The organism is Achromobacter spanius (genome assembly GCF_039673305.1).
Lineage (GTDB): Bacteria > Pseudomonadota > Gammaproteobacteria > Burkholderiales > Burkholderiaceae_B > Achromobacter > Achromobacter spanius_F.
In genome coordinates, this window is sequence record NZ_JBDJLJ010000049.1 from 1 (window position 1) to 40,920 (window position 40,920).

General features: G+C 66.5%; 30 protein-coding genes. 11 read left to right on the forward strand and 19 right to left on the reverse strand.

Annotated features, from left to right (window positions below; genetic code table 11):
* Positions 1 to 259: 259 nt before the first annotated feature.
* Together ABE485_RS24945 and ABE485_RS24950 are read right to left on the reverse strand one after the other, a co-directional pair.
* Positions 260 to 1,687, reverse strand: a complete 1,428-nt coding sequence (locus ABE485_RS24945; RefSeq protein ID WP_346517927.1) for a sigma-54-dependent transcriptional regulator — start codon at positions 1,685 to 1,687, stop codon at positions 260 to 262.
* Positions 1,671 to 3,620 (reverse strand): sensor histidine kinase, encoded by a 1,950-nt coding sequence (locus ABE485_RS24950; protein ID WP_346517928.1) that lies wholly within the window; start codon positions 3,618 to 3,620, stop codon positions 1,671 to 1,673. Before ABE485_RS24950 ends, ABE485_RS24945 begins: the two co-directional genes overlap by 17 nt.
* A gap of 294 nt (positions 3,621 to 3,914) precedes the next feature.
* On the opposite strand from ABE485_RS24950, the gene ABE485_RS24955 reads away from it, so the two are divergent.
* A complete protein-coding gene (locus ABE485_RS24955; RefSeq protein ID WP_346517929.1) occupies positions 3,915 to 5,255 on the forward strand; it encodes a dicarboxylate/amino acid:cation symporter in 1,341 nt (446 codons plus the stop codon).
* Positions 5,256 to 5,331: 76 nt separating this feature from the next.
* Here the strand turns inward: ABE485_RS24955 and ABE485_RS24960 are convergent, their stop codons facing one another.
* The 7 genes from ABE485_RS24960 to ABE485_RS24990 form a co-directional block, all read right to left on the reverse strand.
* Entirely contained in the window at positions 5,332 to 5,958 is a 627-nt protein-coding gene (locus tag ABE485_RS24960; protein WP_346517930.1) for a Maf family protein, read from the reverse strand.
* A gap of 32 nt (positions 5,959 to 5,990) precedes the next feature.
* Complete coding sequence (gene rlmH, locus ABE485_RS24965; protein ID WP_346517931.1) at positions 5,991 to 6,461, reverse strand: 23S rRNA (pseudouridine(1915)-N(3))-methyltransferase RlmH; 471 nt, start codon at positions 6,459 to 6,461, stop codon at positions 5,991 to 5,993.
* Positions 6,462 to 6,468: 7 nt separating this feature from the next.
* The gene (gene rsfS, locus ABE485_RS24970) at positions 6,469 to 6,873 is read right to left on the reverse strand and encodes a ribosome silencing factor (protein ID WP_346517932.1); all 405 of its coding nucleotides are present in this window, start codon (positions 6,871 to 6,873) and stop codon (positions 6,469 to 6,471) included.
* Between the two features lie 74 nt (positions 6,874 to 6,947).
* Complete coding sequence (gene nadD, locus ABE485_RS24975; protein ID WP_346517933.1) at positions 6,948 to 7,535, reverse strand: nicotinate (nicotinamide) nucleotide adenylyltransferase; 588 nt, start codon at positions 7,533 to 7,535, stop codon at positions 6,948 to 6,950.
* The gene (hemF, locus tag ABE485_RS24980) at positions 7,532 to 8,443 is read right to left on the reverse strand and encodes an oxygen-dependent coproporphyrinogen oxidase (protein WP_346517934.1); all 912 of its coding nucleotides are present in this window, start codon (positions 8,441 to 8,443) and stop codon (positions 7,532 to 7,534) included. Before hemF ends, nadD begins: the two co-directional genes overlap by 4 nt.
* 12 nt (positions 8,444 to 8,455) lie before the next feature.
* Complete coding sequence (purD, locus tag ABE485_RS24985) at positions 8,456 to 9,763, reverse strand: phosphoribosylamine--glycine ligase (protein ID WP_346517935.1); 1,308 nt, start codon at positions 9,761 to 9,763, stop codon at positions 8,456 to 8,458.
* A 140-nt stretch (positions 9,764 to 9,903) separates the two neighbouring features.
* Positions 9,904 to 10,635: a YebC/PmpR family DNA-binding transcriptional regulator gene (locus tag ABE485_RS24990; protein WP_346517936.1), complete on the reverse strand. Its 732-nt coding sequence runs from the start codon at positions 10,633 to 10,635 to the stop codon at positions 9,904 to 9,906.
* Between the two features lie 161 nt (positions 10,636 to 10,796).
* On the opposite strand from ABE485_RS24990, the gene ABE485_RS24995 reads away from it, so the two are divergent.
* From ABE485_RS24995 to ABE485_RS25005, 3 genes are all read left to right on the forward strand, one after another.
* The gene (locus ABE485_RS24995; protein WP_346517937.1) at positions 10,797 to 12,317 is read left to right on the forward strand and encodes a helicase HerA-like C-terminal domain-containing protein; all 1,521 of its coding nucleotides are present in this window, start codon (positions 10,797 to 10,799) and stop codon (positions 12,315 to 12,317) included.
* Between the two features lie 121 nt (positions 12,318 to 12,438).
* Positions 12,439 to 13,506, forward strand: a complete 1,068-nt coding sequence (locus ABE485_RS25000) for a tartrate dehydrogenase (RefSeq protein WP_346517938.1) — start codon at positions 12,439 to 12,441, stop codon at positions 13,504 to 13,506.
* Positions 13,507 to 13,540: 34 nt separating this feature from the next.
* A complete protein-coding gene (locus ABE485_RS25005) occupies positions 13,541 to 14,500 on the forward strand; it encodes a hypothetical protein (RefSeq protein ID WP_346517939.1) in 960 nt (319 codons plus the stop codon).
* Positions 14,501 to 14,590: 90 nt separating this feature from the next.
* On the opposite strand, the gene ABE485_RS25010 is transcribed toward ABE485_RS25005, so the two are convergent.
* The 5 genes from ABE485_RS25010 to ABE485_RS25030 all read right to left on the reverse strand — a co-directional run bounded on the left by ABE485_RS25010 (position 14,591) and on the right by ABE485_RS25030 (position 20,357).
* Positions 14,591 to 16,195, reverse strand: a complete 1,605-nt coding sequence (locus ABE485_RS25010; protein ID WP_346517940.1) for a DHA2 family efflux MFS transporter permease subunit — start codon at positions 16,193 to 16,195, stop codon at positions 14,591 to 14,593.
* On the reverse strand, positions 16,192 to 17,385 hold the full coding sequence (locus tag ABE485_RS25015; RefSeq protein WP_346517941.1) for an efflux RND transporter periplasmic adaptor subunit: 1,194 nt from the start codon (positions 17,383 to 17,385) through the stop codon (positions 16,192 to 16,194). The genes ABE485_RS25010 and ABE485_RS25015 overlap by 4 nt, the downstream gene beginning before the upstream one ends.
* A 22-nt stretch (positions 17,386 to 17,407) precedes the next feature.
* Complete coding sequence (locus tag ABE485_RS25020; RefSeq protein ID WP_346517942.1) at positions 17,408 to 18,823, reverse strand: efflux transporter outer membrane subunit; 1,416 nt, start codon at positions 18,821 to 18,823, stop codon at positions 17,408 to 17,410.
* 96 nt (positions 18,824 to 18,919) lie between these two features.
* Positions 18,920 to 19,429: a MarR family winged helix-turn-helix transcriptional regulator gene (locus ABE485_RS25025; RefSeq protein WP_346517943.1), complete on the reverse strand. Its 510-nt coding sequence runs from the start codon at positions 19,427 to 19,429 to the stop codon at positions 18,920 to 18,922.
* Between the two features lie 40 nt (positions 19,430 to 19,469).
* Complete coding sequence (locus ABE485_RS25030) at positions 19,470 to 20,357, reverse strand: DMT family transporter (protein ID WP_346517944.1); 888 nt, start codon at positions 20,355 to 20,357, stop codon at positions 19,470 to 19,472.
* 49 nt (positions 20,358 to 20,406) lie between these two features.
* Between ABE485_RS25030 and ABE485_RS25035 the strand changes: the two genes are divergently transcribed.
* Positions 20,407 to 21,384, forward strand: coding sequence for a DMT family transporter (locus ABE485_RS25035; RefSeq protein ID WP_346517945.1), 978 nt, complete (start codon positions 20,407 to 20,409; stop codon positions 21,382 to 21,384).
* A gap of 51 nt (positions 21,385 to 21,435) precedes the next feature.
* A complete protein-coding gene (locus ABE485_RS25040; RefSeq protein WP_346517946.1) occupies positions 21,436 to 22,425 on the forward strand; it encodes a quinone oxidoreductase family protein in 990 nt (329 codons plus the stop codon).
* A 134-nt stretch (positions 22,426 to 22,559) separates the two neighbouring features.
* Here ABE485_RS25040 and ABE485_RS25045 read toward each other — a convergent pair whose 3' ends face one another.
* Both ABE485_RS25045 and glnE read right to left on the reverse strand, forming a co-directional pair.
* Complete coding sequence (locus tag ABE485_RS25045; RefSeq protein WP_006227543.1) at positions 22,560 to 23,234, reverse strand: epoxyqueuosine reductase QueH; 675 nt, start codon at positions 23,232 to 23,234, stop codon at positions 22,560 to 22,562.
* Positions 23,235 to 23,338: 104 nt separating this feature from the next.
* Positions 23,339 to 26,116 carry a bifunctional [glutamate--ammonia ligase]-adenylyl-L-tyrosine phosphorylase/[glutamate--ammonia-ligase] adenylyltransferase gene (glnE, locus tag ABE485_RS25050; RefSeq protein WP_346517947.1) on the reverse strand — a complete coding sequence of 926 codons (2,778 nt, stop codon included), beginning with the start codon at positions 26,114 to 26,116 and terminating at the stop codon, positions 23,339 to 23,341.
* A gap of 102 nt (positions 26,117 to 26,218) precedes the next feature.
* Between glnE and ABE485_RS25055 the strand changes: the two genes are divergently transcribed.
* Positions 26,219 to 29,854 (forward strand): YhdP family protein, encoded by a 3,636-nt coding sequence (locus ABE485_RS25055; RefSeq protein ID WP_346517948.1) that lies wholly within the window; start codon positions 26,219 to 26,221, stop codon positions 29,852 to 29,854.
* A gap of 113 nt (positions 29,855 to 29,967) precedes the next feature.
* Here the strand turns inward: ABE485_RS25055 and rho are convergent, their stop codons facing one another.
* The gene (gene rho / locus ABE485_RS25060; RefSeq protein ID WP_006218533.1) at positions 29,968 to 31,227 is read right to left on the reverse strand and encodes a transcription termination factor Rho; all 1,260 of its coding nucleotides are present in this window, start codon (positions 31,225 to 31,227) and stop codon (positions 29,968 to 29,970) included.
* Positions 31,228 to 31,345: 118 nt separating this feature from the next.
* Positions 31,346 to 31,672 carry a thioredoxin TrxA gene (trxA, locus tag ABE485_RS25065; RefSeq protein WP_006218534.1) on the reverse strand — a complete coding sequence of 109 codons (327 nt, stop codon included), beginning with the start codon at positions 31,670 to 31,672 and terminating at the stop codon, positions 31,346 to 31,348.
* 324 nt (positions 31,673 to 31,996) lie between these two features.
* On the opposite strand from trxA, the gene ABE485_RS25070 reads away from it, so the two are divergent.
* The 4 genes from ABE485_RS25070 (at position 31,997) to ABE485_RS25085 (ending at position 38,212) form a co-directional block, all read left to right on the forward strand.
* Positions 31,997 to 33,958, forward strand: a complete 1,962-nt coding sequence (locus ABE485_RS25070) for a DNA topoisomerase IV subunit B (RefSeq protein WP_346517949.1) — start codon at positions 31,997 to 31,999, stop codon at positions 33,956 to 33,958.
* Positions 33,958 to 34,554: a YcxB family protein gene (locus ABE485_RS25075; protein ID WP_346517950.1), complete on the forward strand. Its 597-nt coding sequence runs from the start codon at positions 33,958 to 33,960 to the stop codon at positions 34,552 to 34,554. Before ABE485_RS25070 ends, ABE485_RS25075 begins: the two co-directional genes overlap by 1 nt.
* Positions 34,555 to 34,599: 45 nt before the next feature.
* Positions 34,600 to 36,930, forward strand: a complete 2,331-nt coding sequence (gene parC / locus ABE485_RS25080; protein WP_346517951.1) for a DNA topoisomerase IV subunit A — start codon at positions 34,600 to 34,602, stop codon at positions 36,928 to 36,930.
* Positions 36,931 to 37,009: 79 nt separating this feature from the next.
* On the forward strand, positions 37,010 to 38,212 hold the full coding sequence (locus ABE485_RS25085; protein WP_346517952.1) for a DUF418 domain-containing protein: 1,203 nt from the start codon (positions 37,010 to 37,012) through the stop codon (positions 38,210 to 38,212).
* Here the strand turns inward: ABE485_RS25085 and ABE485_RS25090 are convergent, their stop codons facing one another.
* Entirely contained in the window at positions 38,213 to 40,831 is a 2,619-nt protein-coding gene (locus tag ABE485_RS25090) for a TRAP transporter permease (protein WP_346517953.1), read from the reverse strand. It abuts the gene before it with no gap.
* Positions 40,832 to 40,920 lie beyond the last annotated feature (89 nt).

Below are 40,920 nucleotides of genomic sequence, written 5' to 3' on the forward strand. Positions count from 1 at the left end.
CGCCGATGATAGTGGACGGACGTCTGTGAAAGTAGGTCATCGTCAGGCTTTTATTCCGCAAAACCCCGCAGGTATCCCCTGCGGGGTTTTGTCTTTGCGGCGCCGATAATGTGCGGCAGGTTCAAATCCGAATACAGAAAACCCCTCGCGGCTGGCGCCGCGAGGGGTTTTTTGTGCCTTCCGAAAAGCCAGTCCGGCCGGGATAACCTTTTCCTGATCCGATCTGTCCAGGGCGGCCGGCCACCCTCGGCCGCGTCGATCAGAACGAACCTGACCCTGGCGTGCCCACGTACTGCTGGCGATCGATGCCGTGGCGCTGCAGTTTGTCGTAGAAGGTTTTACGAGGAATGCCCAGGGCTTCCAGCGTCGCTTTGACGTCCCCTTGATGTGCAGCCAAGGCGTCGCGTATCAGCTGTGCCTCGAAATGTTCGATGCGCGCCGGCAGGCTCAGGGGGCTTCCTTGGGGAGGGGCCGGATCCGGCACTGGGGCATTGAGCACGCCGAGCACGACGCGCTCGGCAAAGTGGGCGAGTTCGCGCACGTTGCCAGGCCAGTCATGCGTCATGAGATGGTGGCGGATGGAGGCGGGCATCTCGGGGATGTCGCGCTGGAAGCGCCTTGATGCATGGCCAAGATAGTGGGCGAATAGCAGTGGGATGTCTTCGCGGCGCTCACGCAATGGCGGAATGCGGATCGTGACGACGTTCAGGCGGTAGAAGAGGTCTTCGCGAAACTTTGCGCGCACGGCCGGACTGCCAAGATCTTCCTTGGTGGCCGCGACGACGCGCAGGTCCAGGTTGCGCACCTCATTGCTGCCCAGAGGCGTGATCTGGCGCGATTCGAGCACCCGTAGCAGTTTGACTTGCACTGCCAGGGGCATGCTTTCGATTTCGTCCAGGAACAGGGTGCCGCCGCTGGCGTGCTCGATGCGTCCGATGCGTTTCTTTTGCGCACCCGTGAAGGCGCCGGGCTCATGTCCGAAAAGTTCGCTTTCTATGACGCTCTCGGGCAAGGCGCCACAGTTGATTGCAACCAGCGGACGATTCCGCCGCCGGCTGAGGCGGTGCAGCGCGGTGGCCACGACTTCCTTGCCGGTTCCGGTTTCACCTTCCACCAGCACGTCGACATCGGCGTCCGCGATGTGGCGCAGCGTCTGCTTGATGCGTTGCATGGCGGGCGTGGCGCCGATGAAGGGGACCTCGTCGGCGTCGATGGCAAATGCGGCTTCGCGCAGGCGGCGGTTTTCAAGCACCAGGCGGCGCTTTTCGGCGGCGTGCGTGATCGCGGCGATCAGCCTGTCGCCTGGATAGGGCTTCGACAGGAAGTCGTAGGCGCCGTCGCGCATGCATTGCACTGCCATCGCGATGTCGCCGTGGCCGGTAATGAGAATGACCGGGATGTCGGAATCGATGTCACGCAGGCGCTGGAAGAGTTCCAGGCCGTCCATGTCGGGCATGCGGATGTCGGTGACGACGACGCCATCGAAGTCCCGGTCCAGTGCCGCAAGCGCAGCACGCGCGCCTGCGTAGGCCTGGACCGACAGGCCGTGGAGCTTGAGGGTCTGAATGGCGGCGCGGCGCACCTCGTCGTCGTCATCGATGAACACGACGTGCGGCACGAGGGTGCGTCGCAGGCCGTCGTCGGTATCTGGCGGCGCGGGCGTGCTGGATTCAATAGCGCGAGGCATGGGGATCGCTCGAATTGTGGGTCTGATCCGGCGCTTTGCGCAGGGTCAGGATGAATATGGCGCCTCTTCCGGGCGTATGCGGGGAGGATGCGGCGGGATCGGAAGGACGGACGGCGCGCAGTTCGCCGCCGAATTCCGTGACGATGTCGCGGCTGATCACCAGGCCGAGCCCCAGGCCGTCCGGCTTGGTCGTGTGAAAAGGCGTAAAGAGACGGGCGCGGGCTTCGTCGGACAGCCCCGGGCCGTTGTCGTGCACCTGCAGCTGCACGGTTGCTCCCAGGTCCTGCAGAGCCACGGAGATGCGGCCGTCCGGAAGACCATCCAGCGCCTCCAGCCCGTTCTGCAGCAGATTGACCAGCACCTGTTCCAGCCGGACACGATTGGCCTCTACGAGGCAATTCTGGTTCTGGGGCGGGCTCTGCAGGACGACGCCCTGGCGGCGTGCACGGGGCCCGACCAGCAGCAGCGCGCCCGCCAGCGCTTCCATCAGGTCCGTCGGACCCACCGTGGCGCCTGCCTTGCGTGAGAAGGCGCGCAGTTCGCCGGTGATGTGGCCGATGCGTTCGGTCAGGTTTGCGATCGCGCCCAGGTTTTCTTGTGTCGAGGCGGCGTCGTGGCGCCGCAGGAATTCGGCCGCGTTGTCCGCGTAGGCGCGTATGGCAGCCACGGGCTGATTGACCTCGTGTGCAACGCCCGCCGCAACCTGGCCGAGCAAAGCCAGCTTGCTTGCCTGAACCAATTCATCCTTCATGGTGTGCAGCTGGGATTCGGCCCGCTGGCGTTCGTCCATTTCGTCGAGCAGCTTGGCGTTCACATCGCGCAGTTGCGCGGTGCGCTCATCGACCAGTGCCGCGAGTTGTTGGCGGACCGCCGTCTGCTGGGCCGCGCGTTCGTGATTGCGATGGCGGCGATACAGCACGACGCCGACCACTGCGGCAAGCACGCTCTGCGCCAACAGCGCGCCAAGCTGGGCGTTGGCCGTCGCCTGGTTCATGGCCGCCTGTACGGGCGACAGTTGGTGCAGCGTCCAGCCGGGCGATTCGATGACCGGCAGTGTGGTGTGCAGAAGCGGGGCGCCGGCCGCAGCCCGCGGCAGCGCCTGGTCCGCGCGTACGAGCTGGCCGTTGCTGGCGGGGCGCAGGGGAGGGGTGACAGGCAGCAGCTGGAAACGCGCGTCGCCGAACTGCAGGCTGGTGCGCAAGGTTTGCGCCAGGTCGTCAGGCAATGGCGCCAGCACCTGGAAACGCCAGTCGGGGATGTTGCCCAGGAGCACCACCCCGTGTTCGTCGGTCACGAAGATGGCGGCATTGGACTGCCGCCAGTCGGCTTCCAGATCGCGGAAATCCACTTTCAGCACCACCACGCCCAGCATGGCGCCGTCAGTGCCGTCCACGCGGCGCGCCAGATACAACCCGGCTTCATGGCTGATCGTGCCCAGGGCGAAATGTTCCGCCGCGCCATGGCTGACCGACCCCTGGAAATAGGGGCGGAATTCATAATCGACGCCGACGAAGGTGGCGGGCTCGCGCCAATTGCTGGCGGCGATCGCGAGGCCTTTTTTGTCCAGCACGTAGATGGCCGAGGCGCCTACGCCGCGGCTCAGCGCCTCGAGCTTCTCATCCAGCGATTCGATCTGCGCGGCGCTGGCCCCCTGCAGCGCGGCGCGAAGGTCAACGTCCTGAGTCAGCACGAAAGGCAATGCCCTGAACTTGTCCAGGTTGTTGCGCAGGAGGGCCGCGTTGATCTGCCCGCTGCCGCGCGCCTGCACGGTGGCTTCCGTGATCGCGCGATCGCGAGCCCATAGCGTGGCGGCATGCAGGGTGCCGGCCACGATGGCGACCACCAGGAGCACCATGACGACGCGCCACGGCCAGGTCCGGCCGGACAATGGCGTGGGAGTTGGATCAGGTGACGGCGAAATGGGGCTGTTCATGAATGTGCGGTTTTCCGCACATTTTATCCGGTTTTTGTGCGAAATTTCGCCGGATTCGGTGGATCAGATTCTTTGGCGGGGAGGGAAAATTCATATATATCAACTGCTTACTTAGGATTCAACGGCGCGCTCAGCCTTGGCATGCCGATTGCATATACAAGGACAAGCTGCGCGGCATCGTCCCCGCGGTGAAATCGGCCGGCGGCAGACCGCCAGGCCATAAAACAGATAACGCCCCGTCGCCCGCCTCGCCAAGGCTGTGCGGAGCAAGGGGCCCTGGTGGGGACAATCCCAATGATCGAAGTGGATCACAGCGCGCCTGCGCGCAAGCTCAAGTTCTATCAAATCCTGTACGTGCAGGTGATTTTCGCCATCGTGGTGGGCGTGCTGCTGGGCGCATTCAAGCCTGAATTGGGCCAGCAGATGCAACCGTTGGGCGACGCCTTCATCAAGCTGGTCAAGATGATCATCGCACCGGTCATCTTCCTGACCGTGGCTACGGGCATCGCCGCGATGAGCGACCTGAAGAAGGTGGGACGCGTGGCCGGCAAGGCCATGCTGTACTTCCTGGTCTTCTCGACGCTGGCCCTGATCGTGGGCATGATCGTCAGCCATATCGTCCAGCCGGGCGCGGGCATGCACATCGACCCCCACTCCCTGGACCAGAAAGCCGTGTCCGGCTATGTCGCCAAGGCGCATGATTCCACCATCACCGGCTTCCTGATGAACGTGATCCCCACGACCATCTTCAGTCCGTTCGTGGGCGGCGATATCCTCCAGGTGCTGTTCGTGGCGGTGCTGTTCGGCATCTCGCTGGCCATGGTGGGCGAACGCGGCAAGCCGATCCTCAATTTCATGACCGCGCTGGCGCAGCCCATCTTCAAGATGGTCGCGATCCTGATGAAAGCCGCGCCCATCGGCGCCTTTGGCGCGATGGCCTTCACCATCGGCAAGTACGGCATCAAGTCCGTCATCAACCTGGCGATGCTGGTGGGCACGTTCTACGCGACGTCCGTGCTGTTCGTCGTGGTGGTCCTGGGCCTGGTGGCCCGCTACAACGGCTTCTCTATCCTGAAACTGGTTCGCTACATCCGCGAGGAATTGCTGCTGGTGCTGGGCACCAGCTCGTCCGAAGCCGCGTTGCCCACGCTGATGCAGAAGATGGAGCGCGCGGGGTGCTCGAAATCGGTCGTCGGCCTGGTGGTGCCCACCGGCTACTCGTTCAATCTGGACGGCACGAACATCTACATGACGATGGCCGCGCTGTTCATCGCGCAGGCCTGCGACATCCCGCTGTCGCTGGGTGACCAGATCCTGCTGCTGCTGGTGGCAATGCTCAGTTCCAAGGGTGCCGCAGGCGTGACCGGCGCCGGCTTCATCACGCTGGCGGCCACGCTGTCGGTAGTGCCCTCGGTGCCGGTTGCGGGCATGGCGCTGATCCTGGGCGTGGACCGCTTCATGTCGGAATGCCGCGCGCTGACCAACCTGGTCGGCAATGCGACCGCGACCGTCGTCGTGGCGCGTTGGGAAGGCGAACTGGATCAGGAGCAGCTGCATGCGGCCCTGGAAGGCGCTGGCACTCCCGCCGCTGCGCAGCCGCACGTTGCGCTGAGCGAGCCGGCGCGGCAAGGCTGACCGCCAGGCAAAACGATAAAAAAATCCCCCGGCGCCGCAAGGCCCGGGGGATTTTTTCGTGGGAAACGCGCCTCGGTCAGGGCACCTGGATGCCAGCCATGCGCAGCAGGTTGGCGGTTTCAAACAGGGGCAGGCCCATCACCCCTGTGTAGCTGCCGGCGATGTGCGAAATGAAGGTGCCCGCCAGGCCCTGGATGCCATAGGCGCCGGCCTTGCCGAAGGGTTCGCCGCTGTCGCAATAGCGCGCGATTTCTTCCGCGCCGAGATTGCGCATCCGGACTTCGGTGACGGAGACAGCTTCCAGCAGCCGGTCGCCCGTCCAGACGGCGACGGCGGTGCGCACTTCGTGCATAGAGCCGGAGAGGGCGCGCAGGATGCGGATCGCGTCTTCCCGGTCGGCGGGTTTGCCCAGGACATCGCTGTCAAGAATGACGGTCGTGTCGGCAGCCAGCAGGGGGAGCCGCTCCAAGGCTTGCGAGCGGATCCAGTCGCGTCCGCGCAATGCCTTGTCTCGCGCCGTGCGCAGCACATAATCGGCGGCACTTTCGCCGGGATGCTGGGGTTCGTCCTCGCCGGGAGGCGCGGGTACGAGCAGGACCTCGTGCGCCAGGCCGATCTGCGTCAGCAGTTCACGGCGCCGCGGGCTGGCCGAGGCAAGATAGAGGCGTGCGGGAGAAGCGTGGGTATCGGCGGTGTGGGTCATGCGGAACGGGGCGGGCGCCGGGCCGTCCACGGTCAGGCGCGATGATAGGGATGGTTGGTCATGATGGCCCAGGCGCGGTAGAGCTGCTCGGCCAGCACCACCCGCACCATGGGGTGCGGCAACGTCAGCGACGATAGCCGCAACTGGCCGCTGGCGGAGGCTTTCAGGTCCGGATCCAGGCCGTCCGGCCCGCCGACGAGGAATGCGACGTCCTGGCCGCCCGCGCGCCACTGCTCGAGCTTTTGCGACAGCGCCATGGTGGTGAGGTCGCGGCCGCGTTCGTCCAGCGCCAGTCGCAGTGCATTCGACGGCAAGGCGGCTTCGATGCGTTTGGCTTCGGCGGCCATCATCTGGGCGGGCGTCTTGCCCGTGGTGCGGGGTTCCGGCTTGATTTCGCGCAGTTCCAGCGCGCAGTCGGCCGGCAGGCGCTTGGCATAGTCGTCCCAGGCGATTTGAACCCAGTCCGGCATCCGCGTGCCCACCGCTACGACAATCAGTTTCACGACGCGCTCAATCCTCGGCGCTGTCGTAGTCGCCGTCGCTGGCGACCGGCGCGGGGCGGGTGGATTCGGGCAGGAGCTTGACGCGCACCGGCTTGCCGCCCCAAATCTCTTCCAGGTTGTAGTACTGGCGGATGGCGGGCTGCATGATGTGCACGACGACGTCGCCCAGATCGACGACAACCCATTCGCCCGTGTCTTCGCCTTCGATGGTGATGCCCGTGAGGGACATTGCCCGGCCGCGGTCCGCCACGCTGGAAGCGAGGGCGCGGGTCTGGCGGTTGGAGGTGGCGCTTGCAATCACGACGCGGTCGAACAGGCTGGTCAGGTGCGTGGTGTTGAAGACCTTGATGTCTTGCGCCTTGACGTCTTCGAGGGCATCGATGACGGCGCGTTGGAGTTTCTGTATATCCATAGCTGCAAATATAACCCGCGCAAGGGCAGCGGAGGCTGGCCCGGTGGCGCTTTCAGCGCCCCGCGGGTGTGGGTTTATCGGTAAAGATGGTGCGCCGCAATATACGCGGCGACGGGTGCGTCGAGGAGCCCGTCGGTGGGCTCGCCCTGCGCCAGGCGCCGGCGGATGTCGGAAGCCGACACCGGCATGGGGGCAAAGGGAAGCTCGTAAAGCTCATGTCCCAGGCTGGCAAGCCAGTGCGCCAGTTCCGGCGGCGCGCTGAGCGCCGTCCCGGGGCGCGTCGCCACGGCCAGGTCGACCAGCCGGGAGATGTCGCGCCAGTCGCGCCAGGTGCAGAAGTTGGCCAGCTGGTCGGCGCCCAGCAGCCAGACATAGCGGGCGTCCTGGGGCAGGGCGCGCAGGGTGTCGATGGTGTAGGTGGCGCCGCCGCGCTTGATTTCGATGGGATTGACCACCAGTCCGGGGTGCCCTGCGATGGCCAGTTGCAGCATCGCCAGGCGGGCGTCGCCCGACGCGTGCAGCGCGGCCCGTTGCCAGGGATTGGCGGCCGGGATGAGCTGGACCTGAGCAAGACCCAGCGCCTGCAGGGCGTTCTCTGCCAGCGCGATGTGCGCGACGTGGACGGGGTCGAAACTGCCGCCCAGGAGCCCGATTCGTTTCAAACCCAGTCCCGCGGTTTCAGGTAGGCGGCCAGTTCGGCCTCGGGCGTGCCGGCCTGCGGCTGCCAGTCGTAGCGCCATTGCGCAAGCGGCGGCATCGAAAGCAGGATCGATTCGGTGCGTCCGCCGGATTGCAGTCCGAACAGCGTGCCGCGATCGAAGACCAGGTTGAATTCGACGTAGCGGCCGCGGCGGTAGGCCTGGAAGTCGCGCTCGCGCTCGGTGTAGGCGATGCCGCGCCGCTTCTCGACGATGGGCAGGTAGCTGTCCAGGAACGCATCGCCGACGGAACGGGTCAGGGCGAATGAGGCGTCAAAACCCGGCGCGTTCAGGTCGTCGAAGAAGACGCCGCCGATGCCGCGGGTTTCATTGCGATGCTTCAGGAAGAAGTATTCGTCGCACCAGCGCTTGTACCGGGGGTAGTAGTCGGCGCCGTGGGGCGCCAGCGCATCGCGGCACACCGCGTGGAAATGGCGGGCGTCTTCCTCGAACGGATAGTAGGGGGTCAGGTCGATGCCGCCGCCGAACCAGAAAACGTCGGCTTCGTCGTGGCCGGGCCTGGCCGCCGCGACGAACATGCGCACATTCATGTGGGTGGTGGGCACGTAGGGATTGCGCGGATGCAGCACCATCGACACGCCCATGGCTTCCCAGGATCTGCCGGCAAGCTCCGGGCGGTGCGCGCTGGCCGAGGGCGGCAGTTTGGTTCCCTGGACGTGGCTGAACAGCACGCCGGCGCGCTCGAACAGCTTGCCGCCTTCGAGCAGGCGCGACAGCCCGCCGCCGCCTTCGGGCCGCACCCATTCATCGGCGCGGAAGGGGCCGCCTTCGGCGTCCTCAAGCGCGCCGACGATGCGGGCTTGCAGGCCGGTCAGGTAGTCTCTGACGGCGGAGACGGGCAGTGCTTTCATCGGCGGTTCCGGTTACGCGTTGGACTTGGGCTTCTGCTGCGACGGCTTGAGCGCGCGCCAGCCGATGTCGGTGCGGTATTGGCGGCCGTCGAAGTGGATGCCGTCGATGGCTTCGTAGACACGGTCGCGCGCCATCTTGACGGAGTCGCCCAGGGCCGTGACGCACAGCACGCGTCCGCCGGTGGTCTTGGTTTCGTCGCCATCGAGCCTGGTGGCCGCGTGGAACACCATGCAGTCCTCGGCGTCGGCCGGCAGGCCGCGGATGACGTCGCCGGTGCGCGGCGCGTTCGGGTAGTTGTGCGCGGCCAGCACGGCGCCCAGGGCGGTGCGGCGGTCCCAGACGATGTCGGCCTGGTCCAGCGTGCCGTCCACCGCATGCTCAAGGGCGTCGAGCAGATCGCTCTTGACGCGCATCATGATGGGCTGGGTTTCGGGGTCGCCCATGCGGCAGTTGAATTCCAGGGTCTTGATTTCGCGGTCGGGGTCGTCGCCCGGGGCGATCATGAGGCCGGCGTAAAGGAAACCCGTGTAGGGAATGCCGTCGCGCGTCATGCCCTGCACGGTCGGCAGGATGATTTCGCGCATGATGCGGTGGTGCAGTTCCGGCGTGACGATGGGGGCGGGGGAGTACGCGCCCATGCCGCCCGTATTGGGGCCGCGGTCGCCGTCCTGCAGGCGCTTGTGGTCCTGGCTGGTGGCCAGGGCCAGCACGTTGCGGCCATCGCACATGACGATGAAGCTGGCTTCCTCGCCCACCAGGCATTCCTCGATGACGACGCGCGCGCCGGCTTCGCCCATGGAACCGTCGCCCAGCATCGCGTCCACCGCGGCGTGCGCTTCATCCAGGGTGGCGGCGACCACGACGCCCTTGCCGGCCGCCAGGCCGTCGGCCTTGATCACGATGGGCGCGCCTTCCTGGTCGATGTAGGCGTGGGCCTTGGCCGGGTCGGTGAAGGTCTCGTAGCGCGCGGTCGGGATGTTGTGCCTGACCATGAAGGCCTTGGCGTAGTCCTTCGAGCTTTCAAGTTGCGCGGCGGCCTTGGTCGGGCCGAAGATCTTCAGGCCCCGGGCTCGGAACACGTCGACCACCCCGGCCGCAAGCGGCGCTTCCGGACCGACGACCGTCAGGGCGATACCCTCGCGCTGGACGAAATCGGCCAGTTCCTCGGCATTGGTGAGCGGGATGTTCTCCATCTGCTCGGCCCGTTGCGTGCCGCCGTTGCCCGGAGCGACGTACACCTTGTGTACGCGCGGGGAGCGGGCCAGCCGCCAGGCGAGGGCATGTTCGCGGCCGCCCGAGCCAATTACCAGGAGTTTCATGTTGCGTGAGTCTGAGTGGTTGCCAGTCTAGGGCCCGATGAGGACCTAGCCCGTGGAAAAGGCAACGGATCCGATACGGCCGGATCCGGCTTACTCCCTGGCGCAATCGGGTGCGCCGCTTGCGAGCCAGGAAGGAGGATTTACTGCGATTCGTCGAAAATGACGGTGGTATAGACTTCCTGCACGTCGTCCAGGCCTTCCAGGGCGTCGAGCAGTTTTTGCATCTTGATGGCGTCTTCGCCGGCGAGTTCGGTTTCGTTCAGCGCCTTCATGACGATGCCGTCGACCTCGGCCTTCAGGCCGGCGTCGTCGAAGGCCTTGCGCACGGCGGCGTAGTCGGCCGGCGCGCAGACCACTTCGATCACGCCTTCTTCGTCGGTGGCGACGTCTTCGGCGCCGGCCTCGAGCGCGGCTTCCATGACCTGTTCCTCGGGCGTGCCGGGGGCGAACACGAACTGGCCGCAATGCTTGAACATGAAGGCCACGGAGCCTTCCTGGCCCAGGTTGCCGCCATTCTTGGCGAAGGCGTGGCGGACTTCAGCCACGGTGCGGGTGCGGTTGTCGGTCATGCAGTCGACGATGACCGCCGCGCCGCCGATGCCGTAGCCTTCGTAGCGGACTTCCTCGTAGGCGTCGCCGTCGGCGCCGCCGGCGCCGCGCTGGATGGCGCGCTGGATGTTGTCCTTGGGCATGTTGGCGTCGGTCGCCTTGTCCCAGGCCATGCGCAGGCGCGGGTTGCTGTCCGGGTCGGGGCCGCCGGCGCGAGCCGCGACGGTGATTTCACGAATGATCTTGGTCCAGAGCTTTCCGCGCTTGGCGTCTTGGCGCCCTTTGCGGTGCTGAATATTGGCCCATTTGCTGTGTCCGGCCATGGCTTCCCAGGATAAAGTGTCTGCAAAGACGGCATTTTACCGTGCCGGCGGCCCCGCGTCCGGCGCAAGGGCCGCCTGTGTCCATATCGCCACGCGCACAAGCCGGGCGGCAGGCTCTACACTTGGGCATCCCTTTGATTCGCCAAGGTCCGGAGCCGCTCATGCCTAACCCCATCGTCATCGCCAAGAACGCGCAGACCGAGCTGGCGCTGCTGCCGGCCTTGGCCAATCGGCACGGTTGCATCACGGGCGCGACGGGCACGGGCAAGACGGTCACGCTGCAGGTGCTGGCCGAATCCTTTTCCCGCATCGGCACGCCGGTGTTCATGGCGGACGTCAAGGGCGACCTGACCGGCATTTCGCAGGCTGGGGTGCCCACCCCGAAGCTTCAGGAGCGTCTGAAGAGCCTGGGGCTGTCCGAACCCGCGTGGGGCGCCAGCCCGGTCACGCTGTGGGACGTCTACGGAGACCAGGGCCTGCCGGTGCGGGCCACCATCACGGACATGGGGCCGCTGCTCCTGTCCCGCATCCTGGAATTGAACGACACCCAGGAAGGGGTCCTGACCCTGGTTTTCAAGGTGGCCGACGACGAAGGCCAACTGCTGCTGGACCTGAAAGACCTGCGCGCCATGCTCCAGAACGTGGCGGACCGCTCGGCGGAACTGAAGACGCGCTACGGCAATGTGTCGTCGGCCAGCGTCGGCGCCATCCAGCGGGGCCTGCTGGCGCTGGAGTCGCAGGGCGCCGAGAAGTTCTTTGGCGAGCCGATGCTGGACGTTGCCGACCTGATGCGCACGGATGCCCAGGGCAGGGGCTTGGTCAACGTGCTGGCTGCCGACAAGCTGATGCAGGCGCCGCGCCTGTACGCCATCTTCCTGCTCTGGCTGCTGGCCGACCTGTACGAAAAATTGCCCGAGGTGGGCGACATGGACCAGCCCAAGCTGGTGTTTTTCTTCGACGAAGCCCACCTGCTGTTCAATGATGCGCCGCCGGCGCTGCTGACCAAGATCGAGCAGGTGGTGCGCCTGGTCCGTTCCAAGGGGGTGGGCGTTTACTTCGTGACGCAGAATCCGCTGGATATCCCCGACACCGTGCTGGGCCAGTTGGGCAATCGTGTCCAGCACGCCCTGCGGGCATTTACGCCGCGGGACCAGAAAGCCGTCAAGACGGCCGCCCAGACCATGCGCCCCAATCCGGGACTGGATATCGAAGCCGCCATCACCGAACTCGGGGTGGGCGAGGCGCTGGTGTCGCTGCTGGACGCCAAGGGCAGGCCCATGCCAACCGAGCGCGCGTACATCGTGCCGCCCGCCAGCCGGATCGGTCCGGCGACGGACGCCGAACGGCAGGCGCTGCGCCAGGGCAATCCGCTGGCGGCCAAATACGACAAGGCGGTGGACCGCGAGTCGGCCTACGAAATCCTGGCTGGCCGCGCCGCCGTCCCGGCGGACCGTGCGGACGCCAAGGCGGGGGCCGCAAGGCCCGGACAGCCGCAAGCCGAAGAATCGGGCGGCGGACTGATGGACAGCCTGAAGGACGTGCTGTTCGGATCGACGGGGCCGCGGGGCGGCAAGCGCGATGGCGTGGTGCAGACCATGGCCAAGAGCTCCGCCCGCTCCATCGCGCGTGAACTCACGCGCGGAATACTGGGGTCGCTGCTGGGATCGAAAGGTCGCCGCTGAGCCTCATCAGCGGGAATCGGCGCATGGATACCCTTTCCGTTTTGTAACGGGGGTGTTGTGTTGCCATCTTTTATGCCTATGATTTCGGGCGGTCAATCATTGAAAACCAAAGGAAAAAGTGGTGGCTAAGAAACACAGGATTGCAGTGCTTCCGGGAGACGGGATCGGCAAAGAGGTCGTGCCCGAAGGGTTGAAAGTGCTGGACGCCGTGGCGGCTCGCTTCGGCATCGATTTTCAGTGGGATCATTTCGACTGGAGCTGCGACTATTACGCCAAGCACGGCAAGATGATGCCGGACGACTGGAAAGAGCAGATCGGCCAGCATGAAGCGATATTTTTCGGTTCGATCGGCTGGCCTGCCACGGTGCCCGATCACGAGGCGCTGTGGGGCTCGCTCTTCAAGTTCCGCCGTGAATTCGATCAGTACATCAATCTGCGCCCGGTGCGCCTGATGCCGGGCGTGCCGTCGCCGCTGGCCGACCGCAAGCCAGGCGAGATCGATTTCTTCATCGTGCGCGAGAACACCGAAGGCGAATACTCCAACAGCGGCGGCCGCCTGTTCGAAGGCACCGAGCGCGAGGTCGTCATCCAGGAAAGCGTGTTCACCCGCGTCGGCGCCGAGCGCGTGCTGAAGTTCGCATTTGAACTGGCGCAAAAGCGCGGCAAGCACCTGACCGCGGCGACCAAGTCCAATGGCATCTCCATTTCGATGCCTTGGTGGGACGAGCGCGTGGCGGAAATGGCCGGGAACTATCCGGACGTGCGCTGGGACAAATATCACATCGACATCCTGTGCGCGCATTTCGTGCAGCACCCCGACTGGTTCGACGTGGTGGTGGCCTCCAATCTGTTCGGCGACATTCTGTCCGACCTCGGGCCGGCATGCACGGGCACGATCGGCATCGCCCCGTCGGCCAACCTGAATCCCGAGCGCAAGTTCCCGTCGCTCTTCGAGCCGGTTCATGGGTCGGCGCCGGATATTTATGGCAAGGGCATCGCCAACCCGATCGGTCAGATCTGGAGCGGGGCGCTGATGCTTGATTTCTTGGGGTATCCCGATGCGTCGGCCGCCGTCGTGAAGGCGATCGAAACCGTGCTGGCCGATGGGCCGCGGACGCGGGATATGAAAGGCAACGCTTCCACCGTCGATGTCGGCAACGCGATCGCGTCGCTGGTTCGAGGCGGTTAAGAGCTTCGGGCCGCAGGGCCTGTCTGGTTAGTAGATGAACGACTCCATTTCCTCTCCCCCTTCCGACCACGTGGGCGGCGGGCGGGCCGACCGCTTCGTGCGCAAGCTGTTCCGCGTGCTGCGTTCGCGCACCCAAAGGCACAACCAGCATCTTTGGCCTTTCGTGCGAATCTGGAGGGACAATGAGGGCGCCATCAGCGGGTATCGCGCCTTTGGCCGGTCGTTGCCGGTCACGCCGCTGGCGCAGGGTTTCGACCCCGCCGACCAGACAGTCCACCTGATCCTGAGCGGCCCGTCGGTCGCTCAGATTCCCTACGACCGGCTGGATCTCGGCGTGGCGATGGGCGTCAATGGCGCCATCGCCCTGGCGCGCAAGTTCGACTTCAAGTTCAAGTACTACTGCATCATCGACCAGAACTTCGTGCGCGACCGCATCGACCTGGTGCGGGAGATCGTGGCGCAGGACCTGACGCTGTATGTGTTCCCCGAGGTGCTGCGCTACATCATGCAAGGCATTCCGCAGGAGGACATCCGCTGCCGCATCTGCATCATCGAGCTGATCGCCAAGCGCGCATACGAGCGCAGCGTGGCGCCAGCCGTGCTCAAGCGCATCGCGGCGGCGTCTCCCGACGTGCAACTGCTGGACGCCAAGCAGGGCCTCGGATACAGCTTTGATGTCTCGCTGGGCGTGTTCGATGCCGACACGGTGGCCTATGCGGCCTTGCAGGTGCTGGTGTCCGGCGGCGCGCGCCAGGTGTACGTGCACGGGCTGGACCTGACCGTGCAGGGCGGCTTGCGCTTCTACGACGAGGGCGGCCGTCCTCAGACCAGCAGGCTGGCGCGCAACTTCCCGCGCCTGATCGAGCCCTCGTTCCGGTTCGCTTCGACGCTATGGCGCTCGCGCGGCGTATCCGTATTCAATCTTTCACCGGTCAGCGCGTTGTCTGCCGACATCATGGAACGGATGGACTGGCATGCGCTGCTGAAGGAATGAGTCATTGCCCAGTCCATGGTCCAGGCCATGGCCCAAACCCGGCAAAAAGGCGCCCTCGGGCGCCTTTTTGCTGGGTCGGCAAGACACGCGTCAGTGTGCGCCCGCGGCAGCTTCCGCCGCGCCGCCGCCGCCAGCCTTGGCCGACCGGGGGCGGGCGAACCAGACCAGGCCCGTGAGCATCAGGAATATGACCGCCGAGGCGTAGAACACGTCCACCGCGGACATGGTGAAGGCCTGCGCGTTGATCAGTCCATCCACCATGGTCAGGGCCTGCTGGTGCGACACGCCCAGGCCGTTCTGCAGCGCATCCATGGTCTGGTCGAATGCTTGCTGGCCGGGTTTGGCGATCTCGGTCAGCTGCGCATGGTGCATCGTGGCGCGGTTCTCCCACAGCGTCGTGGCGATGGAGGTACCGAAGGCGCCCGCGGTCAGCCGCAGGAAGTTCGACAGGCCCGAGGCGGCAGGGATGCGCCAGGGTTCGATGCTGGACAGCGTGATGGACGTCAGCGGCACGAAGAACGCCGCCATCGCCGCGCCCTGGATGATGGTCGGGGTCATCAGCGTGCGCACGTCCGTCTGGGTGTTGAACCCGGACCGCATGAAGCACACGAGCGCGAAGATCAGGAAGGCGACCGTCACGATCTGGCGGGGATCGCGCGTGGCCAGCATCTTGCCCACGATGGGCGTCAGCAGGATGGCCAGCAGGCCGACGGGCGCCGTCACCAGACCGGCGTACGTGGCGGTGTAGCCCATATTGCTCTGCAGCCACAGCGGGAGCAGCACGACGTTTCCGAAGAAGACGCCATAGGCCACCGCCAGCGTCAGCGCGCCCACCGTGAAGTTGCGGACCTTGAAAAGGCGCAGGTCGACCACCGGGTGCGCATCGGTCAGCTCCCAGATCAGGAAGAAGACGAACGCCACGAAAGCGATCGCCGCCAGGGCGATGATGGTGGGGCTGGCGAACCAGTCCAGTTCCTTGCCCTTGTCGAGCATGATCTGCAGCGCGCCCACCCAGACCACCAGCAGCACCAGCCCGAGCTTGTCGATGGGTAGCTTGCGCGTCACGGACTCGCGCTTGCCGTAGATGCGCCAGCTGATCCACGCGGCCAGCAGGCCCACGGGCACGTTGATGTAGAAGATCCACGGCCATGTGTAGTTGTCCGAGATCCAGCCGCCCAGCAGCGGACCCGCGACCGGGGCGACCAGCGTGGTCATGGACCAGACCGCCAGCGCCATGCCTGCCTTGGATTTCGGGAAGCTGGCCAGCATCAGCGTCTGCGACAGCGGAATCATCGGGCCCGCGACCGCTCCCTGCAGCACGCGAAAGGCGATCAGCGCTTCCAGCGAAGGCGAGAAGCCGCAAAGCCAGGACGCCAGCACGAACAGCAGCGTGGAAATCAGGAACAGGCGCACCTGTCCGAAGCGCTGCGTCAGCCAGCCGGTCAGCGGCACCGTGATGGCGTTGGCGACGGCGAAAGAGGTGATGACCCAGGTTCCCTGGCTTGAACTCACGCCCAGGTCGCCGGAAATGGTGGGGATGGACACGTTCGCGATCGACGTGTCCAGCACGTTCATGAACACCGCCGTCGACAGCGCGATCGACCCGATGATGCGGGTGGCGCCCTCCAGCGGCGGATGGGTGCCCGGAGGGCGGGCGTCGGCGGGCGCGCCCGCGGGCTGGGCGGCCGTGCTCATGATGCGAGGTTGGCTGCGATGATCTTGCTGATCATGGCGTCGACGTCATCGTGGGCGGGCTCGAAAGCGCGCGTCGACCAGGCGGGTTCCTTGCGGGCCGCCTGAGTCAGCGCCTCGCCGTCCTGCTTGCCCACATCGACTTCCACATCCATCGAGAGCCCAACGCGCAGCGGATGCTTCTTCAGGTCTTCGGGGTCCAGCGCAATGCGCACGGGCACGCGCTGCACCACCTTGATCCAGTTGCCGGTCGCGTTCTGCGCGGGCAGCAGCGCGAAGGCGCTGCCCGTGCCGGCGTCCAGGCCGGCGATGGTGCCGTGGTAGGTCACCGAGCTGCCGTAGAGGTCGGAAAACATCTTCACCGGCTGGCCGATGCGCATCTTGCGCAACTGGCCTTCCTTGAAGTTGGCCTCGACCCAGACCTGGTCCAGCGGCACGACGGTCATCAACGCCGAGCCGGGAGCCACACGCTGGCCCACCTGCGCGCTGCGGCGCGCGATGACGCCGCTCACGGGGGCGGGCAGCACGGTGCGGGATTGGGCGAGCCAGGCATTGCGCAGGTTGGCGGCGGCCTGGCGCACGTCGGGGTGGTCGGCCACGGACGTGCCTTGCGTCAGTGCCTGGTTGGTCGCCAGCTTGGCCTGCGCGGCGGCCAGGGCGGCCTTGGCCTGCGCGAGGCCGGATTGGGCGGACTTGAGAGCCACTTCGGCGTGCAGGATCTCTTCGCCGCTGACGCCGCCCGACTTGGCGAGCTGCTGGCGACGCTTCACGTCGCTTTGCGCGCGGGTCAGCTCGGCCTGGGCGCGCAGGATGTCGGCGTTGCGCAGGTCGACATCCGCGGCCAGCGCATCGTTCTGCACGTAGTAGGTCTGCACCTGGCGCACCATCTGTGCAAGCTTGGCCTGCGCCTGCTGCAGCGCGACTTCGGTGTCGGCCGGGTCCAGGCGCACCAGCGGCTGGCCGGCAATAACGGTTTCGGTATCGTCGGCCTCGATGGCGACGACGGTGCCCGGGACCTGGGGCGTGATCTGCACCAGGTTGCCGTGTACATAGGCGTCATCGGTGTTTTCGAAGTGGGCGCCGAACAGCGCCCACCAGATGCCGTAGGCGATCGCGATAACGATGAATACCCCGGTCGCCGTCAGCAACAGGCGTTTGCGGGCGGGGTGGGTCGAGGGAGTGGCAGCGTTCATGACGTCTGAATCCGGGAATCGTTCAATGAATGGTGTTCGTGGCGGGCTCGGCCTGGGGGGCATAGCCGCCGCCCAGGGCGGTGGCCAGGTCGGCGTCCAGCTGATAGGCGCGGATGCGCAGGTCGGTGTCCAGGCGCGCCTGGGCGAGCACGCCGGTTTGCGCGATGAGCACGGTGATGTAGTTGCCCATGCCGGCCTTGTAGCGGTTGACGGCCAGGTCGTAGGCCGCTTCGATGGCTTCGCGGGCCTGGCGCTGCTGCGCCTTCTCCTGGTCGAGCAGGCGCAGGCCATCGAGCGCGTCGGCGACCTGGTGCACGGCATCCAGCACGGTCTGGTTGTAGTCGGACACGGCAAGATCCGCGTCGGCGCGGCGGCCCGCCAGATTGGCGTTCAGTTCACCGCCATGGAAGATGGGCAGCGTGACGGCGGGGCCGAAACCGGCCATGCGGGCGTCGGCGCCCAGCAGGTTGCCGGTGCCCATGGCCTGGAAGCCGACGAACGCGGCCAGGTTCACGTTGGGGTAGAACTCGGCCTTGGCGCTATCGATGGCGTGGCGGGCGGCCTGCGCGCGCCACTTGGCGGCGGCGACATCGGGCCGATGCCCCAGCAGGTCCAGCGGGACGCTGGCGGGCACCCCGCCGGCCGGCGCGGTCAGCGCGATCGCCACCAGGCTTTGTCCGCGCTGCGGACCGGCCCCAGCCAGCGCGGCGACCTGGTTGCGCAGTTGCGCCAGGGTGGTTTCCGTCTGGGTCAATTCCACCTTGCCGGAGGCCAGCGACGATTCGGCCTGCTTGACCTCGACCTGGGTATCCAGCCCGGCCGCATAGCGGCCCTGCGTCAGCGACAGCACTTCGGCCCGCTGTTCCAGCACGCGCTTGAGGACGTCGCGCTGCGCGAAGGCGTTCTGCAGATTCAGGTAGGCACGCACGGTGGCGCTGGCCAGCAGGTTGCGCGCGGCTTGCGCATCCGCGGCGGCGGCCTCCTGCTGCGACACTGCGGACTGCAGGCGCGAGCGGTTCTTGCCCCAGAAGTCCAGCTCGTAGCTGAAATCCAGCGCGAGCCGGTTGTCGCTGACGACGGAGCCGCCCATCGGGGCGGGGTAGATGTAATCCTTGGACAGGTGTTCGCGGGTCAGCGTGTAGTTCGCGTCCACGCGCGGGAACAGCGGCGCGCGCGCCGAACTGACGGCCGCGTTGGCCTTGGCCAGGCGCGCTTGCGCTGCGGTCATCGAGGGACTGTTCGCCAGCGCTTCGGTCATCAGCGCATCGAGCTGCTGATCGCCGTAGCGCTCCCACCATTGCGCGGCGGGCCAGTCGGCGGCTTGTTCGGCCAGCCCGAGCTTGGCGGCGTCCAGCGCCGCCACGGGCTGAGGCTCGGAGTCCATCAGTGCGCAACCGCTCAGGGCCAGCACCAATACGGTAGAAATAAGGCGTTTCATCCTGACTGTTAGCTGAAAGTAATTGATTAATCTGTATTTGCCTAGGCAAATATTATGCCAAATAATACCCCGTCTTTCGCGGACGGGGCGGCGGCGTCAGCGTTCGGGCGATGCGCCCGACGCGGACCCGTTGGCGATCATCCGGCGCATGAAGTGCATGAGCTGAGCCACTTCTTCCGTGGAAAAGCCGCGCAGATGATGGTTGAGCGCGCGGGCGATATTGGCCGGGATCTCGCGGGCCTTGGCCTCGCCAAGCTCGGTGAGCTCGATCTTCACGACGCGGCGGTCTTCCAGGCTGCGGTTGCGGCGCAGCAGCCCTTTGGCTTCCAGGCGATCGAGCGCGCGGGTCATGGCGCCGGTGTCCATGTCGTTGAGCCGCGCAAGTTCAGCGGGCGTATCGGCGCGCCCCAGAAAGACCATGGCCAAGGGGCGCCACTGCATGGCGGTGAGGTCCAGGGGCGCCATTTCCTGGTCCAGCATCCGGGTGAGGGAGTGATAGGCGAGTTTGATCAGGTAGCCCGCGTTGTCCTCCGCCATGCAACGGGTGTCGTTGCGGTAGTGAACGGGGGAGTCGGACGAATCGGATGAGGCAGGCGGGGCAGTCATGCGCCGAATTTTACTGCCTAGTCAGTTATTGTCAAGGCTGCTATTTAGGGGCCGGACTGGAATCCGCGGTCGCCGGGGCCTGCTTGCGCAGGCCGGACCAGACGATGGCCGCCACGATCAGCGCGGCGCCGGCCAGCATGCGCGGCGTCGGCTGCTGGCTGAACAGCACCCAGGCGAAGGCGATTGCATAGACTGGTTCCAGGGCAATCACGAGCCCGGCGCTGCGCGCGTTCAGCCGGGTCAGGCTGGACACGAAGAGGTAATGCGACAGCCCGGTGCAGAACACGCCAAGCAGCGCCAGCCAGAACCAGTCCAGCGCGGGCAGGGCGGGCAGTTGGCCGACGGCGAAAGGCACCATCACCAGCGCGACCACCAGGTTCTGCCAGCATGCGACCTGCATCGGATCCATGCCCGAGGCTGACCGGCGATTGCTCAGTGCCAGAAGCGCAAAGCTCAGCCCCGACAGCAGGCCCCACGCCAGGCCGATGGTGCCCTGGTCGGCAAGGTCGAACGACGGCGTGACCAGCACCAGGCCGGCGGTGACCAGGGCCAGCAGCAGCCATTCGGCCAGCCGGACGCGTTCGCGGAAGATCAGGCCTTCGAAGAGGGTGATGAACGCGGGGAAACTGGCAAAGCCGAGGGTTGCGATGGCGATGCCGCCCACTTTCACTGAGATGAAGAACGTGACCCAGTGCCCCGCCAGCAGCACGCCGGCAATCACCAGCACAAACAGTTGCGCGGGCGTCAGGGCGCTCAGCAGCGGCTTGCGGCGCAGGCGCGCGAAGATGCCCAGCGAAATGACCGCGAAGACGGCCCGCCCCAGTGTGATGACCGCCGCGCTGGCCTGGATCAGCTCGCCGAAAACGCCGGTCAGGCCGAACAGCACGGCGGCAATGTGGATGTAGGTCAGGGCGCGTTGTCGGGTCATGCGGGGAAAAAGCCTGCAAATATTGTTGCGGTGAATTTAAAATCATCGCATGAATCGTATTGCCAAGCTTACGGCGGACCCGCTGGCTTCCAGCCGTGCCGCCGGTATCGCCATGGCGGTGCTTGGCGCGATCCTCTTTTCCGCCAAGGCCATCGTCGTCAAGTTCACCTACCGTTACGGTATCGATGCCGTCACCCTGATCGCCTTCCGCATGCTGTTCGCCATGCCGTTTTTCGCGGCGGTGGCGTGGCATCAGTCGCGCCGGGCCGCGCGCGGCGAGATCGTCTCCCTGACGACCAAGGAACGCATCCAGGTGTGCGTCCTGGGCTTGCTGGGCTATTACCTTTCAAGTTTTCTGGACTTCCTGGGCCTGCGCTATATCACCGCCAGCCTGGAACGCCTGATCCTGTTTCTCTCCCCGTCGCTGGTGGTCCTGCTGTCCGCCTTCTGGTTCAAGCGGTCGATCGAACGCCGTCAATGGATGGCCATGGTGCTGTCGTACGCCGGCGTGGTGCTGGTGTTCGCGCATGACTTGTCCTTTGGCGGCGGCAGCGAGGTGCTGTTAGGGTCTTTGTTCGTTTTCGGTTCGGCGGCAAGCTATTCTGTGTACCTGATCTGTTCCGGAGAGCTGATCAAGCGGATCGGCGCGACGCGTCTGGTGGCTTACGCCATGCTGGTGTCGTGCGTGGCCTGCATCATCCAGTTCTTCCTGGTTCATCCCGCGTCGATGCTTGTCCAGCCCGCCGCGGTCTATGGATACTCCATCATTCACGCCACCCTGAACACGGTGGTGCCGGTGTTCATGCTGATGTGGGCGGTGTCGCTCATCGGCGCGCCGACGGCGTCGCTGCTGGGCATGGTGGGCCCGGTGTCCGTGCTGTTCCTGGCCGCGTGGTTCCTCGACGAGCCCATCACGGTGTGGCAGATGGCGGGAACCGCTTTGGTGCTGGCGGGCGTGTTTGCTTTGATGGGGGGCGGCGCCGGCCGTACGCCCGCCAAGCAGGATGGCGGGCAGCCCCCGCGTTGAAGTCTGGGTTTCTGGGTTAATTCGCGTTATTTCCAATGAAAGGAGGCCAGCATGGCCAGCAATCTCGTCAAGGCAATTCGTATCGAGCAGCACGGTGGTCCCGAAGTCCTGAAGCTGGTCGAGGTGGAAGTTCCGCCGCCGGCCGCCAATGAAATCACGATCGAGCAGCACGCCGCCGGCCTGAACTTCATCGATATCTATTTCCGTACGGGCTTGTATCCGCACCCGCTGCCGCATGGCCTGGGCTTTGAAGGCGCCGGCGTGGTGACCGCCGTGGGCGCAGACGTCAAGCATCTGAAGAAGGGCGACCGGGTCGCCTATGGCCAGAGCCCCATCGGCGCCTACGCCAAGGCGCGCAACGTGCCGGCCGCGCAGGTCGTGAAGGTGCCCAAGGGCATCGCTTTCGACGAAGCCGCCGCGCTGATGCTCAAGGGCCTGACCGTCCAGTACCTGTTCCGCCAGACCTATCGCCTGCAGGGCGGCGAGACCATCCTGTTCCATGCGGCCGCCGGCGGCGTGGGGCTGATCGCGTGCCAGTGGGCCAAGGCCCTGGGCGTGAAGCTCATCGGCACGGTGTCCAGCCCCGAAAAGGCGGAACTGGCGCGCGCCAACGGCGCTTGGGAAACCATCGATTACTCGCGCGAAAACGTGGCCGAGCGCGTGCTGGAACTGACCGGCGGCAAGAAGGTGCCGGTGGTCTATGACGGCGTGGGCAAGGACACCTGGGAAACCTCGCTGGACTGCATCGAGCCGCGCGGCCTGATGGTCAGCTTCGGCAACGCGTCCGGTCCGGTGGCTGGCGTGAACCTGGCGGTGCTGAACCAGAAGGGCAGCCTGTACGTCACGCGCCCGTCGCTGGGCGTGCACGTGAACACGCTGGAGAAGCTGCAGGCGGCTTCCGAAGAGCTCTTCGACCTGGTCCTGAAGAAGAAGATCAAGGTTCGCATCGACCAGCGCTACTCGCTGGAGCAGGCCGGCGAAGCGCAGACCGCGCTGGCTTCGCGCAAGACCACCGGCGCCACGGTGCTGATGCTGGACTGACGGATGCTTGCGGATCGCGGCCCCCGGCGGGGCGCCGCGGCGGGCCTGGCGGGATGCGCGTGGCGCGGACTGCCAGGCCTTTGTTTTGCCCGGCGCCGCGCGGAGTGGCGACGCCGGGACGGCTCAGCCGAGGCTCAGAGGAGTTCCTCGTTGATCAGGTCTTCCTTGCCGTAGAACTTGACGCCGATGTGGATGCGGTCGCGGCCTTGCGAGCGGCGGTGGCGGTTGGTGTCGCGCAGCGAATAGACGCAGCCGCAATATTCCTGCTGATAGAAGTTCTCGCGCTTGCTGATTTCGATCATGCGGGCCGAGCCGCCGCCCTTGCGCCAGTTGTAGGTCCAGTAGACCAGGTCGTCGTAGCGCGCGGCCGCGCGTTCGCCGCAACCGTTGATCTGGTTCATGTCCTTCCAGCGCGAAATCCCCAGCGAGCTGGTGATCGTGTCAAAGCCGTGCTCGTGGGCATAGAGCGCGGTGCGCTCGAAGCGCATGTCGAAGCAGGCCGTGCAGCGTTCGCCGCGCTCGGGCGCGTTTTCCATGCCCTTGACCCGGTCGAACCAGTTGTCCATGTCGTAGTCGGCGTCGATGAACTCGATGCCGTGCTGCTCGGCGAAGCGGATGTTCTCCTGCTTGCGGATTTCGTACTCTTTGACCGGATGGATGTTCGGGTTGTAGAAGTAGATCGCGTAATCGATGCCGGAGGCCGTCATGGCCTCCATGACTTCGCCGGAACAGGGCGCGCAGCACGAATGCATCAGCACCTTGCTGCGGCCGGCGGGCAGGTCGAGTTTGGGGCGGACGAGTTCAGACATGGCTTGCAGGCAAAAGGGCGGAAAACCCCTTATTTTACGACGAGTTGCCGCCAGCGGCGCCGGGCGGGCCGGCAAGCCCCGCGACGGGGCCCGTGTTTCTCCCTTTAGCCCAGCACGGCGGCCCAGAGCTCTTTGACGGCGGCCCGCTCTTCCTGCAGCTGGTCAGGCGCCACGCGCGCCTTTTCGACCCCCTGCATGCGCAATTGGTGCTGGACCCGGCGCAGCGTGCGGTAGGCGTTGCCGGAGCGAGAGGCCAGTTCCGGCGGAATCAGCCCCGCTTCGCCCGCCAGGCGCAGCAGTGCGATGTTGCCCAGGTTGCGCACCAGCACCGGATGCGTGCCGGCCTGGCTGAGCACCAGGTACTGCGTGACGAATTCCACGTCGACCATGCCGCCGCGGTCGTGCTTGAGATCGAAGCGGTCACTGGAGTTCGGGTGGCCCGCGTTGATCTTCTCGCGCATGGCCAGGACTTCCTCGCGCAGCGCTGCGGCGTCGCGCGGCAGCACCAGGATGTCCTCGCGGATTTTCTCGAAGGCGGCGCCCACTTGCGCGTCGCCGGCGGCGTGCCGCGCCCGGGTCAGCGCCTGGTGTTCCCAGGCCCAGGCGTGCTTGTGCTGGTACTGCTCGAAGGCTTCCATCGAGACCGCGAGCAGCCCCGCGTCGCCGTCCGGACGCAGCCGCAGGTCGACTTCGTACAGCCGGCCTGACGAAGTCATGGTCGACAGCCAGGACGTCATGCGCCGGCCCAGCTTGGCATAGACTTCGGCGGCATCCTCGCGCGGGTCGTCGAACAGGAAGACCAGGTCCAGGTCGGAGGCATAGCCGAGCTCCTTGCCGCCCAGCTTGCCGTACGCGATGACGGCGAAGTGCGGCTCGGCGCCCTCGACCTTGTTCACCAGCGGCCAGGCGCGGCGAATGGTCTCGGTCAGCAGCAGGTCGGCCAGTGCCGACAGCTGGTCGGCCAGCTTTTCCACCGTGAGCTCGCCTTCGAGGTCCTGCGCCAGCAGCTGGAAGCTGGCCTGGCGCTGCACATCGCGCATCAGGTTCATCTGGCGCTCGATGTCGGGCGCGCCGTCCGGCAGGCGGCAGGCGTCCAGGTCCGCGGTCAGCTGGCGGGCGATCTGGGCGAAGTCCAGCGGTTCGAAAAGCGTGCGCCAATCGATCAGGCTGTCGAGCAGCAGGGGATGCTGCGTGAGGTACTGCGCGGCCCAGGGGCTGGCGGCGACCATGCGCGCCACGCGCGCGAGCGTGTCGGGATATTCGGCGAGCAGCGCCAGGTAGGCGCTGCGTTGGGCGATCTTCTCGATCAGGTCGAACAGGCGCACGGCCGCCTCGCGCGGCGCGGGCGTCTGCAGCGCCGCGCGCAAGGCCGCCGGCAGCAGGACTTCCATGCGGCGCCGGCTGCTTTCGGGCAGGCTGCGCACGCGGTGGCTGCCCGACAGGGTTTCGGCCCGGCGCAGCAGGTCTTGCGCGTCATCGCCAAAGGCCTGGCGGATCTGCTCGCTCAGTTCGCTTTCGCTGTCGGGCTCGTCCTGGCCGGCGGCGGCATCGGCGCCGCCCGTCGTGGAAGCCGAGTCTTCCTCGCCCATGCCCACCATGCGAAAGACGTTGCGGAAGGTCTGCGAAACGAATTCGCGGTGCCCGGCGAGCGTGCGTTCGAAGTCGTCGGGGCTCAGGCCCAGGGCGGCCGCCAGTCCGGCGCGCTGGGCCGGGTCGCCCGGCAACAGGTGGGTCTGCTCGTCTTCGCGGTACTGCAGGGCATGTTCGGTGCGGCGCAGGAACCGGTACGCATCTTCCAGGCGGCGCGCGTCGTCCTCGGGCACCAGCCCGGCCAGGCGTTCGGCGTGCAGCGCTTCCAGCAGGCCGCGTTTTTGCAGGGCAGGCATGCGGCCGCCGCGGATCAGCTGGGCCAGTTGCACCACGAATTCGATTTCGCGGATGCCGCCGTCGCCCAGCTTGATGTTGTTTGCGCTGTCGATGCCGCTGCGCGCCATCGCCCGCCGCTGCCAGTCCTGTCGGATGCGTTCGCGCAGGGCGCGCAGCGCGGCCAGCGCGTCGAAATCGAAATACTTGCGGTAGACGAACGGCACGCGCAGGCTTTCCAGCTGCCTGGCCTGCGCGGCGCTGTCGCTGCCTTCGAAGGCCTGGGCGGGCATCAGGCGCGCCTTGAGCCAGGCGTAGCGTTCCCATTCGCGGCCCTGGCCGATGAGGTAGTGCTCCAGCGCGTCCAGGCTCCAGGCCAGCGGGCCGGAGTCGCCATCCGGACGCAGGCGCAGGTCGGTCCGGAACACCTGGCCGTTGGCGTCGACTTCCGACAGCACCGGCATCATCCGGCGTGTCAGGCGGCCGTAGAACTCGTGGTGGCTGATGCGGCGCGGACCGTCGGTTTCACCTTCCTCTCCGTACAGCATGATCAGGTCGATGTCGGAGGACACGTTCAATTCGCAGCCGCCCAGCTTGCCCATGCCGACAATCAGCATTTCTTGCGGCTTGCCGGTGGCGGGGTCGCGCGGCACGCCATGCACGGACGCCAGGTCGGCCGCGACGCTGCGATAGGCGGCGGCCACCGCCATGTCCGCCAACGTGGTCATGGCGCCGACCACTTCCTCAAGGTCGGCCTGGCCCGTCAGGTCCCGCACGATGAGGACGCTGAACACGCGCTCGCGCAGTTTGCGCAGCACCATGCGGCAGGCGTCTACCGGCAGGACGGCGGGCGCGGCGGGTCCCGCCAGCTCGGTTTGCCATTGTTCCATCACGGCGGGCGTGACCGGATGTTGCACGGCGCCGGCCAGCCAGGCGGCCAGATCCGGATGGGCGTCGAGGCGGCGGCGCAGGTGGCCGGACCAGGCGAGGGCGGGGGCAAGCGGGGACGGGTTGGTCATGGCGAAAAGGGCGAAGACGGATGTGCGTGATTCAGGTATAAGTGGGGACGATACTGCAAGACATCTCCTCCTGCCCACTCATCCGTGTCTGTTCCAAAAAAAGTGCTCCGCTGCCTGTTCTGGGCCGCGCTGACCGTCTATGGCGTAGTCGCCATCGGGTTGCTGGGCGTGCGCTACTGGGTCCTGCCCCGTGTGGACCAGTGGCGACCCCAGATCGAAGCCTACGCCAGCCAGGCGTTGGGCGCCCGAGTGACGATCGGCGCGATCAGCGCCAATTGGCAGGGACTCAATCCCAGGCTCGATCTTGCCTCCGTCCAGGTCTACGACGACGAGGCCGATCCGGTGCTGACCCTGCCGTCCGTTTCCGCGGTGGTGGCCTGGCGCAGCATCCTGGCGTTGTCGCCCACGCTGGTGCGCCTGAAGCTCGACAAGCCCGAACTGACGCTGAGGCGGGATGCGTCCAATCATCTCTGGGTCGCCGGCCAGGATATCGATCTGAACGCGAGCGAGCACGGATCGGACCTGAATCATCCCGGACTGCGCTGGCTGGCCGCCCAGCGCGAACTGCTGGTGCGCAACGCCACGATCCGCTGGCAGGACGAATTGCGGCAGGCGCCCGAGCTCAAGCTGGACGGCGTCGATTTCCTGGTGCGAAATGGCGCGCTGTCCCACCGCTTCGTGCTGCAGGCGTCGGCCGGCGCGGCGCTTGCCCACAAGCTGGAGCTGCGCGGCGAATTCAACCGAAGCCTGTTCACCGCGGACGCGAAGAAGCCCGCGAACTGGAGCGGCCAGCTGTTTGTGCAGGCCGATGACGTGGAGCCGCTGGCGTGGTCGCCGTGGATCGACGTGCCGCCGGTGCAGGGCAGGCTGGCCGGACGGGCGTGGTGGCAGCTCGAGCACGGCCAGTTCACGCAACTGACGGGCGACGTTGCAGTGCGCGGCGCGGCCTGGGCTGCGGGCCCGGATGGCCCGGCGGTGCGCGGCGGCTCGGCGCAGATGCGCATTTCCGCGCTGCCCGGCGATTTCATCCAGATCGAAAACCTGCCGCTAGCGCGCAGCAAGGGCGCGGCCGAGCTGGCCGTCCAGGGCGCCGTGCAGCAGTTGCGCGTGACGCTGCCCGGCGTGTTCGAAAACCCCACGCTCGAGGCGCAGGCCGTCGAACTGGATGCGCAGGTCAAGGGGCCGGACGCGAAGAACTGGTTCGTGGACATCGCCAAATTGCACGTGGTCAACGATGACCTGGACGTGCGCCTGCAGGGCCAATGGCTGAAGGAAGGCAGGACCGCGGCGGGCAGCGCGGACGTGCGCGGCACGATGACGCGCGCTTCCATGCCCGCCATCCACCGCTATCTGCCGCTGGAGGTCAACGCTGACGCCCGCGAATGGCTGGCCGAAGGCCTGCCCGCGGGCGAGATTCGTTCCGCTTCCATCACGCTCAAGGGCGACCTGGACGACTTTCCCTTTGGCGCGCCGGACGTTGCCGGCGAGTTCGTCCTTGCCGGCGCCTATGCCGACGCCAAGGTCGACTACGCGCCCGCCCGGCCGCAGCGCAAGGGCTGGCCGATGCTGGAAAACCTGTCGGGCAATTTCCGCATCGACAAGGTGAGCCTGAACCTGGACAGTCCGGGCGGCGCCGTGGCGCACACCGGGCCCGGTCAGACCGTCACGCTGGGCCCCGTGACGGCCGTGATTCCCAATATGGAGCACGACTCGGAACTCCAGGTCTCCGGCGAGACTTCGGGCCCGGTATCCGCCTATCTGGCGATGGCCGCGAATTCGCCGCTGGGCGGGCTGCTGGACGGCGCGCTGGACGAGGCGCACGGCACCGGGGACTGGCGCATGCCGCTCAAGCTGAAGGTGCCGCTGCTCAATACCGACGACACGCAGGTGCAGGGGCATATCCGGTTCGCCGACAACACGTTCACGTTCATGCCGGAAATTCCGCTGCTCAGCCAGATGCATGGCGATCTGGAGTTCTCGGAAAGAGGCGTGCAGACCAAGGGCATCAAGGCGCAGTTCCTTGGCGGTCCCGTCAACATCCATGGCGCCCTGGCGCAAAGCTCCGACGTCCTGCGCTTTGACGGCACCTTGTCGGGGCCGGGGCTGTCGCAATTGAGCCGTGCGCCGTCGATGTCCCGTTTTACTGGCAGGGCCGCCTACAAGGGCAGGCTGGGTTACCAGAAGGGCGGCGCGGTCGATGTTTCCATGGAGTCGGACCTGGTCGGCATGGCGATCGACATGCCCGCGCCGGCCGGGAAATCCGCCCAGTCGTCCCAGTTGCTGAAGATGCAGTGGGGGCCTGCGCAGGACCGCGGCGCGAAGAGCCGGCGCTGGCTGACGGCCAGCCTGGGCGAAAACGTCAATGCGATCTTCGAACGGGATCCCGCGGACGCCGCGCCATCGTACTTTGCGCGCGGCGCGCTGGGCATCGGCCGGCCGGCAAGCCTGCCCGAGCGCGGTCTAAGCCTGAACGCCAGCCTGCCGGAACTGGACATGGACGGCTGGGAAGCGGTGTCCGACGGTTTCAGCGTGCCGCCCGCCAAGGGCAGGCCCGCGCCCAAGCCGCTCCTGCCGGAGCCCGAGCGCGTCAGCCTGGCGGCCGGCGTCCTGCGCACCAGCGGCTACACCTTGAACGACCTGACGCTGTACGCCACGCGTCCCGCGCCCGCCCAATGGCGCGTGGACCTGCAGTCCCGCCAGGTGACAGGCACGCTGGAGTGGCGCGAGGCTTCCGGTGCGATCGCGGGGCAGATCACGGCGCGCCTGAAGCGCCTGTCGTTCGGCGGCGAGGACGACGCCAATGAGGCGGACAAGGCCCTGGCATCAGGCAACGACCTGTCGGATATCCCGGCGATCGACCTGCAGGCCAAGGAGTTCCTGCTTTATGGCAAGAACCTGGGCGAACTCCAGGTGATCGGCACGAACCTGCAGCGCGGACGGCAGTGGCGCCTGGACAAATTGTCCATCACCAATGATTCGGCGGCGCTGAACGCCACGGGCAATTGGCGGCTCGAGGGGCCGGACCGCGGGCTGACCGTCGACGCCGCCGTCAAGTTCGAGAACGTCGGCAATTTCATGAACCGGATCGGCTTCGAAAACGTTGTGTCGGGCGGCAAGGGCACGGTCCAGGGCAAGGCCACGTGGCGCAATCTGCCGTGGACGCACAACATCGCCGACGTGGCGGGCGACGTAACGGTAAGCCTGGACAGCGGTCGCTTCATGCATGTGAACTCGCGCACGGCGCGCCTCCTGGAGCTGCTGTCGCTGCAATCGCTGCAACGGCTGGCGCGGCTGGACGTGAATCCGACGAACCTGCTGCGCGACGGCTTTCCGTTCGACACCATTCGCGGCAACGTGAAGGTTGGCAGCGGGATGGTGACGACCGAGGGCTACAAGATCAACGGACCGGTGGCTGCCATCGTGCTGGCGGGGGGCGTGGATCTCATCAAAGAGCGCTGGGACCTGAAGGCCGTGGTCATTCCCAATCTGGACGCCAGCGGCGCGGCGATGGTGACCGCGCTGGCCGTCAATCCGCTGATCGGCCTGGGCGCCTTCGTGACCCAGTGGCTGCTCAAGCAGCCGCTGGCGCGGGCGATGACCATGGAATATGCCGTGACCGGCAGTTGGGACGACCCGCGCATCGAACCCATCGACGGCTCCGGCAAGTCGCCGGACAAGCAGACTCCCCGGCCCGCCGATTCGATGCCGCGCCGCATTCCGGACTTCATCGAGCACTGAGCCGCCGGCGCCAAGGCGCGCCATGTCGCGACAGACGGCCGGCCGCGTCCGCGGCGACCAGGCATGAAAAAACCGCCCTGTCGGGCGGTTTTTTGCTGGGCGCAAGACCCTGCTTACTTCTTCTTCATCATGTCGAAGAATTCGGCGTTGGTCTTGGTGGCGCGCATCTTGTCCAGGATGAATTCCATGGATTGGACTTCGTCCATGTCGTGGATGAACTTGCGCAGCACCCAGACCTTCTGGAGCAGGTCGGGGGCGATCAGCAGCTCTTCTCGGCGGGTGCCCGACTTGTTCAGGTTGATCGACGGATAGACGCGCTTTTCGGCCAGGCGGCGTTCAAGGTGGACTTCGGAGTTGCCGGTGCCCTTGAATTCTTCATAGATGACTTCATCCATGCGGCTGCCGGTTTCGATCAGCGCGGTGCCCAGGATGGTCAGCGAGCCGCCTTCTTCCAGGTTGCGCGCCGCGCCGAAGAAGCGCTTGGGACGCTGCAGGGCGTTGGCGTCCACGCCGCCGGTCAGCACCTTGCCGGAGGCCGGCACCACGGTGTTGTAGGCGCGGGCCAGGCGCGTGATCGAGTCCAGCAGGATCACGACGTCCTTCTTCATTTCGACCAGGCGCTTGGCCTTTTCGATGACCATTTCGGCCACTTGCACGTGGCGGGTGGCGGGTTCGTCGAAGGTCGACGCCACCACTTCGCCGCGCACGGTGCGCTGCATTTCGGTCACTTCCTCGGGGCGTTCGTCGACCAGCAGGACGATCATGACCGCGTCGGGGTAGTTCGTGGTGATGGCGTGGGCGATGTGCTGCATCATCACCGTCTTGCCCGACTTGGGGCTGGCGACGATCAGGCCGCGCTGGCCCATGCCGATGGGGGCGAAGACGTCAAGGATGCGGCCCGTGAGGTTCTCTTCGCTCTTGATGTCGCGTTCCAGGCGCATGGTGCGGTTCGGGTGCAGCGGCGTCAGGTTCTCGAACATGATGCGATGCTTGATCGCTTCGGGCGCCACGCCGTTGACCTTGTCCACCTTCACCAGGGCGAAATAGCGTTCGCCGTCCTTGGGGGTGCGCACTTCGCCTTCGATGGAATCGCCGGTGTGCAGGTTGAAGCGGCGGATCTGCGAGGGCGAAATGTAGATGTCGTCGGTGCTGGCCAGATACGAGGTTTCCGGCGAGCGCAGGAAACCGAAGCCGTCGGGCAGGACTTCCAGGACGCCGTCGCCAAAGATCTGCTCGCCTTGCTTGGCGCGCCGTTTCATGATGGCGAACATCAGTTCCTGCTTGCGCAGGCGGTTGGCGTTCTCGATTTCCAGGCCAGCGGCCATTTCGAGCAGCTGCGAGACGTGCAGCGCCTTCAGTTCGTTGAGGTGCATCGCGGTGAGTGTTGGGGGAAAAGTAGAGGAGGGCTCTGGCGGCGCGCCACGGACGGGCTCGCGCGGTACTGAAATGAGCGCCGCCTACGCGGCGGCGCCCTCGTTTACAGCACGCGGTTTACAACGCGCCGTCCAGGAATGCGGTGAGTTGCGACTTCGACAGCGCGCCAACTTTGGTGGCGGCGGCTTGGCCGTCTTTAAAGAGCATAAGAGTGGGGATGCCGCGGATGCCGTACTTGGTGGCGGTGCCCTGGTTTTCGTCCACGTTCAGCTTTGCGATCGTGAGGCGGCCGGCGTATTCGGTGGCGACCTCTTCGAGGATCGGGGCGATCATCTTGCAGGGGCCACACCAGGCAGCCCAGTAGTCCACCAGCACCGGCTGGCCGGATTTCAACACATCGGCATCGAAGCTGGCGTCACTGACGTTCTTGATTTGGTCGCTCATGATGGTGATTCTCGGTTCGGCAGCAAAAGGCGCGTGAAAGACGCGCCTTGCCGTTGTTCTTGTTTGTGGAATGGACTAAAGCATACCACTGTCAATAACAACAGGCATACCACTGTTAATAACAACAGGGTTTGCTGGATTTGTGTAGCATGTTGCGGCGCAGTTGTCGTGATTCGGGTCGTTCAACCCGGGAGCGCCGGCTGTGACTGTCATCATCCTACCGAAATCGGATCTGGTCAGGTCGTGCGCATCCCACCCGGAGCCGCGCAGAATCTAGGCTTATCCGTAAAATGTCGGTTTTTTTCCACAGATGTTGGGGATAACTTGGCCACTCCACGTTACACCGAGGCGTCCATTCGCGTCCTGAAGGGGCTGGAGCCCGTGCGCCAGCGCCCGGGCATGTACACCCGCACCGAAAACCCCCTGCACGTCGTGCAGGAGGTCATAGACAACGCCGCAGACGAGGCCCTGGCCGGCTACGGCAAACAGATACAGGTCACGCTGCACATCGACGGCAGCGTGTCCGTCGAGGACGACGGGCGGGGCATCCCCGTCGGCCTGCACCCCGAAGAGAACGCGCCCGTCGTTGAACTGGTGTTCACGCGCTTGCATGCCGGCGGCAAGTTCGACAAGGCCGGCGGCGGCGCCTACGCCTTTTCCGGCGGCCTGCACGGCGTGGGCGTGTCCGTCACCAATGCGCTGGCCACCCGCCTTGAAGTTGTCGTCTGGCGCGACGGGGCGGTCAACCGCCTGGTATTCAAGGGCGGCGACGTCGCCGAGCCCCTGGCGCCCTACGACCAGGGGGGCCGCAAGAAATCCGGCACTCGCGTGCGCGTCTGGCCGGACGCCAAGTATTTCGACAGCCCCAACATCCCGCTGGGCGAACTGACCCACCTGCTGCGCAGCAAGGCAGTGCTGCTGCCGGGCGTGAAGGTCACCCTCGTCAACGAGAAATCCGGCGACACCAAGACCTGGCAGTACCAGGACGGCCTGCGCGGCTATCTGGCCGAAGCCCTGACCGGCGCCGAACTGATGGTGCCGTTCTTCGAAGGCGAGCAGTACGCCGGCGCCGACCACGAGAACTTCGCCGAAGGCGAGGGCGCCCAATGGGTGGTGGCCTGGACCGAAGACGGCAACGCCGTGCGCGAATCCTACGTCAACCTCATCCCCACGCCCGCCGGCGGCACCCACGAGTCCGGGCTGCGCGAAGGCCTGTTCGGCGCGGTCAAGGGCTTTGCCGAACTCCACAGCCTGCTGCCCAAGGGCGTGAAGCTGCTGCCCGAGGACGTCTTCGCCCGCGCCAGCTTCGTGCTGTCCGCCAAGGTGCTGGATCCGCAGTTCCAGGGCCAGATCAAGGAACGTCTCAATAGCCGCGACGCGGTGCGCCTGGTCGGCGGATTCGCCAAGAGCGCGCTGGACCTCTGGCTGCACAGCAACGTCGAATACGGCAAGAAGCTCGCTGAACTGGCCATCCGTCAGGCCCAGGCGCGCCAGCGTTCCGCCCAGAAGGTCGAAAAGCGCAAGAGCTCGGGCGTGGCCGTGCTGCCCGGCAAGCTGACCGATTGCGAATCCAGCGACGCGACCCGCACCGAAGTGTTCCTGGTCGAGGGCGACTCGGCCGGCGGCTCGGCCAAGATGGGCCGCGACAAGGAATTCCAGGCCATTCTGCCGCTGCGCGGCAAGGTGCTGAACTCCTGGGAGGTCGACCGCGACCGGCTGTTCGCCAACAACGAAATCCACGACATCTCGGTGGCCATCGGCGTGGATCCCCATGGTCCCGGCGATACGCCCGACCTGTCCGGACTGCGCTACGGCCGCATCTGCATCCTGTCCGATGCGGACGTCGACGGCTCGCACATCCAGGTGCTGCTGCTGACGCTGTTCTACAAGCACTTCCCCAAGCTGGTCGAAGCCGGAAACGTTTACGTGGCCAAGCCGCCGCTGTTCCGCCTGGACGTCCCCGCCCAGGGCAAGCGCCCGGCCCGCAAGATCTACTGCCTGGACGACGGTGAGCTCGAGGCCGCGCAGGACAAGCTGCGCAAGGAAGGCGTGCGCGAAGGCGCCTGGGCCGTCAGCCGGTTCAAGGGCCTGGGCGAAATGAACCCCGAGCAACTGTGGGAAACCACCATGAACCCGGACACGCGCCGGCTTCTGCCCGTTGGCTATGGCGACCAGACCCCGTCCGACACCACCCGCATGTTCGACATGCTGATGGGCAAGGGCGAGTCCTCGCAGCGCCGCGCCTGGATCGAAGAAAAGGGCAACCTGGCGGAGCTCGACATCTGATGACGCAGTCCGCGCCCGGGCAAGCCCGCATGATCGTCGACCTGACGGCCGACGATTACGCCGATTTTGCCGCCTATGTCTACAAACGCCCGGAACTGCGCCGCCGCCGCTACCGGTCCCACCTGCGCTTTGCGATCCTGATGATCGTGGCGCTGCTCGCTTACCTGGTCTGGCAGACCTGGGACGGCAAGGGCCCCCACTGGGGCCAGTTGCTGCCCGTGTATTTCGAAGGGCTGGCCGTGGGCCTGGGCATCCTGGCCGTGCTGGCGCTGGCCTACGAATATGTGCTGCCCGGGCTCGTGAAAATGAACACGCGGCGCATGCTGGCCAAACAGCCCGACACGCTCTATCTGGGCCGGCACGAGCTGGACTTCGGGGCCGACGGCGTGACGGATTCCACGGCCACCGCCTCCGGGCGCATGGACTGGGCCGACGTGCGGCGCGTCGAAGAGACCCCGGAACACCTGTACGTCATTCTTGGCACCTTGCAGGGCGTGATCATCCCCAAGCGCGGGCAGGATGCCGCGACGCTGGACGCGGTGCGGGCGCAATTGCGCGCGCACGTCGCCGACACCCAGCTGGCGCCGTCCGCCTGAGGCGCATGGACGCCGTTTCGATGAAATTGTCTACCTGAATACATCATGACCGACAGCAATCAACCCGGCTTGTTCGACTCTACCCCGCCCGACGGCGATGGCGACGGCAATGCCGCCATCACGCTGGCGCGCTACGCGGAACAGGCTTATCTGGATTACGCGGTTTCCGTCGTGCGCGGCCGCGCGTTGCCCGACGTGGGCGACGGGCAGAAGCCCGTGCAGCGCCGCATCCTGTTCGCCATGCAGGCGATGGGGCTGGCCAGCGGCGCCAAGCCCGTCAAGTCGGCACGCGTCGTCGGCGACGTGCTGGGCAAATATCACCCGCACGGCGACCAGGCCGCCTACGACGCCATGGTTCGCATGGCGCAGGATTTCTCGCTGCGCTATCCCCTGATCGACGGTCAGGGCAACTTCGGGTCGCGCGACGGCGACAACGCCGCCGCCATGCGATACACCGAAGCGCGCCTCACGCCCATCGCCAAGCTCCTGCTGGACGAGCTGGACGAAGGTACCGTGGATTTCGTGCCCAACTACGACGGCAGCCAGCAAGAACCGCAGATGCTGCCGGCGCGCCTGCCCGTGATGCTGCTGAACGGCGCTTCGGGCATCGCCGTGGGCATGGCCACCGAAATCCCGCCGCACAACCTGCGCGAGGTGGCCCAGGCCTGCGTGGCGCTGATCAAGCAGCCGCAGCTGCCCGACGCGGAGCTGCACGCGATGATCCCGGGCCCGGACTTCGCCGGCGGAGGCCAGATCATCACGCCGGCCGCCGACATCGCCCAGATTTACAGCGTGGGCCGCGGTTCGCTGAAGGTGCGTGCGCGCTGGCAATTCGAGGAAATGGCGCGGGGCCAATGGCAGCTGGTGGTCAACGAGCTGCCGCCCGGCACGTCGTGCCAGAAGGTCCTGGAAGAGATCGAAGAGATCACCAATCCCAAGGTCAAGACGGGCAAGAAGAGCCTGACGCCGGAGCAGACCCAGTCCAAGGCCGTCATGCTCAACCTGCTGGACGCCGTGCGCGACGAATCCGGCAAGGACGCCGCGGTGCGCCTGGTGTTCGAACCCAAGACCTCGCGCGTGGACCGAGACGAATTCGTCAACACGCTGCTGGCGCAGACCAGCATGGAAAGCAGCTCGTCCATCAACCTGGTGTGCATCGGCACCGATGGGCGCCCGCGTCAGAAGGGCCTGCGCGACATCCTGGTCGAATGGCTGGCGTTCCGCACCAATACGGTCGTGCGCCGCACCCGCTTCCGCCTGGACAAGGTCATTGACCGCATTCACGTGCTCGAAGGCCGCATGCTGGTCTACCTGAACGTCGACGAAGTCATCCAGACCATCCGCGAATCCGACGAGCCGCGCGCCGCGCTGATGGAACGCTTCAACCTGTCCGAGCGGCAGGCCGAAGACATCCTGGAAATGCGCCTGCGCCAACTGGCCCGCCTGGAAGGATTCAAGATCGAGCAGGAACTGGCCGACAAGCGCAAGGACCAGATTTCCCTGCAGGAACTGCTGGACAATCCCACGACGCTCAAGCGTCTGCTGGTCAAGGAAATCGAGGCCGACGCCAAGCAGTATGGCGACGACCGCCGCACCCTGATCGAAACCGCCGAGCGCGCCGTGCTGGAAACCAAGGTGCTGGACGAACCGGTCACCGTGGTGGTGTCGCAAAAGGGCTGGCTGCGCGCCCGCCAGGGCCACGGCCACGACGCCGCCCAGTTCGGCTTCAAGCAGGGCGATGACCTGTACGGCGCTTTCGAGTGCCGCACCACCGACACGCTCATCGCGGTCGGCGACAACGGCCGCGTGTACTCGGTGCCGGTGTCGGGCCTGCCGTCGGCGCGCGGCGCCGGCCAGCCCGTCACCACCATGATCGACCTGGAGTCCGGCACGCGCATCGTCCACACCATCGCGGCGTCGGCCGACAGCCGCTGGCTGCTGGCCACCCGCGGCGGCTACGGCTTCGCGGCCAAGCTTTCCGACATGATCAGCCGCCAGCGCGCGGGCAAGCAGTTCATCACCCTGGAATCGGGCGATGAGCTGCTGCGCCCCGTGCCGCTGTTCGCCGGCGCCAAGCAATTGGCGCTGCTGTCGCAAAAGGGCAAGTTCCTGGTCTTTGGCCTGGACGAAGTCAAGTCGCTGTCCGGCGGCGGACGCGGCACGATCCTGATGGGGCTGGACGGCGCGGACAAGCTGGACCAGACGGTGCCCATCGGCGCGCTGGGCCTGCGCGCCACGGGCATCTACCGCAACAAGGTCACCGAGGACATCCTGGTGGGCGAGGCGCTGGCGCTCTACGTGGGCAAGCGGGCGCGCAAGGGACGCGCGCTGGACGTGCGTCCCAAGCAGCCGCTGCTGTCTCCGGTGCTGGGTTGAGGTCTGAGCGCCGCCAGACGCACCAGTCGGCTGGCGGCGCGCGCCCGCCACGCAGCCGGCCCGTCGCCTTGGGTCGGACATGAACGCCCAGGGCGGCATCCGGCCGCGCCTCGAGCACGTCGACGCCCTGCGCGGCTTTGCGCTGTTCGGCATCCTGGTCGTCAACATCGGCGTGTTCGCCTTTCCGTTCTATGGCGGGGGCGTGCCGGATCCCGTGTATTCGCGTCCGGTGGACGTGGCGGTGCGCTGGCTCATCGCCTGGTTGTTCGAGACCAAGTTCTACCTGCTGTTTTCCTTTCTGTTCGGATACAGCTTCACCCTGCAGATGGCCGCGGCCGAACATGGCGGGGCCGCCTTCGCGCCGCGCTTTCTGCGCAGGCTGGCCGGCCTGGGCGCGCTGGGCCTGGCCCACGCCGTCCTGTTCTATCAGGGCGACATCCTGCTGACATACGCTTTGCTGGGCCTTGCGCTGCTGCTCTGCCGACGCATGGATCCGGCCCGCGCGTTGCGCCGCGCCCTGTGGCTGATCGTGCTGGCCTCGGCGGTATGGGCGCTCCTTGGCGCGCTGAGCTTCCTGGACCCCGTGCAGACCGGCTACGCGGCGCAATACAAGGCCGAAGCGCTGGCCTCCATCGAGGCCTACCGGGGCACCATCGGCAGCACGATCGCGCAGCACATCAAAGAGCTGACGGAATCCGTCTGGTTCACGGTGCTGTTCGTGCAGGGGCCGTTCGTCTTCGCGATGTTCCTGGCCGGCTACGCGCTGGGCCGCCGCAACGCGCTTGCGGACCCTTGGGGCTCGCCTCGCGCGCTGGGGCTGTTGTGCGCATTGGGGCTGCTGCCGGGGCTGGCCGGCGCGGCGGCCTACGCCACCAGCGCACTGCCGCAGGCGCGGGTGGCGTGGGAACTGCCCGGGTTGGCCGCGGGCCTGCTCACCGCGCCGCTACTAAGCCTGTCCTATGGCGCGGCGTTCCTGATCGCGCTGCGCACGGGCCCGGGCAAACGCCTTGGAACCTGGCTGGCGCCGGCGGGTCGGATGGCGCTGAGCAATTACCTGATGCAGTCCGTCGTCTGCGCATTTCTCTTCACGGCGTGGGGCTTGAGGCTGTATGCCTCCGTGTCGCCGCTGGCCGCGTTTGCCATCGCGGTGGCCATTTTCGCGGCGCAGTTGCCGTTGTCCGCATGGTGGCTGCGCCGCCATGCCTATGGTCCGGTGGAATGGTTCCTGCGCGCGCTCACCATCGGCGCCTGGCCAGCCTGGCGGCGCGCGCAGACCCGCTGATCAGGCGACGCGGGCTCGCAGCCGCCCTTGCGGCGCCCCGCCGTCGCGCCGGCCCTGCCGGATCCACATGCCCGCCAGCAACAGCAGCGCGGGCACGTACACCCAGTAGTCCGACCAGCGCTGCGGGTTGGGCGCCTTCACGTTCACCACGTCCCATCCCTGTTCCCAGCCCGCGCGCTGGGCGCGGCTGCCGAAGCGCACCCCGCCGATCTGCGTCTGGTCGCCCAGGCTCATCAGCGTCAGTCCGGCCTCGGCCAGCCGCCGGCGCCCGGCATCCGCCGCGTCGGCGCCGTTCTCCAGCGCGGGCAGGGCCACCGCGACCGTCTTGGTCAATTCGTCGCCCTCCAGGTTGATGCCCTTCAGCACCACGGTCAGCCGGCCGTTGTCGGGCAGGGCGGCCGCCGTGGCCAGCATTTCGGAGGCGGGACGGTTTTCATGGCTGGGGGCGAAATGGTCCATGAACCAGTCGGGCCGGAACAGCATGAACGTGACCAGCAGCAGCGCCACGACTTCCACCAGCGTGCAGCGCACCCTGAACCACCGCATGGTCGCGGCCGCGAAGGTCAGCGACGCCAGCGTGGCGCCCGTCACCACCAGCGCCAGTTCCCAGCCGTAGTTCACGTCGATCAGCAGCAACGTCGGGTTGAAGACGAACATGAACGGCAGGATGGCCGTGCGCGCCGCGTAGGTAACGCCCTGGATGCCGGTCTTGATCGGATCCTCGCCCGAGATGGCGGCGGCCGCGAAGGTGGCCAGCCCCACGGGCGGCGTGATGTCGGCCATGATGCCGTAGTAGAAGACGAACATGTGCACGGCGATCAGGGGAATGACCAGGCCGTTCTGCGCGCCCAGCTCCACCACGACGGGCGCCATCAGCGTGGCCATCAGGATGTAGTTGGCGGTCGTCGGCATGCCCAGTCCCAGGATCAGGCACACCACGGCGGTGAAGATCAGCATCAGCAGCACATTGCCCATCGACACGAGTTCGACGAAGGCCGTCATGCGCAGTCCCAGCCCGGTCAGCGTGATGGCGCCGACGATCAGGCCCGCGGTGCCGCAGGCGATGGCGATGCCGATCATGTTGCGCGCGCCGTCCTGCAGGCCGCCGATGGCGTCGCGCCATCCTTGGCGCCAGGCCGGCGCGGCCGGCTGCTGGCGGAACCAGGCGATGAGCGGGCGCTGCGTGACCATCTGGAACAGCATCGCCATGGCCGCCCAGAACGCCGACAGGCCGGCGGACAGTTCCTCGACGCTCAGGCACCAGACCAGGATGCCGATCGGGATCAGGAAGTACAGGCCGGCGCGGACGGTGGGCCACGGCTGCGGGCGCACGGGGTGATTGATGTCGATGTCCTGCGGCAGGTCCGGATGGCGGGCCGCCACGCGCAGGAGCCACAGGTAAAGGACGGCCAGGATGGCCAGCAGCACCCAGGTCGCCGCCGCGCCGGCCAGCGCCTGGACGCCGGTGCCGATCCAGTACACCGCGCCCATCACGAGCAGCGTGCCGCTGATGCCCATGCCCCAGCCGGCCAGCTTCTGCAGCGGCGTGCGCGCGGGGCCGGAGGCCATCATCGGCTGGATGCCCAGCTTGAGTGCTTCCAGGTGGACGATATAGAACAGCGCAATGTAGGAGATCGCGGCCGGCAGGATCGCGTGGCGGATGATGTCGGTGTACGGAATGCCCACGTATTCGATCATCAGGAACGCGGCGGCGCCCATCACGGGCGGCATGATCTGCCCGTTGACCGACGAGGCGGTCTCGATCGCGCCGGCGCGCACCCCGCCATAGCCCGCCTTTTTCATGAGCGGAATCGTGAAGATGCCGCCCGTCACCACGTTGGCCACCGACGACGCGGACACCAGGCCGTTTACGGCCGAGGACACCACCGCCACCTTGGCCGGGCCGCCGCGCAGGTGGCCCAGCAGCGCGAACGACACCTGCATCATGTAGTTGCCCGCCCCGCACTTGTCCAGCATCGACCCCAGCAGCACGAAGATGAAGATGTAGGACACGGACACGCCGAGCGCCACGCCATACACACCTTCGGTCGTGAGCCACATGTGCGACATCAGGCGTTCCAGCGATGCGCCGCGGTGCGCCAGCACGTCGGGCAGCCAGGGGCCGGCCAGCGCATAGGCGACGAACACCAGGCCCAACACCGTCATCGGCAGGCCCAGCGCGCGGCGCGTCACTTCAAGCAGCAGAGCCAGGCCGATCACGGCGGTGCCTACGTCCATCGGCGTCGGCTGGCCGGGGCGGCCCGCCAGTTCGTTATAGAAGACGTACAGATAGCTGCCGCAGAATCCTGCCGTCAGCGCCAGCACCCAGTCATACCAGGGCATGCGGTCGCGGGCCGAGCGCTTGCTGGCCGGGTAGGCCAGGTAGCCCAGGAACATGGCGATGCCCAGGTGCAGGGCGCGCGCTTCGGTGTCGTTGAAAATGCCCCAGTTCAGCGAAAAAGGTATCGGCGACGCGTACCAGAGCTGGAAGAAGGACCAGATCAGCGCGCCTGCGGCCAGCGTGGCGCCGGCGACGCCGCGTGCGTCGCGGCCGCCGCGGTCAGCCTCGGCGACGAGCTGTTCCAGGTCCGGGGTCGGCTTGTGCGACTCTTTTGTCATGAAATTCCCCTGCGTATCGTGGCGGGGGGCGCAGGGGGCGCGGGGCGGTGGGCCCCCCGCCACCAACGGCCCGGGTGCGGCGGGCGCTG

Coding starts and splice junctions, on each gene's coding strand:
- rsfS (WP_346517932.1), bottom strand. CDS start 6,873: ATGGATATACAGAAACTCCAACGCGCCGTCATCGATGCCCTCGAAGAC.
- ABE485_RS25015 (WP_346517941.1), bottom strand. CDS start 17,385: ATGAACGCTGCCACTCCCTCGACCCACCCCGCCCGCAAACGCCTGTTG.
- ABE485_RS25005 (WP_346517939.1), top strand. CDS start 13,541: ATGAACGACTCCATTTCCTCTCCCCCTTCCGACCACGTGGGCGGCGGG.
- ABE485_RS24955 (WP_346517929.1), top strand. CDS start 3,915: ATGATCGAAGTGGATCACAGCGCGCCTGCGCGCAAGCTCAAGTTCTAT.
- ABE485_RS24945 (WP_346517927.1), bottom strand. CDS start 1,687: ATGCCTCGCGCTATTGAATCCAGCACGCCCGCGCCGCCAGATACCGAC.
- rho (WP_006218533.1), bottom strand. CDS start 31,227: ATGCACCTCAACGAACTGAAGGCGCTGCACGTCTCGCAGCTGCTCGAA.
- trxA (WP_006218534.1), bottom strand. CDS start 31,672: ATGAGCGACCAAATCAAGAACGTCAGTGACGCCAGCTTCGATGCCGAT.
- ABE485_RS25075 (WP_346517950.1), top strand. CDS start 33,958: ATGACGCAGTCCGCGCCCGGGCAAGCCCGCATGATCGTCGACCTGACG.
- ABE485_RS25035 (WP_346517945.1), top strand. CDS start 20,407: ATGAATCGTATTGCCAAGCTTACGGCGGACCCGCTGGCTTCCAGCCGT.
- ABE485_RS25020 (WP_346517942.1), bottom strand. CDS start 18,823: ATGAAACGCCTTATTTCTACCGTATTGGTGCTGGCCCTGAGCGGTTGC.
- ABE485_RS25025 (WP_346517943.1), bottom strand. CDS start 19,429: ATGACTGCCCCGCCTGCCTCATCCGATTCGTCCGACTCCCCCGTTCAC.
- parC (WP_346517951.1), top strand. CDS start 34,600: ATGACCGACAGCAATCAACCCGGCTTGTTCGACTCTACCCCGCCCGAC.
- purD (WP_346517935.1), bottom strand. CDS start 9,763: ATGAAACTCCTGGTAATTGGCTCGGGCGGCCGCGAACATGCCCTCGCC.
- ABE485_RS25010 (WP_346517940.1), bottom strand. CDS start 16,195: ATGAGCACGGCCGCCCAGCCCGCGGGCGCGCCCGCCGACGCCCGCCCT.
- ABE485_RS25090 (WP_346517953.1), bottom strand. CDS start 40,831: ATGACAAAAGAGTCGCACAAGCCGACCCCGGACCTGGAACAGCTCGTC.
- ABE485_RS25030 (WP_346517944.1), bottom strand. CDS start 20,357: ATGACCCGACAACGCGCCCTGACCTACATCCACATTGCCGCCGTGCTG.
- ABE485_RS25040 (WP_346517946.1), top strand. CDS start 21,436: ATGGCCAGCAATCTCGTCAAGGCAATTCGTATCGAGCAGCACGGTGGT.
- ABE485_RS24950 (WP_346517928.1), bottom strand. CDS start 3,620: ATGAACAGCCCCATTTCGCCGTCACCTGATCCAACTCCCACGCCATTG.
- ABE485_RS25045 (WP_006227543.1), bottom strand. CDS start 23,234: ATGTCTGAACTCGTCCGCCCCAAACTCGACCTGCCCGCCGGCCGCAGC.
- ABE485_RS24990 (WP_346517936.1), bottom strand. CDS start 10,635: ATGGCCGGACACAGCAAATGGGCCAATATTCAGCACCGCAAAGGGCGC.
- ABE485_RS25085 (WP_346517952.1), top strand. CDS start 37,010: ATGAACGCCCAGGGCGGCATCCGGCCGCGCCTCGAGCACGTCGACGCC.
- ABE485_RS24995 (WP_346517937.1), top strand. CDS start 10,797: ATGCCTAACCCCATCGTCATCGCCAAGAACGCGCAGACCGAGCTGGCG.
- ABE485_RS24960 (WP_346517930.1), bottom strand. CDS start 5,958: ATGACCCACACCGCCGATACCCACGCTTCTCCCGCACGCCTCTATCTT.
- hemF (WP_346517934.1), bottom strand. CDS start 8,443: ATGAAAGCACTGCCCGTCTCCGCCGTCAGAGACTACCTGACCGGCCTG.
- glnE (WP_346517947.1), bottom strand. CDS start 26,116: ATGACCAACCCGTCCCCGCTTGCCCCCGCCCTCGCCTGGTCCGGCCAC.